This window comes from Pseudoduganella sp. HUAS MS19, from assembly GCF_053615455.1.
Window position 1 is genome coordinate 4490572 of record NZ_CM132133.1, and the last position, 55405, is coordinate 4545976.

General features: G+C 63.3%; 60 protein-coding genes (2 of these 60 running past the window's edge). 33 read left to right on the top strand and 27 right to left on the bottom strand.

Annotation, left to right across the window (positions count from 1 at the left end; all coding sequences use genetic code 11):
- Positions 1–1912, top strand: partial view of a methionine--tRNA ligase gene (gene metG / locus ACWBU6_RS20360; RefSeq protein WP_452645198.1) — the 3' portion only. The gene continues 251 nt to the left of window position 1, outside the view; 1912 of the gene's 2163 nt are visible here — the last part of the coding sequence; its start codon lies off the left edge, out of view; its stop codon occupies positions 1910–1912.
- A gap of 2 nt (positions 1913–1914) precedes the next feature.
- The gene (locus tag ACWBU6_RS20365) at positions 1915–2394 is read left to right on the top strand and encodes a GNAT family N-acetyltransferase (RefSeq protein WP_452645199.1); all 480 of its coding nucleotides are present in this window, start codon (positions 1915–1917) and stop codon (positions 2392–2394) included.
- Positions 2395–2407: 13 nt separating this feature from the next.
- Here ACWBU6_RS20365 and ACWBU6_RS20370 read toward each other — a convergent pair whose 3' ends face one another.
- Both ACWBU6_RS20370 and ACWBU6_RS20375 read right to left on the bottom strand, forming a co-directional pair.
- On the bottom strand, positions 2408–2569 hold the full coding sequence (locus ACWBU6_RS20370) for a hypothetical protein (protein WP_452645200.1): 162 nt from the start codon (positions 2567–2569) through the stop codon (positions 2408–2410).
- Positions 2566–3714 (bottom strand): PepSY-associated TM helix domain-containing protein, encoded by a 1149-nt coding sequence (locus tag ACWBU6_RS20375; protein ID WP_452645201.1) that lies wholly within the window; start codon positions 3712–3714, stop codon positions 2566–2568. The genes ACWBU6_RS20370 and ACWBU6_RS20375 overlap by 4 nt, the downstream gene beginning before the upstream one ends.
- Before the next feature lie 253 nt (positions 3715–3967).
- Between ACWBU6_RS20375 and ACWBU6_RS20380 the strand changes: the two genes are divergently transcribed.
- Positions 3968–4318, top strand: a complete 351-nt coding sequence (locus tag ACWBU6_RS20380; protein WP_452645202.1) for a TonB-dependent receptor domain-containing protein — start codon at positions 3968–3970, stop codon at positions 4316–4318.
- A gap of 391 nt (positions 4319–4709) precedes the next feature.
- Here ACWBU6_RS20380 and ACWBU6_RS20385 read toward each other — a convergent pair whose 3' ends face one another.
- Together ACWBU6_RS20385 and ACWBU6_RS20390 are read right to left on the bottom strand one after the other, a co-directional pair.
- Positions 4710–5612, bottom strand: coding sequence for a DMT family transporter (locus ACWBU6_RS20385; RefSeq protein WP_452645203.1), 903 nt, complete (start codon positions 5610–5612; stop codon positions 4710–4712).
- Between the two features lie 29 nt (positions 5613–5641).
- Positions 5642–5821 carry a hypothetical protein gene (locus ACWBU6_RS20390; protein ID WP_452645204.1) on the bottom strand — a complete coding sequence of 60 codons (180 nt, stop codon included), beginning with the start codon at positions 5819–5821 and terminating at the stop codon, positions 5642–5644.
- A gap of 188 nt (positions 5822–6009) precedes the next feature.
- Here ACWBU6_RS20390 and ACWBU6_RS20395 point away from each other — a divergent pair, with 188 nt between their 5' ends.
- From ACWBU6_RS20395 to panC, 4 genes are read left to right on the top strand one after another with little or no spacing between them, the layout of a single operon-like run.
- A complete protein-coding gene (locus ACWBU6_RS20395) occupies positions 6010–7017 on the top strand; it encodes a porin (RefSeq protein ID WP_452645205.1) in 1008 nt (335 codons plus the stop codon).
- A 17-nt stretch (positions 7018–7034) separates the two neighbouring features.
- On the top strand, positions 7035–7277 hold the full coding sequence (locus ACWBU6_RS20400; RefSeq protein ID WP_452645206.1) for a DUF3460 family protein: 243 nt from the start codon (positions 7035–7037) through the stop codon (positions 7275–7277).
- 20 nt (positions 7278–7297) lie between these two features.
- Complete coding sequence (locus ACWBU6_RS20405; RefSeq protein ID WP_452645207.1) at positions 7298–8218, top strand: segregation and condensation protein A; 921 nt, start codon at positions 7298–7300, stop codon at positions 8216–8218.
- Between the two features lie 9 nt (positions 8219–8227).
- The gene (panC, locus tag ACWBU6_RS20410) at positions 8228–9067 is read left to right on the top strand and encodes a pantoate--beta-alanine ligase (RefSeq protein WP_452645208.1); all 840 of its coding nucleotides are present in this window, start codon (positions 8228–8230) and stop codon (positions 9065–9067) included.
- Here panC and ACWBU6_RS20415 read toward each other — a convergent pair whose 3' ends face one another.
- Positions 9068–9322: a hypothetical protein gene (locus ACWBU6_RS20415; protein ID WP_452645209.1), complete on the bottom strand. Its 255-nt coding sequence runs from the start codon at positions 9320–9322 to the stop codon at positions 9068–9070.
- Positions 9323–9535: 213 nt separating this feature from the next.
- Here ACWBU6_RS20415 and ACWBU6_RS20420 point away from each other — a divergent pair, with 213 nt between their 5' ends.
- From ACWBU6_RS20420 to ACWBU6_RS20435, 4 genes are read left to right on the top strand one after another with little or no spacing between them, the layout of a single operon-like run.
- Positions 9536–10735 carry a sialidase family protein gene (locus ACWBU6_RS20420; protein WP_452645210.1) on the top strand — a complete coding sequence of 400 codons (1200 nt, stop codon included), beginning with the start codon at positions 9536–9538 and terminating at the stop codon, positions 10733–10735.
- Entirely contained in the window at positions 10732–11385 is a 654-nt protein-coding gene (locus ACWBU6_RS20425; protein WP_452645211.1) for a hypothetical protein, read from the top strand. Before ACWBU6_RS20420 ends, ACWBU6_RS20425 begins: the two co-directional genes overlap by 4 nt.
- Positions 11379–12182: a hypothetical protein gene (locus ACWBU6_RS20430; RefSeq protein ID WP_452645212.1), complete on the top strand. Its 804-nt coding sequence runs from the start codon at positions 11379–11381 to the stop codon at positions 12180–12182. Before ACWBU6_RS20425 ends, ACWBU6_RS20430 begins: the two co-directional genes overlap by 7 nt.
- Before the next feature lie 3 nt (positions 12183–12185).
- Positions 12186–14150 (top strand): LTA synthase family protein, encoded by a 1965-nt coding sequence (locus ACWBU6_RS20435; protein ID WP_452645213.1) that lies wholly within the window; start codon positions 12186–12188, stop codon positions 14148–14150.
- Between the two features lie 27 nt (positions 14151–14177).
- On the opposite strand, the gene ACWBU6_RS20440 is transcribed toward ACWBU6_RS20435, so the two are convergent.
- From ACWBU6_RS20440 to flhD, 15 genes are all read right to left on the bottom strand, one after another.
- Positions 14178–15389, bottom strand: coding sequence for an EAL and HDOD domain-containing protein (locus tag ACWBU6_RS20440; RefSeq protein ID WP_452645214.1), 1212 nt, complete (start codon positions 15387–15389; stop codon positions 14178–14180).
- Between the two features lie 76 nt (positions 15390–15465).
- The gene (gene cheY, locus ACWBU6_RS20445) at positions 15466–15855 is read right to left on the bottom strand and encodes a chemotaxis response regulator CheY (protein WP_028104141.1); all 390 of its coding nucleotides are present in this window, start codon (positions 15853–15855) and stop codon (positions 15466–15468) included.
- Positions 15856–15966: 111 nt separating this feature from the next.
- Complete coding sequence (locus ACWBU6_RS20450) at positions 15967–17046, bottom strand: protein-glutamate methylesterase/protein-glutamine glutaminase (RefSeq protein ID WP_452645215.1); 1080 nt, start codon at positions 17044–17046, stop codon at positions 15967–15969.
- A gap of 27 nt (positions 17047–17073) precedes the next feature.
- On the bottom strand, positions 17074–17694 hold the full coding sequence (cheD, locus tag ACWBU6_RS20455) for a chemoreceptor glutamine deamidase CheD (RefSeq protein ID WP_452645216.1): 621 nt from the start codon (positions 17692–17694) through the stop codon (positions 17074–17076).
- Positions 17675–18523 (bottom strand): CheR family methyltransferase, encoded by an 849-nt coding sequence (locus tag ACWBU6_RS20460; protein ID WP_452645217.1) that lies wholly within the window; start codon positions 18521–18523, stop codon positions 17675–17677. Before ACWBU6_RS20460 ends, cheD begins: the two co-directional genes overlap by 20 nt.
- 29 nt (positions 18524–18552) lie before the next feature.
- On the bottom strand, positions 18553–20256 hold the full coding sequence (locus ACWBU6_RS20465) for a methyl-accepting chemotaxis protein (RefSeq protein ID WP_452645218.1): 1704 nt from the start codon (positions 20254–20256) through the stop codon (positions 18553–18555).
- Positions 20257–20301: 45 nt separating this feature from the next.
- Positions 20302–20781 carry a chemotaxis protein CheW gene (locus ACWBU6_RS20470; RefSeq protein ID WP_452645219.1) on the bottom strand — a complete coding sequence of 160 codons (480 nt, stop codon included), beginning with the start codon at positions 20779–20781 and terminating at the stop codon, positions 20302–20304.
- Positions 20778–23003 carry a chemotaxis protein CheA gene (cheA, locus tag ACWBU6_RS20475; protein ID WP_452645220.1) on the bottom strand — a complete coding sequence of 742 codons (2226 nt, stop codon included), beginning with the start codon at positions 23001–23003 and terminating at the stop codon, positions 20778–20780. The genes ACWBU6_RS20470 and cheA overlap by 4 nt, the downstream gene beginning before the upstream one ends.
- Before the next feature lie 14 nt (positions 23004–23017).
- On the bottom strand, positions 23018–23383 hold the full coding sequence (locus ACWBU6_RS20480) for a response regulator (RefSeq protein ID WP_055936079.1): 366 nt from the start codon (positions 23381–23383) through the stop codon (positions 23018–23020).
- 43 nt (positions 23384–23426) lie between these two features.
- Positions 23427–23975 (bottom strand): chemotaxis protein, encoded by a 549-nt coding sequence (locus ACWBU6_RS20485; RefSeq protein ID WP_130311381.1) that lies wholly within the window; start codon positions 23973–23975, stop codon positions 23427–23429.
- Positions 23976–23982: 7 nt separating this feature from the next.
- Positions 23983–24927 carry a flagellar motor protein MotB gene (gene motB / locus ACWBU6_RS20490; RefSeq protein WP_452645221.1) on the bottom strand — a complete coding sequence of 315 codons (945 nt, stop codon included), beginning with the start codon at positions 24925–24927 and terminating at the stop codon, positions 23983–23985.
- A gap of 18 nt (positions 24928–24945) precedes the next feature.
- On the bottom strand, positions 24946–25806 hold the full coding sequence (gene motA / locus ACWBU6_RS20495) for a flagellar motor stator protein MotA (protein ID WP_452645222.1): 861 nt from the start codon (positions 25804–25806) through the stop codon (positions 24946–24948).
- 95 nt (positions 25807–25901) lie between these two features.
- Entirely contained in the window at positions 25902–26654 is a 753-nt protein-coding gene (locus tag ACWBU6_RS20500; RefSeq protein WP_452645223.1) for a class I SAM-dependent methyltransferase, read from the bottom strand.
- Between the two features lie 122 nt (positions 26655–26776).
- Positions 26777–27325, bottom strand: a complete 549-nt coding sequence (gene flhC / locus ACWBU6_RS20505) for a flagellar transcriptional regulator FlhC (protein WP_452645224.1) — start codon at positions 27323–27325, stop codon at positions 26777–26779.
- Between the two features lie 10 nt (positions 27326–27335).
- Positions 27336–27653 carry a flagellar transcriptional regulator FlhD gene (flhD, locus tag ACWBU6_RS20510; protein WP_028104154.1) on the bottom strand — a complete coding sequence of 106 codons (318 nt, stop codon included), beginning with the start codon at positions 27651–27653 and terminating at the stop codon, positions 27336–27338.
- Positions 27654–28240: 587 nt separating this feature from the next.
- Between flhD and kynU the strand changes: the two genes are divergently transcribed.
- The 5 genes from kynU to ACWBU6_RS20535 all read left to right on the top strand — a co-directional run bounded on the left by kynU (position 28241) and on the right by ACWBU6_RS20535 (position 32221).
- Entirely contained in the window at positions 28241–29479 is a 1239-nt protein-coding gene (gene kynU, locus ACWBU6_RS20515; protein WP_452645225.1) for a kynureninase, read from the top strand.
- Positions 29480–29487: 8 nt separating this feature from the next.
- Positions 29488–30327, top strand: a complete 840-nt coding sequence (gene kynA, locus ACWBU6_RS20520; protein WP_452645226.1) for a tryptophan 2,3-dioxygenase — start codon at positions 29488–29490, stop codon at positions 30325–30327.
- Positions 30324–30971, top strand: coding sequence for a ribonuclease T2 family protein (locus ACWBU6_RS20525; RefSeq protein WP_452645227.1), 648 nt, complete (start codon positions 30324–30326; stop codon positions 30969–30971). Before kynA ends, ACWBU6_RS20525 begins: the two co-directional genes overlap by 4 nt.
- Positions 30968–31513, top strand: a complete 546-nt coding sequence (locus ACWBU6_RS20530; protein WP_452645228.1) for an RBBP9/YdeN family alpha/beta hydrolase — start codon at positions 30968–30970, stop codon at positions 31511–31513. The genes ACWBU6_RS20525 and ACWBU6_RS20530 overlap by 4 nt, the downstream gene beginning before the upstream one ends.
- A gap of 117 nt (positions 31514–31630) precedes the next feature.
- Entirely contained in the window at positions 31631–32221 is a 591-nt protein-coding gene (locus ACWBU6_RS20535) for a CHRD domain-containing protein (protein ID WP_452645229.1), read from the top strand.
- Here ACWBU6_RS20535 and ACWBU6_RS20540 read toward each other — a convergent pair.
- The 7 genes from ACWBU6_RS20540 to htpG all read right to left on the bottom strand — a co-directional run bounded on the left by ACWBU6_RS20540 (position 32218) and on the right by htpG (position 41489).
- Entirely contained in the window at positions 32218–32661 is a 444-nt protein-coding gene (locus ACWBU6_RS20540; RefSeq protein ID WP_452645230.1) for a carboxymuconolactone decarboxylase family protein, read from the bottom strand. The genes ACWBU6_RS20535 and ACWBU6_RS20540 overlap by 4 nt on opposite strands.
- Before the next feature lie 91 nt (positions 32662–32752).
- Positions 32753–33793: a diguanylate cyclase domain-containing protein gene (locus ACWBU6_RS20545; protein ID WP_452645231.1), complete on the bottom strand. Its 1041-nt coding sequence runs from the start codon at positions 33791–33793 to the stop codon at positions 32753–32755.
- A gap of 35 nt (positions 33794–33828) precedes the next feature.
- A complete protein-coding gene (locus tag ACWBU6_RS20550) occupies positions 33829–34686 on the bottom strand; it encodes an RNA polymerase sigma-70 factor (protein WP_452645232.1) in 858 nt (285 codons plus the stop codon).
- Complete coding sequence (locus ACWBU6_RS20555) at positions 34683–37208, bottom strand: ATP-binding protein (protein ID WP_452645233.1); 2526 nt, start codon at positions 37206–37208, stop codon at positions 34683–34685. The genes ACWBU6_RS20550 and ACWBU6_RS20555 overlap by 4 nt, the downstream gene beginning before the upstream one ends.
- Positions 37209–37214: 6 nt before the next feature.
- The gene (locus ACWBU6_RS20560; RefSeq protein ID WP_452645234.1) at positions 37215–38222 is read right to left on the bottom strand and encodes an ABC transporter substrate-binding protein; all 1008 of its coding nucleotides are present in this window, start codon (positions 38220–38222) and stop codon (positions 37215–37217) included.
- Positions 38215–39411 carry an ATP-binding protein gene (locus ACWBU6_RS20565; RefSeq protein ID WP_452645235.1) on the bottom strand — a complete coding sequence of 399 codons (1197 nt, stop codon included), beginning with the start codon at positions 39409–39411 and terminating at the stop codon, positions 38215–38217. The genes ACWBU6_RS20560 and ACWBU6_RS20565 overlap by 8 nt, the downstream gene beginning before the upstream one ends.
- A gap of 167 nt (positions 39412–39578) precedes the next feature.
- Complete coding sequence (gene htpG / locus ACWBU6_RS20570) at positions 39579–41489, bottom strand: molecular chaperone HtpG (RefSeq protein WP_452645236.1); 1911 nt, start codon at positions 41487–41489, stop codon at positions 39579–39581.
- Between the two features lie 156 nt (positions 41490–41645).
- On the opposite strand from htpG, the gene ACWBU6_RS20575 reads away from it, so the two are divergent.
- The 17 genes from ACWBU6_RS20575 to ACWBU6_RS20655 form a co-directional block, all read left to right on the top strand.
- The gene (locus ACWBU6_RS20575; RefSeq protein WP_452645237.1) at positions 41646–43307 is read left to right on the top strand and encodes a sensor histidine kinase; all 1662 of its coding nucleotides are present in this window, start codon (positions 41646–41648) and stop codon (positions 43305–43307) included.
- A gap of 7 nt (positions 43308–43314) precedes the next feature.
- Positions 43315–44004, top strand: coding sequence for a response regulator (locus tag ACWBU6_RS20580; protein WP_452645238.1), 690 nt, complete (start codon positions 43315–43317; stop codon positions 44002–44004).
- 248 nt (positions 44005–44252) lie between these two features.
- Positions 44253–44396 carry a hypothetical protein gene (locus tag ACWBU6_RS20585; protein ID WP_452645239.1) on the top strand — a complete coding sequence of 48 codons (144 nt, stop codon included), beginning with the start codon at positions 44253–44255 and terminating at the stop codon, positions 44394–44396.
- Positions 44397–44463: 67 nt separating this feature from the next.
- Positions 44464–44637: a Flp family type IVb pilin gene (locus ACWBU6_RS20590; RefSeq protein ID WP_090437064.1), complete on the top strand. Its 174-nt coding sequence runs from the start codon at positions 44464–44466 to the stop codon at positions 44635–44637.
- A 67-nt stretch (positions 44638–44704) separates the two neighbouring features.
- A complete protein-coding gene (locus ACWBU6_RS20595; protein ID WP_452645240.1) occupies positions 44705–44881 on the top strand; it encodes a Flp family type IVb pilin in 177 nt (58 codons plus the stop codon).
- Positions 44878–45930 carry a phosphatase PAP2 family protein gene (locus tag ACWBU6_RS20600; protein WP_452645241.1) on the top strand — a complete coding sequence of 351 codons (1053 nt, stop codon included), beginning with the start codon at positions 44878–44880 and terminating at the stop codon, positions 45928–45930. The genes ACWBU6_RS20595 and ACWBU6_RS20600 overlap by 4 nt, the downstream gene beginning before the upstream one ends.
- On the top strand, positions 45927–46514 hold the full coding sequence (locus tag ACWBU6_RS20605) for an A24 family peptidase (protein ID WP_452645242.1): 588 nt from the start codon (positions 45927–45929) through the stop codon (positions 46512–46514). Before ACWBU6_RS20600 ends, ACWBU6_RS20605 begins: the two co-directional genes overlap by 4 nt.
- The gene (locus tag ACWBU6_RS20610) at positions 46511–47128 is read left to right on the top strand and encodes a methyltransferase family protein (protein ID WP_452645243.1); all 618 of its coding nucleotides are present in this window, start codon (positions 46511–46513) and stop codon (positions 47126–47128) included. Before ACWBU6_RS20605 ends, ACWBU6_RS20610 begins: the two co-directional genes overlap by 4 nt.
- A 12-nt stretch (positions 47129–47140) precedes the next feature.
- Positions 47141–48457, top strand: a complete 1317-nt coding sequence (locus ACWBU6_RS20615) for an ATP-binding protein (protein WP_452645244.1) — start codon at positions 47141–47143, stop codon at positions 48455–48457.
- A gap of 24 nt (positions 48458–48481) precedes the next feature.
- Positions 48482–49330: a Flp pilus assembly protein CpaB gene (gene cpaB, locus ACWBU6_RS20620; protein WP_452645245.1), complete on the top strand. Its 849-nt coding sequence runs from the start codon at positions 48482–48484 to the stop codon at positions 49328–49330.
- Positions 49331–49343: 13 nt separating this feature from the next.
- Positions 49344–50918, top strand: a complete 1575-nt coding sequence (locus tag ACWBU6_RS20625; protein ID WP_452645246.1) for a type II and III secretion system protein family protein — start codon at positions 49344–49346, stop codon at positions 50916–50918.
- Between the two features lie 9 nt (positions 50919–50927).
- Positions 50928–51194 (top strand): hypothetical protein, encoded by a 267-nt coding sequence (locus ACWBU6_RS20630; protein ID WP_452645247.1) that lies wholly within the window; start codon positions 50928–50930, stop codon positions 51192–51194.
- Positions 51195–51203: 9 nt separating this feature from the next.
- On the top strand, positions 51204–52805 hold the full coding sequence (locus ACWBU6_RS20635) for a pilus assembly protein TadG-related protein (RefSeq protein WP_452645248.1): 1602 nt from the start codon (positions 51204–51206) through the stop codon (positions 52803–52805).
- Between the two features lie 5 nt (positions 52806–52810).
- A complete protein-coding gene (locus ACWBU6_RS20640; protein WP_452645249.1) occupies positions 52811–53269 on the top strand; it encodes a TadE/TadG family type IV pilus assembly protein in 459 nt (152 codons plus the stop codon).
- Between the two features lie 7 nt (positions 53270–53276).
- Positions 53277–53807: a TadE/TadG family type IV pilus assembly protein gene (locus ACWBU6_RS20645; RefSeq protein ID WP_452645250.1), complete on the top strand. Its 531-nt coding sequence runs from the start codon at positions 53277–53279 to the stop codon at positions 53805–53807.
- A gap of 8 nt (positions 53808–53815) precedes the next feature.
- A complete protein-coding gene (locus tag ACWBU6_RS20650) occupies positions 53816–54976 on the top strand; it encodes an AAA family ATPase (RefSeq protein ID WP_452645251.1) in 1161 nt (386 codons plus the stop codon).
- Between the two features lie 34 nt (positions 54977–55010).
- A protein-coding gene (locus tag ACWBU6_RS20655) for a CpaF family protein (protein ID WP_452645252.1) crosses the window boundary here: on the top strand, positions 55011–55405 show its beginning. Its footprint extends 979 nt past the window's final position; only the first 395 of its 1374 coding nucleotides appear in the window; the start codon lies at positions 55011–55013; its stop codon lies beyond the right edge, outside the window.

The following is a 55405-nucleotide window of genomic DNA, read 5'->3' on the forward strand; positions in this document are numbered from 1 at the left end:
GCAGTACCTGGATGGTTTCCATATCGCCTTCGATAACTGGTACTCCACCGATTCGCCGGAAAACGTGGAACTGTCCCAGGGCATCTACCGCAAGCTGCGCGATGCTGGCCTGATCCAGACCAAGACCGTTGACCGCTTCTTCGACCCGGTCAAGGGTATGTTCCTGGCCGACCGCAACATCAAGGGCGAGTGCCCGAAGTGCCACGCCAAGGACCAATACGGCGACAACTGCGAAGTGTGCGGCGCCGCTTACCAGCCGACCGACCTGGTGAACCCGTATTCGGTATTCACCAACGCCACCCCGATCCTGAAGCCTTCGGAGCAGTATTTCTTCAAGCTGTCCGACCCGCGCTGCTTCGAATTCCTGCGCGACTGGCTGAACACCCCGGGCCGTTTGCAGCCTGAGATGGTGAACAAGGTTTCCGAGTGGCTGGGCGAAGCCGGCGAAAAGCTGGCCGACTGGGATATCTCGCGTGACGCGCCCTACTTCGGCATCCCGATCCCGGATGCGCCGAACAAGTACTTCTACGTCTGGCTGGACGCGCCGGTCGGCTACCTCGCTTCGCTGAAGAATTACTGCGGCAAGAAGGGCATCGACTACGACGCGCTGCTGGCCGATCCGGGCACCGAACAGATCCACTTCATCGGCAAGGACATCGTGTCCTTCCACCTGCTGTTCTGGCCAGCGATGCTGCAATTTGCCAAGCATCCGACCATCGACCGTATGAAGGTTGCCGTGCACGGCCACCTGACCGTGAACAACGAGAAGATGTCCAAATCGCGCGGCACCGGCATTTCGCCGCTGCGCTACCTGAACCTGGGCATGAATCCGGAGTGGCTGCGCTACTACCTGGCCTACAAACTGAACTCCCGCGTCGAAGACCTGGACTTCACCGGTGAGGACTTCGTGGCGCGCGTCAATTCGGACCTGATCGGCAAGTTCGTCAACATCGCGTCCCGTTGCGCAGGCTTCATCGCCAAGAAGTTCGACGGCAAGCTGGCTTCGTCCCTGTCCGCCTCCTCGCAGGAATGGATCAAGAAGGCGCTGGTGAACGAAGACGGCTCCGAGCGCCAGGCTGCCATCGCCGCCAACTTCGAATCGCGCGAGTTCGGCAAGGCCTTGCGTGAAATCATGGAAATCGCCGACGTGGCCAACCGCTTCGTCGACGAGAACAAGCCATGGATCCTGGCCAAGGACGACTCCAAAGTGGCCGAACTGCACGACGTCTGCAGCGCCGCCCTGATCCTGTTCCGCCAGTTGACCATCCTGCTATCGCCGGTGCTGCCGGGCGTTGCCGCCAACGTGCGCACCTTCCTGAACGATGCCGCCTACACCTGGGCCGATACTTCGGTTGCAAGCGGCGCCGCATGGCAGCCAATGCTGGGCCGCACCATCGGCGCCTACAGCCACCTGATGACCCGCGTTGACGCCAAGATGGTCGAAGACCTGTTCGATGCGCCGGCACAGGTCGCCGCAGCTCCCGCAGCGGCCGCCAAGCCCGAGAAAGCGGCAAAATCCAAGGCGGCTGCTGCCCCTGCCGTCACTGAGACCGGCATCGAAGTCATCGCCCCCGAAATCTCGGTCGATGATTTCTTCAAAGTCGACCTGCGTATTGCCAAGATCGTTAACTGCGAACACGTGGAAGGCTCCGACAAGCTGCTGCGCCTGACGCTGGACGCGGGCGAAGGCCGCCACCGCAACGTTTTCTCCGGCATCAAGTCGATGTACCAGCCGGAAGACCTGGTCGGCAAGCTCACCGTCCTGGTTGCCAACTTGGCGCCACGCAAGATGAAGTTCGGCGTCTCGGAAGGCATGGTAATGGCCGCGTCAGCGGTAGATGAGAAGGCCAATCCCGGCATCTACATCCTGAATCCATGGCCTGGCGCCACACCAGGCATGCGCATCAGCTAAGCATGGACATAATAGTTCGCGAAGCGACCGCTGAAGATGCGCCCCTGATCGCCGAGCTCACGCGCAAAGCGTGGGCCGGCAAGGTCAGCGTCACCTCCAGTGGACACCGTGAAACCGCCGTCTACGTCGCCGAACACCTGCGCGACGGCGGCGGTTTTATTTTGCTCGACGGCGAAACGCCGATCGGCTCCGTACGCTGGCTGCCGCTCGACGCCGAGCCCGATGTATGGGAAATCCTGCGCATGGGCGTGGTGGCCGGCTACCGCGGCACCAATCTCTCGCAACACCTGCTGGAAGCCGTCATCCACCACGCACTCGCGGCCGGCATCGAGGAACTGCGCCTGGCCGTGCGCAGCGACCAGCCCAAGCTGATCGACTTCTACACCGCTTACGAATTCACGCTGGCCGAAGAACTCGAATACTCCCACGCCAACCCGCTGGAGCCGGCACCGCTGGTCATGCGGCGCCTGCTCAAGCACTGATGCCCTCACTAATTCAACTACGGCGCCAGCCAAAGTAAATACCCACCGCGACCGGCGCGCCAAGGGCGGCAGCAGATACCGCATCCCACCAGCCATCGCCCACCAGCGCGGAGCCAAGGCCGATAGCCGTCGAGATACCGAGCAAGATGGGTGCGCCCCAGAGTTTCCAGTTCATTTGGACAGTCCTTCCATTACGGCGGGCGGCAGCGCCGCATCGGCTGCCGCGGCGGGCGAAACTGCCCCGCGCTTTAGCCACAGGTAAAGGCCGCTACCCAGCACAATGATGGTCGCAATATCCAGCAAGGCCCACAACAGCTTCATCGCCTGGCCGCCGTAGTCGCCGAAGTGCAGCGGCTGTGAAATCAGCAGCGCGGTCAGGTACCACGGCAGCTCGCGGTTATCGGTGACCTGGGCGGTCTGCGCATCGACCAGCACTGGCTTGTACAGGCGCGAGGTCAGTGCCTGGTCGCCGCGCATGAAGATGCCGTAATGGTGGGCACTGGTGAATGGCGTGCCCGGGAAAGCGACAAAGCCGATATTCATGCCCGGCTCCGCCGCCAGGGCGCGCTGCATCGAATCTTCCATCGAGGCCAGCGAGGTCGGCGGCGGCAGGTCCTTGTACGGCGCCACCATCTCCGCCATCTCCGTGACCTGCCAGTATTTGAGCAGCAGGTCGGCCCAAGTATTGATCATGCCCGTCGCACCGACCACCAGAGCCCACACCAGGGTCACGATACCCAGCAGGTTGTGCAGGTCCAGCCACTTCAGGCGCGGCGCGCGGTCACGGCGCACGGTGCCGAAGTCCAGCTTGCGCATGAACGGCGCGTACAGCACCACGCCCGAGACGATCGCCACCACCAGCAGCAAGCCCATGAAACCCAGGAACAGCTTGCCCCACAGGCCGGCATACAAGTCCACGTGCAGGTGGAACATCACGCCGAGGAAGGTGTCTTCGAAATTGTGCTGGGCCAGCACCTTGGCGGTGCGCGCGTCGATCGCCACCGGCTTGAAATTGGTGTCGGCCGGATGGTCGCCCAGCGTCAGGTTCCAGATATTCGGCTCGTCGGCCTCCTGCGACATGTACATCATGATCTTGCCGGGATACAGGGCCTTGGCCACGGCGATCACTTCGTCGATATTTGCTTTCGGGGTATCGGCCGCCATTTCCGGCGCTTCCGTCTCATAGCCCATCGCATGGCTGATTTCGTGATGGTAGATCAGCGGCAGGCCGGTCAGGCAAAGCAGCAGCATGAAGATAGTGCAGACCAGGCTGCTCCACTTGTGTATCCATGCCCAGCGGCGGGTGGTTTGAGGACTCATGAAGGTTTGAAATGTAAAGATATGTTAATGCGAATAATTCGCATTTAGATTAACATACTACATTCCGCAACTAATTTTGGCTAGTCACTCATGTACGAACGCACTCCCCTCGCCTTCGCCGCCGCTCTCATGGCCAGTGGTTTTGCAACCGCGCAGGAAATGCAGACGGTGGTGGTCAGCGCCTCCGCCGATGCCTCGGCCGAAGGTTGGCGCCGTCTTCTCTCCTTATGTGTCGCGCCAGAAAGAAGTGGGCGTGAAAGTCGATACCGGTTCCCTCGGTTTCAGTGCGGCGGTATTTTCTACCGGTATGCCATCGGCGTATGTCCAGAACCGTCATTTTGGGGTATATGGCGAACAGCGCAATCGCGGCCTTGAATTGTCGGTATTTGGCAATCCAATGCGTGGTATGCGCCTGCTGGGTGGATTAACCCTGCTCGACGCCGAACAGCGCCGCACCGCCGATCCCGCTACCCAGGGCAAGGAAGTGATTGGCGTTCCAAAAACCCAGCTTAATTTGGGTTCTGAATGGGATATTCAAGCCATTCGGCCTGACACTGAATGCGCGCGCCATTTATACATCCAGGCAATTTGCAGACGGTGCTAATACCCAGCAGCTCCCATCGTGGTCGCGAATTGATTTGGGCCTGGCGTATGCAACGCGCATTGCGGACCGCGCCGTTACTTTCCGGGCGCGTGCCAATAACGCATTCGCCAGGAATTACTGGGCATCGGCCGGCGGGTATCCGGGAGCCGGTTACCTGGTAGCAGGTGCGCCGCGCACTATCACCGCTTCGGCGACCGTCGACTTCTGATGCGCAGCCGGCGGTCGCGCCAGACTTTGGCACGCTCAGGCCAAAAACTGGCTCACGGCCGCAATAGGCTGGGGAGGCTTGGGCGGCGGCTTCTGGCAGGCTGTCAGGGAAATGGCGGCCGCAAGCGCGGCAAGGATGAGGATACGCATGGCAACCTCCGGGGAAAACTTGAAATTATCAGATTCAGCGCCGGGCCGTCGCACGGCCGGAGGAGATAATAATCCCGCCGACGATCAGTATAAATGCGGCCGCGTGATAGATTTTCGGCGCTTCGCCGAGAATGAAGGAGGAAAGCAGCGCGGTAAATAAAGGCGTCAGATTCACAAAGAATGCAGCCACCGCCGGCCCGGCCTGCTGCACTCCAGCGCCCCAGCAGCGAAATGCAATAATCGCCGGTCCAATGGCAACATATGCCAATGCCGCAAGCAGCGGCCAGCTCCAATGAATGGAAGCGGAGGAGAATGTCGCCTCGCCTGCCGCAAATAAACCGGACCAGGCCGCGCCAAAAGCCACTTGCGCCAGCAGGAAACTGGCCCAATGACCACGAATATCGGCCGGGCCGGTAGTCCGCGTTAATAGCCAGCTATATAAGGACCAGGCAATCGTGGCCAGGATCATGAATATATCGCCGGCCACCAGGTGTAATTCCAACAGGTGCGACCATTCGCCACGCGCCAATACCAGCAAAACGCCGGCAATCGACAAGACCGCGCCGGCAACCTGGCGCCGCGAGACGCCGGCGCCAAAGAACAGCCAGCCGGTCAGCATCATCCAGACCGGCATGCCGGACGCCACCAGCGTCACATTGATCGGGGTGGAGCTTTGCAGGGCGAGGTATTGCAGGGCGTTATACAGCCCGATGCCAAGCAGGCCCAGCACGGCAAGGCGCCGCCAGTGCAGCCACAGCCCGCTGCCGGGGCGGAAAACCGGCCCGGCAAGCGGCAGCAGCAGGACAAATGCGATTGCCCAGCGCAAGAAGTTGAGCATGATCGGCGGCACATCGTGCACCACCATGCGTCCAACGATCGCGTTTCCTGCCCAAAGCAATGGCGGTATGGTCAGGAGAGTTGCTGTGCGGGCTTTCATGGTGCCCGCAAGGATACGCTATTTCTGAACTAACCGCGTTTGGCCTTCTGTTTTGCCCCGCCGCCCGCGCCTTCGCTGCTGCCCGCCTTGGTGCGCGAGGCTTCGTTCTTGGTATTGCGCTTGGCAGTGTCCTTATTGCCGGTCTGGTCGGACTCGACGGTCTGCACCGACTGGCGGTTCTGTTTGCTGAGTTGTTTGCTCTGAGCCATGACGGCCTCCTTCCATGGGATTGAGCCGTCACTGTGGCTGGCGCACTGTTGCCGGTCTGTGCGCTGGCAAACCGGCGTGGCTGGCGGCCCACGGCGGGGGAAGTTTTCCTTGTCGGCGAACTGGGCAGCAGTGACAATGGGGGCGCAGCACGAGGCCTGAACAACAATATTAAGAAGCTATTCATTCCATGAAAAGACTGCTCCCTGCGCTCGCCCTCACCCTCCCGTGCGCCGCTTCGGCGCAAACCCAGGTCTCCATTTACGGCGTTGTCGACGCTTTTGCCGGCCGCACGGCCACCGCCAGCGCGCCGCAGGCGGTGACCGCGGTCAACAGCGGCGGCATGATCACCTCCTACTATGGCTTTTCCGGCACGGAAGCGCTGGGCGGCGGCCTGAAGGCCCAGTTCCAGATCGAAGGCTTTTTCCGCGGCGATACCGGCGAGGCTGGGCGCTTCCCCGGCGAGGCAATGTTCGCCCGCAATGCCAATGTCGGCCTGGCCGGCGGATTCGGCACGGTGCGCATGGGACGCATCGCCAACCCCTTGTTTGTGGCGGCCGGCCAGATCAACCCTTTCGGCCCCTCGACCCGCTTCTCGCCGCTCATCAACCAGATTTACACTGCTGCCGGCGGCAACGCGACGCTGGGCGATACCGGCTGGAGCAACTCGATCCAATACGCTTCCAACCCGGTGTACGACACCACCTTCGTCGCCCAGTATTCGCTGGGCGAACAGCCGGGTGCGCACAATAACAACTGGGCCGCTGTCGCCAAGTATGCCGGCAAGGAGCTGGCCGTCACGGTGGGCGGCGTCAACGTCCGCTTTGGTCCCGGCTTAAGCGCGGCCGTGCCGGAGCAGCGCAGCTACCTCGCCGCGGCCTCTTATGACTTCAAGGTCGTCAAACTGTTCGCCTCCTACTCCGACCACCAGGCCAAGCTCAGCGGCCGCGATGCGCATTCGGTTCATGCCGGCCTCACCGTGCCGACCCATGGCGGCGCCGGGCGCTGGATGGTGGCCTGGTCACGCCTGACCGAAAAGGCGGCCGTGGTGCCGGAATTCCATCGCGACACCGCGGCCGCTGGCTATGATTACAACCTTTCGCCCCGCACCGACCTGTACGCGGTGCTGATGTACGACAAGATTAGCAACGCTGGCAAGGGAAATACCTATGTCGCTGGCATCCGGCATCGTTTCTGAAGAGAAAAGACGGTAAAATGTCCGTTGCTGAACCCAGTTATTTTCACAATATGAAATTCCTCAAGCAGAATCACAAATACGAGTCCGACCACACCTTGTTCATCAAAGACCTGAAGGCCAAGAACCCGCAAATGGAAGCAGGCCAGCAAGCCGGCCGCGCCATCCTGTGGGACAAGCCGGTGACTTCGCTGGACGAGCAGGCCCGTAGCAAGGCTTCGACCGTCAAGCAACAGGCTTACGTGTACCAGAACAAGGTATAAGAGCCGGGACGGCACACAGCATGTCGCCAAAAGACGCGGTGGACGAACAGGCCGAACAGGCTGAACTGGCCGTCGCCGCGGATTTGCCGCCTGATGCAGGCGGACCAGGCAGCGGCGCGGAAGACGCGCCACCCGATGCGAGCGCCCCGGCGGAAGCCGAAGGCGCCGCTTTTGCACGCCTGTACGGCGAGCCGGTGCTCAAGCTGCCAAACGACCTCTATATCCCGCCCGACGCGCTGGAAGTCATCCTCGAAGCGTTCGAAGGCCCGCTTGACTTGCTGCTGTACCTGATCCGCAAGCAGAACTTCAACATCCTCGACATCCCGATGGCCCAGGTCACGCTGCAATACCTGAGCTATGTGGAGGAAATCCGCAAGTCCAACCTGGAGCTGGCGGCCGAATACCTGCTGATGGCGGCCATGCTGATCGAAATCAAGTCGCGCATGCTGCTGCCGCAGCGCCAGCACGACCTCGACGTGGAAGCGGAAGACCCGCGTGCGGAACTGGTGCGCCGCCTGCTCGAATACGAGCAGATCAAGCTGGCCGCCTATGACCTGAACACCCTGCCCCAGGTCGGCCGCGACTTCGTGCGCACCCAGATCTTCATTGAACAAAGCCTGGTGCCGACCTGGCCGGAAGTCGCCGTGGTCGACCTGCAGGACGCCTGGCGCACGCTGATGAAGCGCGCCACGCTGAAGCAGCACCACAAGATCACCCGCGAGGAGCTGTCGGTGCGCGAGCACATGACCTCCATCCTGCGCAAGCTGCAGTCGAGCCGCTTCATCGAATTCACCGAGCTGTTCAACCCGGAATCGCCGCCGCCGGTGGTGGTGGTGAACTTCGTGGCGATGCTGGAGCTGGCCAAGGAAACCCTGATTGAAATTACCCAGGCGGAACCGTTCGCACCGATTTACGTGCGTCTTGCGTATTCGCCTGCCTGACTAAAAACCATGAAAATCATCTCCAATATCGAAGAACTGCGCGACCAGCTCAGTGGCCAGTTACGTACCGCGTTCGTCCCCACCATGGGCAACCTGCATGAGGGCCACCTGTCGCTGATGCGCCTGGCCCGCAAGCATGGCGACCCGGTGGTGGCATCCATTTTCGTGAACCGCCTGCAGTTCGGCCCCAACGAGGACTTCGACAAATACCCGCGCACCTTCCAGGCCGACGTGGAAAAGCTGGAAAAGGAAGGCGTGTACGTGCTGTTCGCGCCGACCGAAAAGGATATGTATCCGGAGCCGCAGGAATACCGCGTGCAGCCGCCCGATGGCCTGGGCAATACGCTGGAAGGCGAGTTCCGTCCTGGCTTCTTCGGTGGCGTCTGCACCGTGGTGACCAAGCTGTTCTCCTGCGTGCAGCCAAAAGTGGCGGTGTTCGGCAAGAAGGACTACCAGCAGCTCATGATCGTACGCAATATGGCGCGCCAGCTTGGCATGCCAACCGAGATCGTTGCCGCCGAAACCTACCGTGCCGATGACGGCCTGGCCCTGTCCTCGCGCAATATGTACCTGTCGGCCGAAGAGCGCGCCGAAGCGCCTGCCCTGTACCGCGCGCTGAACCAGGTAGCCGATGAGGTGCGCGGGGGCCACCTCGACGTGTTCCAGCTGGAGCACAAGGCGATGGACGAACTGGCAGCCCGCGGCTGGAAGCCGGACTACATCTCGATCCGCAAGCGCAACGACCTGCAGCCGCCCAATGCCGGCGACCTGGCCCAAGGCGAAAAACTGGTGGTGCTGGCGGCCGCCAAGCTCGGCACTACCCGCCTGATCGACAACCTCGAAATCTGATCAGCGCAGCGCCTCGGCGACCTGGTCGCCAAACTCCATGCCATGCAACTGTGAAGCCAGCTGGATGGTTCGCATTGCGCACACTTCGACAGCCGGCGAGCCCGGCTGTCTCATGCAGCGTTCCTGGTGCGATGCGGCAAACTCTTCCGCCTCGACACTGCTGCCATGCGCCGACGCCAGCGCCGTCAGCAGCCCAATGCCAATTGCCAATTGCGCCTTGAGCGACAAGGTCCAGCAATAACGGATAAAGAACATGGCGCCTCCTGAAAGCTAGCCTGTTTCCGATGCTACGCAGACAATATTTCCGCTTAATGACTCCAACCGTTGATTTGGCGCAACTAGCCATGACCAACTTCAACTGACCTCATCAGAAAATTCCCACAATGCCTATCTTTATTGTAGGATGCTCCACTTGTGAATTTTCATTTGAAGACTGAGTCTCGGTGTTCAATATAGAGGAATAACAGGATGGAATTCCGGCTGGGCGCTAGCGCCATTACCTCGGCTGACAGCGCCCCCGACCAAAGCAGCAACGCATCCCTTTATGCAAAGCTGTTGTGCGTAGCGCTCCTGGTCATTGCCGCCGGCGTCGAATCCAAGCGCTGGTTCAACGCGCGGCTGGTCGACTCGCCCTTGCTGGTGACCCCGGCCCAACCCGGCGAGATCAGCTTTACTCCCCGCAGCGCCACGCTGCTGCCCAAACCGCCCAACGCCCCTTCGGCCCACGCCAGCGCCATCACGCCCTTGCCTGGCGGCCGCATGGCTGCATTCTGGTGGGCCGGCAGCCGGGAAAGCGGACCGGATGTCAAAGTTTATGCCTCGCACTGGAAAGACGGCAAATGGGCCCAGCCATGGGAAGTGGCCAGCCGCGACTCGCTGGCCGCGGCCCTGGGCTATGGCGTGCGGCGCATCGGCAACCCGGTTGCCTGGGCGTCGACGGATGGACGCATCAACCTGTTTGTGGTGGCGACCGGCCTCGGCGGATGGGCTGCATCGCGTGTCGTCCAGCTGGAGTCGGATGACCTGGGCAAGAACTTCGCGGTCAAGCGCGTGTTGCCGATGTCGCCGCTGTTCAATACCAGCACGCTGGTGCGCACCACCCCGGTTGGCCTTGCCGATGGCGGCTGGCTGTTGCCCGCCTATTTCGAAATGGGCATCAAGTATCCGCTGATGCTGGCCTTCGACCAGGGCGGCGATCCACGCTGGATCTCGCGTATCGGCAGCCGCATTTCGACGCTGCAGCCGACCATCGTCCCGTTCTCCTCCTCCGAAGTGCATGCCTGGATGCGCGACTCCAGCGACGAGCAGCGGGTGCAGCATGCGCGCAGCAGCGACGGCGGCGTCAGCTGGGACGACCTGCCTGCGCTTTCCCTGCCGAACCAGAGTACCTCCGTGAGCGCCCTGCGCCTCAGCAATGGCAGCATCGCCATGCTGCATAACCATGTGCTGCCCGGCGGCTCCGACCGCAATGTGCTGCGCCTGTCGACTACCATCGATGGCCGCAACTGGACACGCGTCACCGACATCGCCCACGGTATCGCCGGCGAAGAATTCTCCTATCCCGACCTGCACCAGGTTGGCGATGAATTGCACATTACCTACACCTCGCGCCGCGAAGCAATCGCCCACCATGTGATCGAACTGGATTTCACCGGGGGCGCGCAATGACCCTGCCAGAGCTGCTGTTGCAAAGCACGTACGGCAAAGTGGCTTGGGGGATTGTGCTCGCCACCCTGGTGGCCGGCCTGCTGCCGGCTTCGCGCCAGCTTTCGCGGCGCGCCACCGCCTTGCTGCTGGGTGGAATGATCGTACTGACACTATTGCCCGGGCAGTTTTCGCCGGCCTACTGGCTTGCCCTGGCATTCCAATGGCCGAGCGGATTGCTGCTTGGCCTTTGCCTGCTGCGCCTGGCCCGGCCCTGGTGGCCGAGCGCCGCCAATGGCGGCATGCCGCTTGCGCTGGCTGGCGCGATCGCCGTATTCGGCACGGTGCTCTATCTTGACGCGCTGGGCCTGCTCTCGCTCGGACTGTATTTCTGGGGCTTCGGCCCGCGCGGGGCGCCGCTGTTGGCGCTGGCTGCCATGGCGCTGAGCGCAGCCTGCATCTTCCAGGGCCGTTCGCGCCCACAGGCCTACGCCGCATTGGGCGCCCTGACCCTTTTCACCCTGTTGCGCCTGCCCACCGGCAACCTGTGGGACGCACTGCTTGACCCGATGCTGTGGGCCTGGGCCGTGCTGTCGCTCGCGAAGCGCGCTTGGCGCAATCGGGGACGCAATTCTGCAACAAACAAAAATAGCCAAGGAGTAGGTCAGTGTTAAATCGTAAATGGTATTCGCATCCGGTGTTGTTGACCGGCATCGCCATCAATGTGTTCGTGCTGTTGCTGGCAGTGTCGGTCAAGGGTTCGGGCGAGCAGTTGGCACGTTTGCTAACCGAAGACGGTATCGTCGAATGGATGCAGTTCCTGACCTTTGCCATCACTGCCGGCCTGCTGGTGTTTGCCGGCGCCGAACGCTGGAAGCGCAGCGGCATCGACCTGGCCACCCTCGGCATGCTTGGCCTGGGCTTTGTCGTCGCCGCAGCGGCAATGGAAGAAATCAGCTGGTTCCAGCGCATCCTGAACGTGCAGTCCTCGGAATTCTTCATGCAGAACAACCGCCAGGGCGAAACCAACTTGCATAACCTGGCGATCGGCAGCAGCGGCAGCATCCACAAAACCATCATGCTGAAGATGATCCTGCTGGTCGGCCTGACCCACAACGTCGTCCTGCCGCTGCTGGCACGTTCCCGTCCCGCCATTCGCAGTTTCGTCGAGAAATTCGGCGTCTACCTGCCGCCGCTGCCGGTCTCCCTGGTCTATCTGGTGCTGGTGGCCTTGTCGCACGTGCTGATCGAGCACCCGCGCAAAGGCGAACTGGGCGAAATGTTCGGCGCGGTGCACTACATGTCGACCGTCTTTGCCGCCTATTTCCTCGGCTTTGGCTACGGCCAGCCGGCAGTGTTCCAGCAGCCGGTGGAAACCCGGCTGGTCGATAAGCTGTTCAGCTGCCTGATGGCATTCCTGCTGCTGACCGCCTGGCTGCTCAGCGCCGGCGCCGGCGCCATGATGGGCTAAACAGTGAACCGCGTCGCAGCCCGCCTTGCTCACCTGACCCGCTGGGCCGGCCCTTACGCCACCCTGGTGCAGATGCTGATAGCGGGACTGGCGATCCTGTCGCTGGCCCGCCTCGGGCTGGTGGCCTGGCAATGGGAGCGCGTCAGCGCAACCGGCATCCTGGGCGAGATGCTGCTGCAGGGTGTACGCGCCGACCTGATCCTGCTTGGCTACCTGCTGGCGCTGCCGCTGCTGCTGGCGCCCCTGCTCGCGCACCGCTATTCGGCGCGCGCCTGGGAGCTGTTCAGCGTCACCTGGGCCAGCCTGGCGCTGCTGTTCATCATCTTCATGGAACTGTCGACGCCGCAGTTCATCATGCAATACGATTTCAGGCCGAACCGCCTGTTCATCGAATACCTGTCCTATCCGAAGGAAGTCGCCGCCACGCTGTGGAACGGCTTCCGGCTGGCCGTCATCCTTGGCGTGGGCGGCACTGTCTTGCTGAGCGTGCTGCTGTTCCGCCTGCTGAAGTCCGCCTCCGCCGGCACCGGCATGTGGTCGCCCACGCTGGTGCTGCTGACCTGGCCGCTGCTGGCGCTGCTGGTTGGCTTCCAGATCCGCTCCACCACAGAGCACCGCCCTGCCAATCCGGCCACTTTCGCGCTGACTGGCGATGCCATGGTGAACTCGCTGATCATCAATTCGCCGTGGTCGCTGATCGACGCCATCATGTCGATGCGCAAGGAAGCCAACTCCTCTGAAATCTATGGCAAATTCCCGCGCGAGAAAGTATTCCCGGCAGTGACTTCCGCACCCTGGCTGCGCGAATACCAGTTCACCCAGCCGGAAATGCCTACCCTGCACCTGCAGCAAGCCGCCATCCAGCGCGACAAGCCGCTCAACCTGGTAATCGTGCTGGAAGAGAGCCTGGGCGCCACCTTCGTGCAATCGCTGGGCGGCCTGCCTGTCACGCCGGAACTGGAAAAACTGAAAAACGAAGGCTGGTGGTTCGAGCAGCTGTATGCCACCGGCACGCGTTCGGTGCGCGGCATCGAGGCTGTCGTGGCGGGCTATGCGCCGACGCCGGCGCGCAGCGTGGTCAAGCTCTCGCTGGCGCAGCAGAACTTCTACACCCTGGCGCTGGGCCTGGGCAAGCAGGGCTACCATACCGAATTCGTGTATGGCGGCGAGGCGCATTTCGACAATATGCGCGGCTTTTTCACCGGCAACGGCTTCCAGAATGTGGTGGACCGCGGCGATATGCAGCCGAAGTTCGTTGGCAGCTGGGGCGCCTCCGATGAAGACCTGTTCGACAAATCGCTGGAGCGGCTCAGGCACCTGCATGCGCAGCAGAAGCCTTTCTTCAGCCTGATTTTCAGCTCCTCCAACCATGAACCGTTCGAGTTCCCCGACGGGAAGATCGAACTGTACGATCCGGCCAAGCAGACCGTCAACAATGCGGTCAAGTACGCCGATTACGCACTGGGCAAATTCATCGCCGCGGCGAAGCAGCAGGACTACTGGAAGGATACCGTGTTCCTGATCGTGGCCGACCACGACAACCGCGTCTACGGCAACAGCTTGATGCCGATCAAAAAGTTCCACATCCCCGGCCTGATCCTGGGCGCCGACGTGGCGCCGAAACGGATCACGGCCCTGGCCAGCCAGATCGACCTGGGGCCGACCCTGCTGTCGCTGATCGGCGTGTCCAGCACCCACCCGATGATCGGGCGCGACTTCGTCAAGGACAGCACGTCCCCGGGCCGCGCGATCATGCAGTTCGACAACTACTTCACCTGGCTCGAAGGGAATACCGCGACCATCCTGCGTCCGAGCCAAGCGCCGCTGACCGGCCGTTACGATTTCGCCAAAGGCGAATTGCAGCTATGCGATACCAAGCCGACGGCAGCCCAGGTCGACCAGGCCATGGCGCATGTGATCGCGCCTTCGCTGCTGTACCGTGAACAGCGCTACCGCCTGAGCAGATAGCGCCCGCCAGCAGGCGCTTCAGGATTTTCAGGTCGTGACGTTCTGGGTCCAGGCCAGCGCCGACAGGTGGGCCTTGTTGACGTCTTCGGGCGACAGGGAGAGCGAATCGGCCAACGAGCTGACCAGGTTCGAATTCAGTTCGCAGGCCTCGGCCAGCGCCAGGAACGGACCATATTTGCCGCCGCGCGTCAGCAGCGCCTTCACCACTTCGTCGTTCAACTGGATCTCTTGCAGCACATCCTTCATCGGGATGCCCAGCAGGCGGTCCAGCAGCGAGAACATGCCGGCCACGAAGATATTCTCCGCATCGGCCTTGCCCAGCGCCTTCTGGCCCAGCAATTCAGCGAGGCGGCCGCGCACCACCGCCGTTTCCAGCAGCACTGGCGAGAAGCCGGAAGTGGAAGCGGTGGCCAGCAGCAGCGTCAACCAGCGGTACATCGGCTGGTAGCCCAGCAGCTGGATCGCCTGCTTCAGCGACTGCACTTCGCGCCCGGCGCCGAAACCGGCCGAGTTGATGTATTTCAACAGCTTGTACGACAGGGCGGCATCGCGCTTCAGCACGCTTTCCAGCTGGGCCACGTCGGCATTGGCGTTCACCATCTGCATCAGTTGCAGGATGATGGTTTGCGATGGATTCAGGCCCTGCCCTTCGCTGCCGGGGCGCGGCGTCAGGTGCAGCTTGCCGACAAAGGCATCCAGCCCCAGGGCGGCGCAGGCATCGAAATCGGACCAGGTGGTGACCGGACGGCCCACCATGCGGATATTGGAAGTCTTCAGCAGCGAATAGGCGCGCGCCTGCGCGGCCACATCGGCGCCGGTAAAGCGTACTTCGACATACGAACAAATGGTGCCCAGGCGGCTGCCCACGCGCGCCAGGTCGGCTTCGCGCAGCAGGATGCCCACGCCGCCGGCACGCAAGCCCTGCACCGCTGCCAGCGTGGCCGGATTGGCCAACTCGGAGGTTTTCAGCGACAGCACGGTGTGCTCGGGCGGCAGGTCGAACATGGAATCGGTCGACAGCATGCCGGGCACGGCTTGCAGGAACAGGGTCTTCTGCTTGAGCAGCCAGCCGTGTTCAGGGTGGTTCACCTGCCCGGCGACAAAGCCGACCAGGTCTTCCAGTTCGGCCAGCGTGGGCACATGGGAGGCAGCGTCCTGCTGCCAGGTAAGTTCGTAGCCGACCACGCGCTGCTCGGGATCGAGCAGGGGTTCACGAACCAGGAAATGTGTCTGATGCATACGTGGTCTTATGCTTGACTCAGGAGGGAACGGCGGCGGCCAGGGCCGCCGCCGCCAATGACGTGTAAAGCCGGGATCAAGCGCCGAGCTTTTCGAAAATCTTGTTCAGCTTTTCATCCAGGGTGGCGGCAGTGAATGGCTTCACCACATAGCCGTTGGCGCCTGCTTGCGCAGCCGCGATGATGTTTTCCTTTTTGGCTTCGGCGGTCACCATCAGCACCGGCAGCTTGGCCAGCGCAGGGTCGGCACGGATGTTCTGTAGCATGGTCAGGCCATCCATATTCGGCATATTCCAGTCGGACACCACGAAGTCGAATTGCTCCGCGCGCAGCTTGGCCAGCGCCATCACGCCGTCCTCTGCCTCGTCCACGTTGGCGTAACCCAGTTCCTTCAAGAGATTTCGCACGATGCGGCGCATCGTGGAGAAATCGTCAACAACCAAAAATTTCATCTTTGGATCAGCCATGAATTGCTCCGTTGTTTCTACTTACGCGGTTATTAATTAAAGTGGTGTTCCCAGCAAGTTGTAGGATAGCATTTTCGTTGCTCCAAGGCGAACTTCTCACGAGCCCTCGTGTCAAACGCGCAAAGCACGCGAGCCATGCTGTGCAAGATAACCCAATACCATGCCGGGCAGCGCCTGCAACGCGCCAACTTCATGCGTTGCACCAACGGCAATCGCTTCGCGCGGCATGCCGAACACCACGCAGCTAGCTTCGTCCTGCGCGAAATTATACGCCCCGGCGCTCTTCATCTCCAGCATCCCTGCAGCGCCGTCCTTGCCCATGCCGGTCAGGATCACGCCCACCGCATTTTTGCCCGCGTGCTGAGCCGCCGAACGGAACAGCACATCGACCGAGGGCCGGTGGCGATTGACCGGCTCTCCCTGGTCCAGTTTGGTCATGTAGTTGGCACCTGAGCGGGTCAGCAGCAGGTGCGAATGGCCGGGGGCGATATAGGCGTGGCCCGGCAGCACGCGCTCATTGCCCTGGGCTTCCATCACCGAGATCTTGCACAGCGAATCGAGGCGCTTGGCAAACGATTTGGTGAAGCCTTCCGGCATATGCTGAGTGATCAGGATGCCCGGGCAGTCCGACGGCATCTGCACCAGGAATTCGCGGATGGCTTCCGTGCCGCCGGTCGAGGCGCCGACAATGATCAGTTTTTCCGAAGACATCAGTGGGTTCCGTAGTTGCGGCAGCGGCGCGCCGCCCTCCCCGGCCGCGCCGGCGGCAGGCAGGGTGCGGGCGCGCACCTTGGCCTTGGCGGCGGCGCGGATCTTGTCGGAGATCAGGTCGGCGTATTCGCGCATGCCGGACTGGATCGAGATCTTGGGCTTGGTGACGAAGTCCACCGCACCCAGCTCCAGCGCGCGCAAGGTGATTTCGGAACCGCGCTCGGTCAGCGAAGACACCATCACCACCGGCATCGGGCGCAGGCGCATCAGGCGCTCGAGGAAGTCGAGGCCATCCATTTTCGGCATTTCGACGTCCAGCGTCAGCACGTCCGGGTTGGTCTGCTTGATCAGCTCGCGCGCCACCAGCGGATCGGGCGCCACGCCCACCACTTCCATGTCCGGCTGGCCCTTGATGATCTCGCTCATCACGCTGCGGATCAGCGCGGAGTCGTCGCAAATCAGGACTTTGATCTTGTTCATCTTGTACACCTGCTCATTTAGCTTCTTTTAAAACAGCTCGACCTCGCCCGCCACCGGCTTGGCCTTGAGGCGGTTGGCGTAGTCGTTTTCACGCTGCGCCAGGGTGTCGTTATGGGTTTGCATCAGCTTCTTGACCAGCACCTTGCCAGTCTTGGGGAAGAAATACACCTTGCGCGGATAGATGTCCAACAAGTCCTCGGCCACGATGCGGATCTTTTCGTTCTTCAGGAAGCTCTGCACGAAGGCGGCATTGCGTTCGCCCACATTGATCGCCGTGAAGCCCTTCAGCACCGCGCCGCCGCCAAACACCTTCGCTTCCAGGTTGTCGCGCCGGGCGCCGGACTTCAGCAGGTCGTTGATCAGCACTTCCATCGCATACGTGCCGTAGCGCGCCGAGGCCGAGACCGGACTTCCGGCATCGGCGCCGCCGTCGGGCAGCATGAAGTGGTTCATGCCGCCCAGGCCCGTCAGCCGGTCGCGGATGCAGGCCGATACGCAGGAGCCGAGCACGGTCACGATCAGCATGTCCTTGTGGGTGTAGTAGTACTCGCCCGGCAGGATCTTGGCTGCGTCGCAGTCGAAGGTCCGGTCGTAATAGACATTGGTCGCGAATTGTTCTTTATCCATGTCATGCCCTCTTGCGCTCATCGAGCTCGTAGACAGTCTTGCCGCGCAGCTTCAAAGCGTCCGACACGTAAAGGAAGTTCTCGGAATGGCCGGCAAAGAGCAGGGCATCCGGCTTCATCAAGGGGACGAAGCGCGACAGGATCTTGCGCTGGGTCGCCTTGTCGAAGTAGATCATCACATTGCGGCAGAAAATCACGTCGAAACCGGGGCGGATGTCCCACTTCTCGTCCAGCAGGTTGACCTGCCGGTAGGTGATCAGCGAGCGCAACTCCTGCCGCACGCGCGCCATGCCTGCGTTGGCGCCTTTCCCTTTCAGGAAAAAGCGACGCTGCTGCTCGGGCGACAGCTTGTCGATCCGCTCCATCGGGTAGACGCCGTTGGCGGCCGTGGCCAGCACATTGGTGTCGATATCGGTGGCAAGGATGTGCACCGGCGGCGTCAGCGTGTTGAACGCTTCGCAGCAGGTGATGGCAATCGAATACGGTTCTTCGCCGGTGGAGCTGGCGGAGCACCAGATATTGATCGTCTCTCCGCGCTTGGCCTTGACATGCTCGGCCAGCAGCGGGAAGTGGTGCGACTCGCGGAAGAAGGAAGTCAGGTTGGTGGTCAGCGCATTGGTGAACGCTTCCCACTCGCCGTTGCCCAGGCGCCCCGCTTCGAGCTCGTCCAGGTAGCGCACGAAACTGTTGATGCCGGTGGCACGCAAGCGACGCGCCAGGCGGCTGTACACCATCTCCTGCTTGGAGTCGGCCAGCGCAATGCCGGCCCGCTTGTAGATCATTGCGCGGACCCGTTCAAAATCCTTGCCGTTGAAGTCAAACTCTTTCACGGTCTCTTTGGTCAGCGCCATTTTTGCTGTTCTCCGCGGTTACATGGACATCAAAACTCTTCCCAGTCGTCGCCGGACGGGGCGGCAGCCGCAAGCTTTTTCTTCGGCTGCTGTGCGGCCGGGGCGGCCGGCACCACTGCCGTACTGCGCGCCGGCACGGCCGGCTGCGTCCGGCGCGGCGGAGCCGCCGCACGCTTGGCAAATTCGTCGCCGGCCAGCTTGAAGATCGAAACGGCCTGGGCCAGGTTGTTGGCCTGTTCCTGCATCGATTCGGCGGCGGCGGCGGCTTCTTCCACCAGCGCGGCGTTCTGCTGCGTCATTTCGTCCATCTGGCCGATGGCGGCGTTGACTTCCTCGATGCCGTGACTCTGTTCCAGGGTGGCGGCGGTGATCTCGCCCATGATGTCGGCCACCTGCTTGATCGATGTCACGATCAGGCCCATGGTCTGGCCGGCTTCATCGACCAGGCGGCCGCCCGCATCGACCTTGTCGACCGAGTCGTCGATCAGGGCCTTGATCTCCTTGGCTGCCGCAGCCGAACGCTGTGCCAGGTTGCGCACCTCCGATGCCACCACGGCGAAGCCGCGGCCCTGTTCGCCGGCGCGCGCCGCTTCCACGGCCGCGTTCAGCGCCAGGATATTGGTCTGGAAGGCGATACCGTCGATCACCCCGATGATGTCCACGATCTTGGTCGACGATTGCTTGATCGAGCCCATGGTATCGACCACCTGCGACACCACCTGGCCGCCCTTCTCCGCCACCGAAGACGCCGATACGGCCAGCTGGTTGGCCTGGCGGGCGTTGTCGGCGTTCTGCTTCACGGTGGAAGTCAGGTTTTCCATCGAAGCGGCGGTTTCCTCCAGCGAGGAAGCCTGCGACTCGGTGCGGGCCGACAGGTCGGCATTGCCGGTCGCGATTTCCTGCGAGGCGGTGGTGATGGTCTCGGTCGATGCCCGCACCTGGCCGACGGTCCGGGCCAGGCTTTCGTTCATGTCCTTCAGCGCCTGCAGCAGTTCCGAGGTTTCATCCTTGCCTTCCACCGTCACTTGCGAAGTCAGTTCGCCGGCTGCCACTTTCTGGGCTACCTCCACCGCGCCCGACAGCGGACGGGTAATCGACTTGGTGATCACCAGCGCGCACAGGATGCCGACGCCGACCGCCACCGCCGCCAGCACCACCATCCACAGAGTCAGGTTGCGGTCGGCCTGGTTGGAGCTTTCCTTGAAGTCGGCGACAGCGGCCTGCTGCAGATCGACCAGCTTGTTCAGCGCAGCGAGGGTCTGCTGCTGCAGCGGGTCGATGCGGCCGGCGATCACCTTGGCCGCGCCTTCGGCGTTGAAGGCCATGATCTGGCCCATGGCTTCCTTGAAGGCCGCGTCGACGTCGGTCTGCAAGGCGGAGATGTCGTTCACCACCTTCTTTTCGGCGTCGTTCAGGCCCAGCCCTTGCAGCTTGGTGCGCGCCGCATCGTAGCGGGCGCGGTTGGCCTTGACCTTCTCTTCTTCCTTCTGCATCAGGCTGACGTCCGACTGCAGGCCGATATTGCGCATGGCGATGCCGGTTTCCAGCATGGCGCTCTTCATCGACTGCGCCTGCAATTCCTTGGCGCTGGACAGGTCCAGGCCAGTCATCAGGGCCGATTTGTTACGGTAGTTCAGCACATTGGTCAGCAGCACGGTGCCGACCAGGATCAGCAGGATGATCCCGAAACCGAAACCAAGCCTTGTGCCTATCTTGTATTCGCGCACATTCATTTTTTCTCTCCCCCTCGAATCCTGACGGATCCGTATTGTTATGTCTTACGCCGCGAGCTTTTCGCTCAAGCCCATTTCCGGGCTGGACATCAGGCGGCCGATGTCCACCAGGATCAGCATGCGCTCATCGATGGTGCCTAGGCCGATCATGTATTCCGAGCTGAAGGCCGTGCCCATGTCCGGCGCCGGCTTGATCTGTTCCGGCGTCAGCGACGTCACGTCCGATACCGAATCGACCACCATGCCCACCACGCGGCCGTTGATATTGAGGATGATGACCACGGTGAACTGGTCGTACACCGGCTCGCCCAGTTTGAATTTGATGCGCATGTCCACCACCGGGATGATGATGCCGCGCAGGTTGATCACGCCCTTGATGAATTCCGGCGCGTTGGCGATGCGGGTCACCGCTTCGTAGCCGCGGATTTCCTGCACTTTCAGGATATCGATGCCGTATTCTTCGGAGCCCAGCTTGAAAGCCAGGAACTCCTGGACGGCTGTGCCGGCGCTTGCTGCGTCGCTCATGGTTCTTCCTTCACAAAGTTTGATTCGTCAACCAGCTGGCGCGACGAGCGCACCAGCGCCGTCACGTCCAGGATCAGCGACACGCCTCCGTCGCCGAGGATGGTGGCACCGGAAATGCCGGTCACCTTGCGGTAATTCGATTCCAGGTTCTTGACCACGACCTGCTGCTGGCCCACCAGTTCATCCACGAACAGGCAGGCTTTCTTGCCTTCGGTTTCCACGATCACCAGGATGCCCTGGGTCGGGTCGGTGAAACGCGGGGCGATATCGAAAATCTGGTACAGCGGGATCAGCGGCAGGTACTCGCCGCGCACCTTGATGACGCGGCCCTTGCCGGTGATTTCCTTGACGTCTTCCGGCGCCGGCTGCAGCGATTCGAGCACGAAGCCCAGCGGCAGGATGTAAACCTCGTCGCCGGTCTGGATCAGCATGCCGTCCAGGATGGCCAGCGTCAGCGGCAGGGAAATCGAGATGGTGGTGCCGAAGCCCTTGGCCGAGCGGATGTCGACGGTGCCGCCCATGGCGCTGATGTTGCGCTTGACCACGTCCATGCCGACGCCACGGCCGGAGACATCGGTCACCTGCTCGGCAGTCGAGAAGCCGGGCGCGAAGATCAGTTGCCAGACGTCGGCATCGCTCATGTTATCGGACAGGGGCAAGCCGTTCTGGCGGGCTTTGGCCAGGATCTTTTCGCGGTTCAAGCCGCCGCCGTCGTCCGACACTTCAATGATGATGCTGCCGCCCTGGTGCGAGGCGGACAGGAACAGGCGTCCCGTCTCGGACTTGCCGGCCGCCTTGCGCACGTCCGGCATTTCGATGCCATGGTCGATCGAGTTGCGCACCAGGTGGGTCAGCGGGTCGACGATGCGTTCGATCAGGCCCTTGTCGAGCTCGGTGGCCGCGCCGCTGGTGACGAATTCCACCTTCTTGCCCAGCTTGGTGGCCAGGTCGCGCACCATGCGCGGGAAACGCGAGAATACGAAGTCCATCGGCATCATGCGGATCGACATCACCGATTCCTGCAGGTCGCGCGTGTTGCGGGTGAGCTGGGAGATGCCGCTCATGAGCTTTTCGTGCAGCACCGGGTCGAGGGTGCCGGCGCGCTGCTCGATCATCGCCTGCGTGATCACCAGCTCGCCCACCAGGTTGATCAGCTGGTCGACCTTTTCCACCGAGACGCGGATCGAGGACGATTCGCCACCGGCTGGCGTGTGGGCCTGCTTTTCCGCTTCCTTGCGGGCGGCTTTCTTTTCCTGCTCTTCGTTCGGCTTCTGCACCTCCGCCGGCGCATCCTTGATGCCGGCCTGGGCGCGGATCACTTCCAGCGGCTGGAAGAAGCCGTAGCCGCGCGCGTCTTCAGCTGCGGCGCCGGCGTTGTTGCGGATCTCATCGAGCGGCTGGAAAAAGCCGTAGCCCTCGCCCTCCGCAGCGGCAGCAGCAGGCGCGGCGCCGCCGACGGGCACGGGGTCGAAGAAGCCGTAGCCCTGCTCCGCCTCCTTGCGCTGGCGTTCGGCATGCTCACGCGCGGCCTGGGTCGGGCTCAATGCAGGCAGCTCGCTGACCTTCATCTGGTCGGCGTCGATGACGAAGGAGCAGATCGCCACCAGGTCGTCCAGCGATTCATGGGTGGTGACAATCATGGCGTGGCGCTCGGCGTCGAGTGGCATCAGTTCCACATGGCCCATCAGGCCCAGTTCGGCTGCCAGCGCTTCCACTTCGCGGTGCAGCATGGGCGGCAGCTCCAGGCGGAAGCGCTTGCCGCCGCTGTGGTCCACCGCCTGCGCTTCCTGCGCATTGAAGGCCGGCGCCACCGGCGCCATCGCCTCGATATGCACGTCCTGCGCCAGTTCCTGCAGCATCATGCGCACGTCGCCCACCGCTTCCTGGTCGACGGCGCTGCCCAGGCGGTGGCCGTCCAGCTGCATCTTCAGGATGTCCTTGGCCGCCAGGAAGGCATCGACGTGGGTCGAGGTCAGGGCCATCTCGCCCTTGCGGATGCGGTCCAGCAGCGTCTCCAGCACGTGCGTGACTTCGGTCATGTCGGTCACGCCGAACGTCGACGCGCCGCCCTTCACCGAGTGCGCGGTGCGGAAAATCGCGTTCAAGTCCTCTTCGCTGGGCGACTCGACGTCCACCCCCAGCAGCAGACGCTCCATTTCAGCCAGCAGTTCTTCCGCTTCGTCGAAGAAGACCTGGTAGAACTGGCTAATGTCGATGGTCATGCGACACCCCTTAATTAGCCAATGACCTTCTTCACTACCTCAATCAAGCGTTGCGGGTCGAAAGGCTTGACCAGCCAGCCATTCGCGCCGGCGGCGCGGCCCTTGGCCTTCATTTCGTCGGACGATTCGGTGGTCAGCATCAGGATGGGTACCTTGGCGTAGGACGGCTGCTCGCGCAGCAGCTTGATCAGTTGCAGGCCATCCATGCGCGGCATGTTCTGGTCGGTCAGCACCAGGTCCACGGTTTGCAGCTTGGCCTTTTCCAGGCCATCCTGTCCGTCGACTGCTTCCACCACCTGGTAGCCGGCTGCCTTCAGGCTGAAAGCCACCATCTGGCGCAGCGAGGAGGAGTCGTCGACTGCAAGAATTGTTTTAGCCATCTTTTTTTCTCACTTGGTTAAATTTTTGTATGCGTTTCTATATTCAGAACAGTTCAATGTCGCCGCTTTCCAGATGCTTCTGGCTGACCGCCTTGCGCAGCACGCTGCGCAGTTCCAGGCTCTGGATCGCCAGCGCCATGCTGACCTTGCTAAGCAGGTCCACGATCTCGTCGCTGCCCGATTCCGGCACCACCTCGGCGCCGTGCGCGCCCAGCGTGCCCAGGAATTCGCGCAAGCCTGTGACGCGCTTCAGGGTGCGGTCGATCAGCTGGCTGGTCATATCCTGGAACTGCATGCTGGTAATGGCGGCATTGACGTAGCCGCTGACCTGTTCGTTCATTTCCTTCAGGCGCGCCTTGTCTTCCGCCGACGGATCGCCGCCTTGCAGCAGCAGCTCGATGGTGGCCTGCTGCGCGCTGACCGCTTCATGGATCGCCATGAAGTTGCGGGTCAGCTTGTCGATCGCTTCCTCCAGCAGCAGGTTGGTCTGCAGCAGGTCGGTCTCGACTTCGGTCAGGTGGCGCCGGCCATGGTCCGACACGCCGGACAGCAGCCGTTTCACATGCGAGCCGAGGATTTTCTTTCTTGTCATAAAGCCCCTATTTCTTCCCTGCCGGCGCAGCCGGTGCCGCTTCCGCCGCGGCTTGCGTAGCTTCCGTATCGAGGCCGACTTGCAATTTGCCGCCGTCACGCAGCACATTCTCCTCGGTCCTCTTGTTCATCACAATGATGCTGATGCGGCGATTGATCGGGTTGAAAGGATCCGCGCGGTCGAGGTGGGCGGCGCTGGCCAGGCCCACCACGCGCAGGATTTTGTTGTCGGCCAGTCCGCCCTGCAGCAGCGCGCGGCGCGATGCATTGGCACGGTCGGCCGACAGTTCCCAGTTACTGTACCCCGTTTCGGTGAAATACGGCGTGGAGTCGGTGTGGCCGGACAGGCCGATCTTGTTCGGCACGTCGTTCAGGGCCGGCGCGATGGCTTCCAGGATTTCGCGCGCATACGGTTGCAAGTCAGCCTTGCCGGCATTGAACATGGGGCGGTTTTGCAAGTCGACGATCTGGATGCGCAAGCCTTCGCTGGTAAAGTCCAGCAATAATTGCTCCTTGAACTTTTTGAGTTCGGCGCTGGTGTCGATGGTCATTTCGATACGGGCGCGCAGCGCCTGCAGGCGCGAGCGCTCCTCCGCCTCCAGCGCCTTCTTGGCGGCATCGAGGTTGTAGGTTTTCGACTGCGACGGATCGTCCGCCATCTTGACCTGGCCGGTGCGGCGCGACAAGTCGGAGCCGCCGCCCTGGATCACCGAGGAACTGTCGCCGCTGCCCGAGCCGCCTTGCATGGCGACCTTCAGCGGCGTCTTGAAGTACTCGGAAATGCCGTTCAGGTCGCCCTTGGTCGTCGAGCCGAGCAGCCACATCAGCAGGAAGAACGCCATCATCGCCGTCACGAAGTCGGCGTAAGCGATCTTCCAGGCGCCGCCGTGATGGCCGCCTCCGCCCTTCTTGATCTTCTTGACGACAATCGGCCGCAGGCCTTCTTCAGCCATGGCAGGTCCTCGCTTCCATTACTTCGACTTCGATTTCTTGATATGTTCTTCCAGCTCGGAGAAGCTTGGGCGCTCGGTAGAGTACAGTACCTTGCGGCCAAATTCCACAGCCAGTGCCGGGGCATAACCATTCAGGCTGGCCAGCAGCGTGACTTTCACGCACTGGAACATCTTGGTCGACTCTTCCAGCTTCTGCTCCAGCAGGCTGGCCAGCGGGCCGACGAAACCGTAAGCGAGCAAGATGCCCAGGAAGGTGCCGACCAGCGCCTTGGCGATCAGGATGCCCAGCTCGGAGGGCGGGATACCTACCGATTCCATGGTGTGCACCACGCCCATCACCGCCGCCACGATACCGAAGGCCGGCAGGCCGTCGCCCAGCTTGGCGATGCAATGGGCCGGCACATGGCCTTCCTGGTGGTGGGTCTCGATCTCGTTGTCCATCAGGTTCTCGATCTGGAAGGCATCCATATTCCCCGACACCATCAGGCGCAGGTAATCGGTCATGAACTCGATGATATGGTGATCCTCCAACACTGAGGGATATTTGCTGAACAGCGGACTGTCCTCCGGCTTGTCGATATCGCCTTCGATCGACATCAGGCCTTCCTTGCGCACCTTGGACAGCACGTCGAACAGGAGCGACATCAGCTCCATGTACAGGTCCTTGGTATAACGCGAACCCTTGAACAGGCCGGGAATCGCGGCCAGCGTCGCCTTGATCGCCTTGCCGTTATTGCCGACAAAGAAAGCGCCCGCCGCCGCACCGCCGATCATCAGCAGTTCCAGGGGCTGGAACAGCGACGCCAGGTGGCCGCCACTGAGTGCGAAGCCGCCAAACACGGACGCGACGACGATGATGTATCCGACAATGACTAACAAGCGCGCAGACTCCCCGAAAGCTAGTTAAAAGCAATAATATTCCACAGTGGAACTACAATAACGTGAAGACGCCTCTGCGGCAAGGAAAACTGGCTCTAAAATGCTCTTATATAAAGGAGTGGACCGCCCTCTGTGGTGCGGATGGTCTTGATGCCGTTTGCAGCAGGAATTTCAAATTCATAACTGGCAAGCAAACTGCCGGCGCGCATCTCGCGCTGGGCCTTGTTCCATAAGGCCGGCATGGCGGCCGGCGACAGGTAAGCGAACACCAGGTCGTATTCTGCAAAATTTAACTGCTCATAGTCGCCACGCATGAAACGCGCGCGGCTGCCGGACAACAGGGCACGCATGCGCGACAGCAGCCACGGCACGGGCGCCAGTTCAATTCCAGCAACGTCCGATTCGGGCCGCGCCGCGGCCAGGTGCAAGGTGAAGCCACCGAGGCCGCTGCCGATATCGATCATGTGCAGCGCCCTGCCCTGCGGCAACTCGGCCAGGACGGCGCGCCACACGGCAGGGTTGGATGGATAGTAGGGAACCTGGGTGCGGTAGGTCGACCAGTACCAGCCCAGCAAGAGCAGGAAGGCCGCCGCAGCCAGCCACGGCGGCAGGTGCAGCGCCAGCCCGGCCAGTAAGGCAATGGGGAACAGCAGCAGGATTGGCAGCCACCAGCGCGCCAGGCCGACTTTCCAGCCAAGGCCGGCAGCCAGTACGCCTTGCAGCAGCGCGGCCTGCAGCAAGGTCAGCCCGAGACCGAACGATTCAAGCGCAACGGCCAGCGCGGCGCATGGCAGCAGCGCGCCGGCCTGGACCAACAGCGCCTGGAGGGCGGGAGTTTTTAAAATCATGGCCGGAGTATACCGATGCCAGCGCCCTTGGCATACCGGTGCCTGGTTGATGACAACTGCTTGGCGCGGCATGCAGAAACCGGTAAACCGGTGTCAGACCCGCAGGGTCCGACACCTCACATTCACGCAGCGACCGCTTCGGCGGCATCCTTGGCCTTGCGGGTCTTGCCGGCACGCGAAGGCATATGGCACAGGCCGCACTTGTAGTCGCGGTTCAGATCCATGGCATCGACGACGAACTTGCCTTTGCAGCAAGTGCAAGGCTTAAGCTGCAGCATATTGCTGCCTGCGAACTTGACCAGGGTCCAGGCGCGGGTCAGCGAGAGCAGCGGCTCTTCGCCGGCGGCGGGCGGCATTTGCTCCAGGTAAAGCTGGTAAGCCTTCATCACGGCTTGGATGCCGCTGGCGCCCGCATGCTCGACCAGGAAGTTATGAATGTTCATGAACAGCGAAGAGTGGATGTTCGGCTGCCAGGTCAGGAACCAGTCGGTCGAGAAGGGCAGCATGCCTTTGGGCGGCGACACGCCCTTCAGCTCCTTGTACAGCTTGAGCAAGCGCTCGCGCGACAGGGACACTTCGGTTTCCAGCAATTGCAGGCGCGCGCCCAGGTTGATCAGCTCGATGGCCAGCTGGATTTCCTGCGCCTCGGTCACCACACTCTTCTTGCTCATGGCGCGCTCCTTAAGCGATCTCTTCGACTGGCTGGCCGGCCATCAGGATGGCTGCGTGGGACTGGGCCAGGGAACGGTCCTTATTGTAGTTGGTCAGCATGCCAAGGATGGCGCTGTCATCGAAGCGGAAGCGGGCCAGCATCATATTGCCGCCGGCCAGTTTCAGGATCTGGGCGTTGCTCATGCCTTCGATCAGGTCGGCGATGTCGGCCGAAATGCCCAGGCGGAAGATCGCGGTGACTTTGTCGGCGCGAATCATCTGCTGCGCCAGCATCAGGTAGCTCAGGTTCGCATCGCGGATTTCAGCCATCATGTCGTTTGCGGTCATGTCCATCTCCAGTCAGTTTCAGCATGCAACGCAATTTTCGTTGCTGTTGAGATACATTCTGCTGGAGTCGGGACAAAGCGCAAAGAGGTGGCACGCTGTATTTTGGGTCGGGAATAGACGAAGGGACCCCGTAGGATTTTGTCCTACAGAGGGCTGCCCATAGAGGGGCAACGCCAGTATTGGCGCGGGTTTGCGGGGCGTTCGGTCTCGCTAAAAACACAGGAGCCGCGGGTAAAAATGCGATATCGCTGAGATGCTTTTTTGCGACATCTGAACTGGTAACGGCAGGCTTGGGGAGAACTTTAGGGTTCCGAGCAAAAAATTTTAAGATTTTTTCACTGATTCCAAAATGCCGAACAGCAAGCCTTTTACCGGGCTTCTAAAAACGGTAACGGCAGCGCCGCGGGGAACTTTAGGGTTTTTTGAAAAACTTTTGAAATTTTTTTGGTGCTTTTGAAATCAATGACTTAGCTGGCAAAACCGGCACTGCGGTGTCTGACCCGCAGGGTCAGACACCGGGATGCCGGTTTGGGGCCAGAAAGGTTGCTACAATCTCACTTTGTTTAAGTCTCAAGGAAAGCGCCCGCATGATTTCCCGTTCCGACTGCCTGGCCCGCGATGCCGCGGACACCCTGGCGCCGCTGCGCGAGCAGTTCGACCTGCCCGCAGGCGTGATTTATCTCGATGGCAACTCCCTGGGCGCCCGTCCCAAGGCTGCCCTGACCCGCGCCACCGAAGTGATCGCCAAAGAATGGGGTAAGGACTTGATCACCAGCTGGAACAGCGCCGGCTGGTTCGAGATGCCCAAGCGCCTGGGCGACAAGCTGGCCCCGCTCATCGGCGCCAAGGCCGGTGAAGTGGTGGTCACCGACACCACCTCGATCAACCTGTTCAAGGCCCTGGCCGCCGCCCTGCACGCACAGGCCCACAGCGGACGCAAGGTGATCATCAGCGAGCGCTCCAACTTCCCGACCGACATCTATATGGCGCAGGGACTGACCAGCTGGCTCGATCGCGGCTATGAAGTTCGCCTGGTCGACAGCCCGGAGCAGTTGCCGGCTGCCATCGGCGCCGAAACGGCCGTGGTCATGCTGACCCACGTGAACTACCGCACCGGCTACCAGCACGATATGGCGGCCACCAGCGCCCTCGCCCACCAGCACGGTGCGCTGATCGTATGGGACTTGTGCCATTCGGTCGGTGCCGTGCCGCTCGACCTGCACGCGGACGGCGCCGACTTTGCCGTCGGCTGCACCTATAAATACCTGAACGGCGGCCCCGGCTCGCCGGCCTTTATCTGGGTCCCGCAGCGCAACCAGGACAAGTTCAGCCACCCGCTGTCCGGCTGGTGGGGGCATGCCAACCCGTTCGCCATGGCGCCCGACTTCGCGCCAACCCAGGGCATCGGCCGCGCCCTGTGCGGCACCCAGCCGGTCACCTCGCTGGCGATGGTGGAATGCGGCCTGGACGTCTTCGCGCAAACGACCATGGACGCCGTACGCGCCAAGTCGCTGGCCCTGACCGACCTGTTCATCGCCCTGGTGCAGCAGCGCTGCCCCAGCCACCCGCTCGGGCTGGTCACGCCGCGCGAACACCTGCGCCGCGGTTCGCAAGTGAGCTTCACCCATCCGCACGGCTACGCGGTGATGCAAGCCCTGATCGCGCGCGGCGTGATCGGCGACTACCGCGAGCCTGAGATCATGCGCTTCGGCTTCACGCCGCTGTACACCAGCTTTGCCGATGTGTGGGATGCGGTGGAAATCCTGAAGCAGATCCTGGACGACCAAGCCTACGACATCACTGCCGCCCGCGGCGCTGTAACTTGAGATACAAAATGACTGAAGAAAAGAATGACGCCGCCTGGCACGGGGCGCAGATGGACTTCTCCAAGTCCATGAGCTATGGCGACTACCTGGGCCTGGACAAGATCCTGAGCGCCCAGCACCCGCTGTCGCCCAACCACAATGAAATGCTGTTCATCGTGCAGCACCAGACCAGCGAGCTGTGGATGAAGCTGATGCTGCACGAGCTGCACGCCGTGGTCGACCATATCCGGCGCAACGACCTGCCGCCGGCCTTCAAGATGCTGGCCCGCGTGGCGCGCATCATGGACCAGCTGGTCCATGCCTGGGACGTGCTGGCCACCATGACGCCGCCCGAATACACGGCGATCCGCCCTTACCTGGCATCGTCGTCCGGCTTCCAGTCGCACCAGTACCGCGAGATCGAATTCATCCTCGGCAACAAGAACGCCAATATGCTGGCCGTGCACCAGCAGGCGCCGCAGGCGCATGCCCTGCTTGACGCGGCACTGCACGCGCCGTCGCTGTACGACGAGGCGATCCGCCTGCTGGCACGCCATGGCTTGCACATCGATCCGGAGCGCCTGGACGGCGACTGGACCCAGCCGACCATGGCCAACGAGTCGGTCAAGGATGCCTGGCTCGAGGTCTACCGCGATACTTCGCGCTACTGGGCGCTGTACGAGCTGGCGGAAAAGCTGGTGGACCTGGAAACAGCCTTCCGCTTCTGGCGCTTCCGCCACGTCACCACGGTGGAGCGCGTAATCGGCTTCAAGACCGGCACCGGCGGCACGGCCGGGGTCTCCTATCTCCGGAAAATGCTGGATGTGGTACTGTTCCCGGAATTGTTTGCTTTAAGGACTGCTTTGTGAAACGCTTGCTCGCTGCCGTGCTGGCCGCGGCCTGTGCGCTGCCGGCAATGGCACGCGACGACCGCCCCGGTGTATTCGATTATTACGTCCTGTCGCTGTCCTGGTCGCCCGAGTACTGCGCCGGCCGCGGCGGCGGCGACCCGGCGCAATGCGCCACCGGCCGCCAGCTCGGCTTCGTGCTGCACGGCCTGTGGCCGCAGTTCGAGCGCGGCTATCCCTCAAGCTGCGGCCGCGCCAGGATTTCCAACAGTCTGCGCGACCAGTACGAGTCGCTCTATCCTTCGCCGAAACTGCTGTTCCATGAATGGAACAAGCACGGCACCTGCTCCGGCCTGCAGCCGCAGGATTACCTGGCCCTGAGCGCCAAGCTGCGCGACAGCCTGAAGATCCCGGCCGAGTTCGCGCGCCCGCAGCAGCCGGTGCGCGTCACGCCCGGCCAGTTCGAGACCAAGTTCCACCAGGCCAACCCATGGCTGGCCAAGGACTCCGTGCTGCCCGTGTGCGGTTCCGGCGGCCGTTTCCTGCGTGAAGCACGGGTGTGCTTCAGCAAGGATGGCAAGTCCCGCAGCTGTTCGCAGGAAGCCATCGCCTATTCGCAGAAGAGCTGCGGCCAATCGACCTTCCTCATGAAGAACGTCAAATGAGCGTGCTGACCCTGGCCGGCTTGTGGAATTCCGGCCCGCAACATTGGCAGACCCATTGGGAAAAGAAGCACGGCTGGACGCGCGCCCCGCACCGCGACTGGGAAACCCCGGACCGTGAAGAATGGGTGCGCGAGCTGGACGCCGCCATCGCCGCCTGCCCGCAACCACCGGTGCTGGCGGCGCACAGCCTGTCCTGCACCCTGGTCACCTGGTGGGCCGCGGCCCACCGCCGCGATGCGGCCCGGCGCGTGGCAGGCGCCTTCCTGGTGGCGCCCAGCGACGTCGATGCGCCGAGCTATCCGGACTGCACCACCGGCTTCCAGCCGATGCAATTGGCGGCCCTGCCCTTCCCCTCCCTCGTGGTGGCCAGCGAAGACGATCGCTATGTCAGCAGCGCACGGGCGCGCCAGTTCGCGCAAGCCTGGGGCAGCCAGTTGCACCTGATCGGCAATGCCGGCCATATCAACGGCGACACCGGCTATGGCCCATGGCCGGAGGGGGAAGCGCTGCTGCTCGCATTCTGCCGCAGAGTCCAGCGTTAAGCGTGCGCCGCGCCAGGCGCGCTTGCAGCGACAATAAGCGCGCTGTACTGCGCGCCTGCCTGTCATAACACGGGGGGAACCGTAATCGCGGGCTCGCGAACACTGAGGAGCCAATGCATGGGAACTCATCTGAAAAAAGGGCTGGCGACGCTGGCCTTGCTCGCCGCTTGCGGCGCCGCGCAAGCGGATCCACTTGTCTTCAACGCCGCACTCAGCGGCGCGGCGGAATCGCCGCCCAATGCGTCGGCAGCCACGGGCGATGTGACCGTGCTGTTCGATATCGACAACCACTACATGACCATCGCAGCCAGCTTTACCGACCTGGAAGGCTTGAGCGGGGCTGCCCACATCCATTGCTGCACCGCCGTGCCGGGCGACGGCAATGCCGGTGTCGCCACCATGGTGCCAACGTTTACCGGCTTCCCGGCCAATGAAACGAGCGGCAGCTATGCTGCATTCTTCAGCACGTCGCAGGAATCGTTCTGGAACCCGACTTTCCTGGCCAATAACGGCGGTACCACGGCCGGCGCCGAGGCCGCGCTCCTGGCCGGGCTCAATGCCGGGTCGGCGTATTTCAACCTGCACTCGAGCGTTTACCCGGGCGGTGAAATCCGCGGCTTCCTGGCGGCGCCGATTCCCGAGCCGGCACAGTTCCTGATGCTGCTGGCCGGCCTACCCTTGCTGTTGCTGCGCAGGCGGGAACACTAGCGAGGAATCGGGTTGCGCGATGCCACGTTCAGCATGTTCCAGGAACGGATGACCGCAACCACGAAACCCAGTTCCGCGATCTCTTCGTCGGAGAAATGCTCCCTGACCCGGGCGAAAGCTGCGTCGTCGGGATCGCGGACTGGGATCGCATTGATCAACTCGGCCCATTCCAGCGCAGCGCGTTCGCGCTCGCTGAAGAATGGCGCCTCGCGCCAGCCGGCCACCGCGTTCACGTGACGCGGATCGACGTCCAGCTTCAGCAAATCCTGGTAATGCATGTCGATGCAGAAGCCGCAGCCATTGATCTGCGACACCCGCAGCAGGACCAGGTCGACCAGCTTCCTGCCCAGCAGTTCACGATTCAGGCCATTCGACAGCGCCAGCAGGTTCTGGAACGATTTCTGGGACAGTTGGAAGTAGTTGTAACGCAGGGTGCTCATGGAAAAATCCTTTCGGTCTGATGGTCAAGGCTGCACTGTGCGGCCTTCTTATCCATTAGACGGAGCTGCCCATCGGTTTGTGACAGCCGGGCTAAAGATTTTTTTCCAGCCGGGCGGGAAAGGAGCAAACCCGGTCGCGCCCGGCGCGTTTGGCGGCGTACAGGGCGGCATCGGCGCGTTGCAGCAGTTCGCCCAGCGCCTCGCCCGGCTGGTGCTCGGCCACGCCGGCGCTGATCGACAGTTCGATGGCCGACAGGGTGCCATCGAAGCGCAGGGCACGCACTTCGCTGCGCACCCGCTCGGCAAACTGAAGGCTGAGCTGGAGGTCGAGCTTGGGCAGGAACACGGCAAATTCGTCGCCGCCATTGCGCACGGCAATGTCGATGCGGCGCGTATGGCTGTTCAATAGCCCGCCGATGCGCTGCAACACCAGGTCGCCGGCCAGGTGGCCATGGCTGTCGTTGATCAGTTTGAAACGGTCGACATCGAACACCAGCAAGCCCACCCTTTCGGACGGGTCGCGCTCGTGCTGCTGCAGCAGGCGGACCGCCGCGTCTTCCATATAGTGGCGCGTGTACAGGCCGGTGACGGCGTCGCGCACCGCCAACTGGTAATATTTGGAGCGGTCTTTTTCCAGCGCGCTATTGTCAAGCTGGGCGCGCCGCAGGTCTTCATAGGCCGACAGCAGTTTCTGGTGCGCCTGCTCCAGTTCCTGCTGCTGGCGCGCCTCGGTGGTGACGTCTTCGTAGATGGTGACAAAGCCCATGACCCGGCCCCGTTCGTCGCTCATGGGGCGGCCGGTCACCTGCAATACCGTGCCGTTTGCGCGCGTGCGCCGGAAGCGGTGCGGCACGAACTGGCGCGCCAGGTTGATGCGTTCGCGCACCTGGCTTTCCGGATCGCCCGGTCCGAATTCGCCGCGCAGCGCGTTGAAACGGAACAGGTCCTCAAGCAGCACGCCGGGCTGCATCAGGCTGTCCGGAAAGTCCAGGCATTGGCAAAAGCTGTCGTTCCAGAACCTGAACTGCAGGTCGCGGTCGATGATGGACAGGCCGACCGGCAGGAATTCGATGGCGCGCAGCAGGTCCGCCAGTCCCACCTGCATGCCGCGCTCGCGGGTTTCGCTCAACATATTCAGCTCCTCCGCAGCGCAGCTGCCTGCCCCAGTCAGTTGAGAATGTGCGCCAGTTTATCCGGGTTGCGCACCACATAGATGCCGGTGATGCGCTGGCCATCGGTGGCAAAGCCTTGCGCCGATTCCAGCTGGCCATCCACGAAGCGCAGCAGGCCAGGTTCGCCATTGACCAGGGCGGCACGGTATTCGATGACGCCCAGTTTGTGCATGCCCGCGTACAGCGCCGCAATCTTGTCCGGATCGGTGATGACGATGCCGAAGGATTTGACCTTGCCGCCGCCGTCGCCCACCAGCTCCAGGTCTTGCGCCAGCAAGGCGCGCACTGCCGCCTTGTCGCCGCTGGCCGAGGCTTGCACGAAGCGCTGCAAGAGCTGGCGGTGGGTATCGGCCGGGATGTCGAAGCGCGACTGGCCGCGCTGCACGCGCTCGCCGGCCCGGCTCACCATCTGGCGGCAGCTGGCTTCCGACTTGCCCAGCTGTTCGGCCACCTCGTTGTAGTCGTAGTCGAATACCTGGCGCAGCAGGAAGGCGGCGCGTTCCTCGGGACCTAGGCGCTGCAGCAGCCACATATAGGCCAGCGACAGGTCGCTGGCCCGTTCGGCCTGGGCTTCCGGCGTTTCCTGGTCGATGGCGACCAGCGGTTCGGGCAGCCACAGGCCCTCATAGGCCTCGCGCTCGGCGATGGCAGCGCGCAGGCGGTCGATCGAGAGCCGCGTGACCACCGTCACCAGCCAGGCTTCGGCCGACTGCACGCCATTGGTATCGGCGCCCTGCCAGCGTATCCAGGCATCCTGCACCACGTCTTCGGCATCGGCACGCACGCCCAGCATGCGATAGGCGATGGCAAACAACCGCGCCCGGTGCGCGGCAAATACGGTTGGATCGTTCATGAAGCAGGACTATACCCGACCTTGTGCACTTTCAGCAGCACCTCGCGCAACTCACGCACGCGCGGCGGCTTGCTCAGCACTTCATCCACGCTGGCCGGCTTGGCATCGACGTCGCCTTCCGGGATCAGGCGCTGGCCCCAGCCGGTGACCAGGATCACCGGCGTAGTGGGCGAGAGTTCCTTGATGCAGCCGGCCACCTTGCGGCCATCGACGTGCGGCATGCCCAGGTCGCTGAATACTGCGTCGAATGGCTGGCTCGATTCCATCGAGGCACGGAACTCTTCGATGCCGGCGGCGCCGCCGTTGGCCGCCACCACCGTATGCCCGTCGCGCTGCAGGATGGTGGTCATGGAGGCCAGCACGGCCGGGTCGTCGTCGATCACCAGCAGGCGCATGGGTTCGGCCACCGCCACCGCCGTGGCCGGGGCTTCCAGCGGCGGCATGGCGGGATGCGCCTGCGGCAGCGGGAAGGCCAGCGATACCGTGGTACCCTGCCCGATCATCGATTCCACCTGCACCACGGCGCTGTGGCGCTCGGCCATCGAGTTGACGGTGGCCAGCCCCAGGCCGCTGCCGCGCTCGCCCTTGGTGGTGAAGAAGGGGTCCAGGCAATGGCGGCGCGTCGATTCGTCCATGCCGACGCCACTGTCCACCACGTCGACAATGGCATGCTCGCCGGTACTGCGGGTACGCAGCGTCAGCGAGCCGCCTTCGGGCATGGCATCGACCGCGTTGAACACCAGGTTGGTCAGCGCTTCGCGGATTTCCGGCTCGGAGCCCATAACCGACGGCAGGCCCGGCGCCAGTTCCAGCTTCATCGCGATCACCACCCCGCGCTGCTGCGGCATATCGCTCCAGCGCGCCCGCGTCAGGTCGGCCACCTGCTGCGCCAGCACGTTCAGGCTGACGCTGGTCAGCTCCATCTGCGGTTCGCGGCGGCGGTACAGTTCGCGCATGCGCGCCACCGTGGCAGCCACGTCGTCGATGGCGCGCGCAATCACCTGCAGGTTGCCGCGGCCGCTGGCGCTCAGTCCTTCCTCGGTTTCCAGCAGGGTCTCGGTGTACAGCGCCACCGGCGAAATGGCATTATTGATGTCGTGCGCGATGCCGCTGGCCATCTGGCCCAGGGCGCGCAGGCGCTCTTCGCGCGTGACCGACTGCTGCGTTGCATGCAGGGTGTGGTAGGCCTGCTGCAGCGCCCCGTACAATTGCGCCTGGCGCGCCGCCAGGGCCGCATGTTCGCTCAGCTGGCGCAGGAACTCGCATTCGCCGCTGGAGAAGGCATTCGGGATGGTGCGCGCCACCGCCAGCACCCCGAACACCACGCTTTCGGCCTGCAGCGGCGCCAGCACCAGCGAGTGCAGGCCGCCGCGCGCCAGCCGGTGCGGGAAGGGATACTCGCTGCCGCTGATATCGGGCTCGTACACCAGCTGGCCCTTGACGCAGCGCGACAGGCCATTGGTGTCGATCGTAACCTGGGCGCCTTCCTTCAGCGCCGCATCGCCCGGCAGCATGGCGTTGCCCAGGCCGACACAGCTCGCTTCCAGCACGCCCTCCTGCAGCAGGAAGACGCAGGCAAAATCCACCGGCAACTGGTCTTCCAGGCTGCGCACCAACACCTGCAGGATGCTGCGCAAATCCTGCCGCTCGCCGATCGAGCGCGTCATCTGGTGCAGCAGGCTGAGGCGCCCGAGCTGGGCCTGCACTTTCAGTTCGGCGCCATGGCGCACCGCCATCTCGTCGTGCAGCGCCGCATTGGCGTTGACCAGCTCATCGCGCGAGACCGTAGTCGAGCGCAGCCGTTCGGTCATGGCATCGAAGGCGCGCGCCAGGTCGCCCACTTCATCGACCGTCTTCATATTCATGCGAAAGTCCAGCTTGCCCGAGCCCACCAGTTCGGCGCCGCGCCGCAAACGCTCCAGCGGGTGCGCCACGCTGCGGATGGTCAGGGCCAGCGCGCCCAGCACGGTCAGCGCCAGCAGCAGGCCCAGGCCGGCCGCCACCGCCGAAGCATTCTGCTGCGCCTGCAGCACGCCCTGGCGGCTGCGGCGCGCCAGCTCTTCGGCATCGCGGATCATGTCCTGGGTGCGCGACATCAGTTGGCCGAACAGGCGCGCTTCCAGCAGGTGCAGCACCTCGGCCCGTTCCGGCGTGGCGCGCAATTCCTGCCGCACCAGCAACAGTTCTGAGAAATGGCGCGCCAGCAGGGGCAGGCTTTCCTGCAGGTCGTGCAGCAGTTTCGCTTCCGGCGCTTCCCGGAACAAGTCATCGCGCAGCAGCAAGCCTTGCAGCGAATCCTTGCGCAACTGCCACTGCACGTGGGAGCGCCGTTCCTGGGTCTGCGCATACTCGAGTGACAGGTAGCGCAGCGCCACCACGCCGCTGACGATTTCGCCGGCGCGCTCGTTGCGCTGCAACTCTTGCCGCACCTGGCGCGTGGCGCCGATCATCAGCAGCACGGCCAGCGCCACCCCGGCCACGCACAGCCACTGGGCCCACTTGAGGCGAGTGATAATTTTCATGGTGGCTTAATGGATCACGGTGACGGCAGTCGGCCGCACCTCGCCCAATCCTTCCAGGTACACATTGTCGAGGAAATTCGGCACTTCGCGCGAATTGGCCAGGCGGTTGCGGATGGCCCAGCGGGCCCGGTCTTCAAAGGCCAGCAACAGCGACTGGTCCAGTTCCAGGCCGAAGTGGTAGGTCGGCCAAGCCGCCAGCACTTCGTCGCGGTTCAGCTTGGCCGTGGCCGGCAGCAGGGGCTGCGCCTCCCCCGGCGAATGCTCGCACCAGGCCGAGCCCTGCTCGATGGCATGCAGCAGGCGCGGGATGACGGCCGCCCTTTCGCCAGTAAAGCGTTGCAGCGAAACCAGGTTGTAAATGCTCTCGTAGGCCTGTTCGCCGGAGAAGCTCACTGCCGTATCGCCCAGTTGCTTGCGCATCGCGCCGAGGAAGGGCTCCCAGCCGGCCACCGCATCCACGTCGCCGCGCTGCAGCGCCTGGCCCAGTTCCTCCGGCTTGTAATTGACCATGGTGACTTCGCTGCCGTCCATGCGTTGCCAGTTCAGGAACACGTCCAGCGTGAACTGGCCCGAAGTGCCCTGCGTGACGCCGATGCGCTTGCCCTTCAGGCTGGCCGGGGTCAGCACACCATGGTCGCGCCGGCCGATGATGCCGTGGTCCTTGCCGGTACGGAAAAAGGTGGCCAGCACTTTGACCGGCACGCCTTCCATGGCGGCAAACACGATCGGGATATCGGCCACGGTACCGACATCGGCCTTGCCGTCGACCACCGCCTGCATCGAAGCTTTGCCGCTTGAGAACGGCAATACCTTGACCTGCAAGCCCTGCTCGGCGAAGAAGCCGCGCTGCTGCGCCGCCACCACCGCGCAGGTGCCCACATATTCGGTATTGGCGGCAATCACCAGCGCCTGCGCCGGCCGCGCCGGCTGCCTTTGCTGCTGCCACAGCCAGGCGACGCCCAGCGCCAACACGATGAACAGCACGGCAAGTACCTGCATGGTTCGGCTACGCATGTTGCACCTGTTGGGAAGTTTCCGGCGCCAGCGGCAGCTCCACCCAGAAGGTGCTGCCCTGGCCCGGCTGGCTCTCGACGCCGATGGCGCCTTGCATGGCCTCGACCACGCGCCGGGTGAGGGCAAGGCCCAGGCCGCTGCCCTCCTCTTCTTCGTCGCGGCCGAGGCGGTGGAAAGGCTGGAAGATGTGCTGCACCTGGTCCGGTTCCAGCCCCGGCCCGGTGTCGCTGACGGAAATGCGCAGGCGGCTGCCTTCGGCTGCCTCGCAGGCCACGGCAACGCGGCCCTGGTCGTGGTTGTACTTGATGGCGTTGGACAGCAGGTTGATCAGCACCTGCACCAGGCGCGTGCGGTCGGCCCGCAGGCGCCGCTCCGGCACCTCGCCGAAGCCGAGGCTGATATCGCGTTTGGCGGCCAGCGGCGTAACCATCATGCGGCATTCTTGCAACACGGTCGGCAAGTCCACTGCCTCCATCGCCAGCGGCACCTTGCCCGCTTCGATGCGCGCCAGGTCGAGGATTTCGTTGACCAGCTTGAGCAGGTGCTGGCCGGATTGCACGATATTGCGCGCAAAGCGCTGCTTTTCCAGCTGCGTGGCCGGCAGCTTGTCGGCCGCCAGGATTTGCGCGAAGCCGAGGATGCCGTTCAGCGGAGTACGCAGCTCATGGCTCATATTCGACAGGAAGCGCGACTTTTCGGCATTGGCATGCTCCGCCGCCGTGCGAGCCTGCTCCAGCCGGTGGTTGGCTTCCGCCAGCTCCATCACATTCTGGCGCACCTGGCGTTCCAGCTCGGCGTTAGCCAGGCGCAGCGCGCGCGTGGCCTGCGCCCGCGCCAGTACCGGCAGCAGGGAGGAAGCCTTGAACGGCTTGACAATGTAATCGAGGGCGCCGCCCTGCATGGCGCGCACGGCGGTGGCGATGCTGCCCTCGCCGGTCATGATGATGCAGGCCAGGTCCGGGTCGAGCTGCAGGGCTTCCTTGACCAGGCCGATGCCATCCATGCCCGGCATGTTCAGGTCGGACAGCATCAGGTCGAACGACTGGCTGCGCAACAGCTCCAGCGCGGCCTCGGCACTGGAACAGCCCTCGGCATCAAACTGATACTGGCGCAGCACGTCGCATAGCGCCACGGTGTGGACGCTCTGGTCGTCAACGATGAGAATGCGCTGCTTGCGAACTTCCGTCATGCAATCCTCGCGGAGGCGGGCTTGCTTTGATTATGCCGCTTGACAAGTAGCTAAAGTCTCACCAAATCTAACCAAGCTTAAGCGCGGCGTAGGTGACAGCCCGGCTTCGCCTGATGAGGGAACTTTCCGCCCGCCCAAAAAAAGGGGCCTAGGCCCCTTTTCTTTGCTTACTTCGACAGCAGCATCTCGTTCATGCGCTTGACGAAGGAGGCCGGGTCGGCCAGGGTGCCGCCTTCGGCCAGCAGGGCCTGGTCGAACAGGATGTGGGCCCAGTCCCTGAACTTCTCGCCGGCGGCGTCTTCGTACTTCAGGCGCGTGACCAGCGGGTGCTGCGGGTTGATTTCCAGGATAGGCTTGGATTCCGGCGCGGCCTGGCCAGCAGCCTTCAGCATGCGCAGCAGGTTGCCCGACAGTTCGTGCTCGTCAGCCACCAGGCAGGCCGGCGAATCGGTCAGGCGGAAGGTGACGCGCACTTCCTTGGCCTTGTCGGCCAGCGCTTCCTTCATCTTGCCTACCAGTTCCTGGTACTGGGTTTCGGTCTCGGCGTGTTCCTTCTTCTCCGCCTCGTCCTCCAGCTTGCCCAGGTCCAGGCCGCCCTTGGCCACCGAATGCAGCTCCTTGCCTTCGAAGTCGTTCAGGAAGGACAGCATCCATTCGTCGACGCGGTCGGTCAGCAGCAGCACTTCGACGCCCTTCTTGCGGAAGATCTCCAGGTGCGGCGAGTTCTTGGCGGCGGCGTAGCTGTCGGCGGTGACGTAATAGATCCTGTCCTGGCCTTCTTTCATGCGGCCCACATAGGCTTGCAGCGACACATCCTGCACATCGCTCTCGTTGTGGGTCGAGGCAAAGCGCAGCAGCTTGGCCAGGCGCTCCTTGTTGGCGAAGTCTTCGCCGATGCCTTCTTTCAGCACCTGGCCGAATTCGGTCCAGAAGGTCGCGTACTTATCCTTCTTTTCCTGCTCGTCGGCGTTGGCCAGTTCTTCCAGCATGCCCAACACGCGCTTGGTCGAGCCTTCGCGGATCGCCTTGACGTCGCGCGACTCCTGCAGGATTTCGCGCGACACGTTAAGCGGCAGGTCGGCCGAATCGATCACGCCTTTGACGAAGCGCAGGTAGGTCGGCATCAGCTGTTCGGCATCGTCCATGATGAACACGCGCTTGACGTACAGCTTGATGCCGCCGCGCTTGTTGCGGTCCCACAGGTCGAACGGCGCCTTGGCCGGGATGTACAGCAGCTGAGTGTATTCGCTACGGCCTTCGACCCGGTTGTGGGTGTAGGCCAGCGGTGCGCCGAAATCGTGCGACACGTGCTTGTAGAATTCTTCGTACTGTTCCGCGGTGATCTCGCTCTTGGAGCGGGCCCACAGGGCGCTGGCCTGGTTGATGGTTTCCAGCTCGTCCTTGAGCACGGTTTCCTTCTTCTCTTCGTCCCACTCTTCCTTCTGCATCTGGATCGGCAGCGAGATGTGGTCGGAGTACTTGCGGATGATGGACTTCAGTTTCCAACTCGACAACAGTTCATCCTCGCCTTCGCGCAGGTGCAGGATGATGTCGGTGCCGCGGCCGGCCTTTTCGATCTGCTCGATCGAGTAGTCGCCCTCGCCCGCCGACTCCCAGCGCACGCCTTCGGCGGCTGCCAGGCCGGCGCGGCGCGATTCGACCGTGATCTTGTCGGCCACGATGAAGCCGGAGTAGAAGCCGACGCCGAACTGGCCGATCAGGGCCGCGTCCTTCTGCTGGTCGCCGGAGAGCTTGCCGAAGAATTCCTTGGTGCCCGACTTGGCAATGGTGCCGAGGTGGGAAATCGCCTCGTCGCGGCTCATGCCGATGCCGTTGTCGGAAATGGTGATGGTGCGCGCGTCCTTGTCGAAGCTGACGCGGATTTTCAGCTCGTGGTCGTTGCCATACAGGGCGTCGTTATTGATCGCTTCAAAGCGCAGCTTGTCGGCCGCATCGGAAGCGTTGGACACCAGCTCGCGCAGGAAAATTTCCTTGTTCGAGTACAGCGAATGGATCATCAGTTGCAGAAGCTGCTTGACTTCTGCCTGGAACCCCATGGTTTGCTTGTTTTCTGCCATTTTTACCTCAATAGTCTTATACGGAACTTCGGAATCGCCCACATGGGGTCGCCTCAGCCGATTTCAAGCCCCGGCAACGTTTCAAAAATACAACCTTGTTGTGGACAAGGACTAGTGGTTCTCTTAGCATGGTAACAACGACGCGCCGGAGAGAACGTGATCAACGAAGGCCTGCTGCACGCGACCCTGCCGAAAGACACCTCGGACGCTTCCATGGTGCGCTGGATGCGCCTGGTACTGGCGGTCGCCTGCCTGTTTACGCTGGTGGTGGAACCGGCCGGCCGCGCCGACCTGCTGTCGCTGGGCGTGTTCCTGGCCTACCTGCTGCAAAGCGTCACCCTGCTCTTGCTGGCCAACCGCGCGATCCTGGTGCGCAGCAAGCTGGTGTACTGGCTCGACGTGGGCTGGTTCGCGCTGATGGTCTATGTCAGCGGCGGCGATGCCAGCTTCTACTTCCTGCTGTTCTTTTTCGCCATCCTCACCTCCGCTTTCAGCCACGGCTTCGAGGAAGGCGCCCGCATCACCATCGCGGCGTCGCTGGCGTTTGCCCTCACCTCCCTGTCCACCCAAAGCCAGGCGGAGATGGCGCTGGTGATGCTGCGCGCCACCTTCCTGCTGGCCCTTGGCTATATGATCGCGCACTGGGGCGGCATGGCCATGATCCAGCGCCAGCGCATGGCTTTGCTGCATGCGGTGAGCCAGATGTCCAATCCGCGTTTCGGGGTCGACCGCACCATCAGTTCCGTGCTCGAACAGACGCGCCAGTTTTATCACGCCCATAGCTGCATCCTGCTGATGCACGACAACAATGCCGCCAGCTGGACCCTGCGCGCGGCCAGCGCGGCCAATGCCGGGCGCCCGATCCACGCCAGCAACCTGGCGCCCGATGCCGCCGCCCCGCTGCTGGTGTGCGGCGAAGATTCCATCCTGCTGCTGCGCCAGCCGCGCGGCGCCTGGCTGCGGCGCGAGCTGCAGATCAAGCGCTACGACAGTGAACACCAGCGCTGGGTGGCCGAGGACGCCGAGGCCGGCGAGACCCTGGCCGAACTGCTCGATGCCCTGTCGCTGATCGCGGTGCCGCTGCCGCTGCGGCGCGGCTCGGGACGCCTGATCGTGGTGTCGCAGCGCCACCACTTCCACAAATCCGACGCCCTGTTCCTGCTGCAGATCGCGGCCCAAGCCTTTCCCGTGATCGAGAACATCGAACTGCTGGACCGCATGGCATCGGAAGCGGTGCTGCGCGAGCGCGAGCGTATCGCCCGCGACTTGCATGACACCACGATCCAGCCGTATATCGGCCTGCGCCATGGCGTCTCCGGCATCCGCCTGAAAGCCGATCCCGGCAACCCGCTGGTGCCGGACCTGGACAACCTGCTCGATGTCACCTCGCAGGTGGTGCGTGACTTGCGCAATTATGCCAAGAGCCTGCGCGGCGGGCTGGAAATGAAGGAACCGGAACTGCTGATCGCGCTGCGCCGGCAAGCGGCGCAGGTGCGCCAGTTCTACGACGTGCACATCAATGTGGAAACCAAGGGCGAACTGCATATGAGCGACCGCCTGGCGGCCGAGGTGTTCCAGATCGTCAACGAAGGCATGAGCAATATCTGCAAACATACCACCGCGCGCAACGGCTATATCGAACTGGCCTGCACCGCCGGCCAGCTCACCGTGCGGATTGAGAATGAATGTTCGGGCCAGCCGGTGCTAGACTTTACACCGAGCTCAATCGCTGAACGCGCCGCCGCGCTGGGCGGCGAGGCGCGCGTGCAGCGCGGCCGCCAGAACAACACGGCAGTACACATTATGATCCCGGTGTGAGGTGAGTATGGGGCAAGCCGACAAACGTATCCGCATCATGCTGGTCGATGACCACAAGACCCTGCTATGGGGCCTTGGCAAGCTGATTGAAAGTGAAGCGTTGAATATGCTGGTGGTCGGCACCGCGCGCGACTGCGACAGCGCGCTGGCCATGGCGCCGGAAGTGCTGCCCGACGTGATCCTGCTGGACATCGACCTGGGCGGCACCTGTTCGCTCGACATCATGCCGCGCCTGCTGGCCGGCTGCAATGGCGCGCGGGTGCTGGTGCTGTCTGGCACGCGCGACCGCGAACTGCTGGACCGCGCCGTGATGCTGGGCGCACGCGGGGTGGTCAGCAAGGATGAACCGGCGGAAACCGTCCTGAAAGCCATCGAGAAAGTCTACGGCGGCGAGCTGTGGCTCGATGGCGTCATGCTGAGCCGCGTGTTCGATGCGATGCGCAACCCGCAGGCCGCGCGCCGGCAAGATCCCGACATGGAAAAGATCGCCCAGCTGACGGCCAAGGAGCGCCGCATCTGCAGCCTGATTGCCACCGGCGGCGGTGCGGTGAACAAGGCGCTGGCGCAACAGCTGTTCATTTCCGAGCACACCTTGCGCAACCACCTGACCACCATCTACCACAAGCTGGGCGTGTCCAACCGCCTCGACCTCTACGTATTTGCCACCAAGCACAGGCTCGACCAGGCCGACCTGTAGCCCCTCCCGCACTCCTGCCTACTAGCGGCAGGGGTGCCGAAAACATTTCCCTCCATACATTCTCATTGAGCCGTGACAAATGTCACGCTTTGTCACGCAAAAAAAGGACTTCTGTCCCAGCCATAACAGGACAGATGTTTGATGGAAATCAAGACGCCAAGGCATAAAGTGGACTCATCAGCACGGCACACAATGTCGGCTGAGACTAGAACCAGGCAAGGCCAACACAACCATGTCCGGAGTACAGAATGCGTAACAGTTTCATGCCGCCCCACATCGCAAGCTTCATCGCCGACGAAGACGGCCGGGCCTTTTACGAATATGTGCTTGTAGCCTCACTGACAGTTGTCGTCGCCATCATTGTGCTTCTAGCGCTTGGAAAAGGCAGGTGAAACGGGCTTGTTCCGTGAAGCTGCAAACACTTTGGTGCAGTTATTAAACGTCCTGAAAGGAATCATCATGAAAGCCATCCAAAAATTCATCCGTGACGAACAAGGCGTGACCGCTATCGAATACGGCCTGATCGCTGCCTTGATCGCTGTCGTGATCATTGCTGCCGTCAAACTGATCGGTACCGAGCTCGACAAGACCTTCGACAAGATCGGTACCGCACTGACCACCGCCAACGGCTAATCCCCGTGCCTGCGTCCGGGGAGGTCCCCCCCCCGCCTCCCCGGACGGCTTTTTTCTGGAGGTGATCGTGAAAGTCCAGTTCTTACGCTTCCTCCGCAACGAATCCGGCGTCTCGGCAATCGAATACGCATTGCTGGCCGGACTGATCGCCGCGGTTATCGTGGTCGGCGTCGGTAAAACCGGCAGCCAGGTCCTCGCCCTGTTCAATTTTGTCAAATCCCAAGTCGTCCAGGCCACATCATGAGCGCTGTTCTTACCCAACGCATTGCGACCCGCCCCAGCCTGCTGCGCGCCCAGCTGCGCGAACACCGCCTGCTGCTGGCCATCGTCGGCGTGGAACTGGCCGCAGCCCTGGCGCTGTGCGCGGCCTACCCGCACAAGTTCCGCCACAACCTGCAGCTGGAAGGCTATCTGGCCACCCTGGCCATGGGCCTGGTGTTTGCGCTGTGCGGCTACACCATCTATGTCATGCTTTTCAAGCGCCCGGAACGCCTGGTGCGCTACCTGAAGCAACACCTGGGTGCTTACCTGACGCGCGAACGCCTGCTGTTTGCGGCGCCGGTACTGGCCATGCTGCCGCTGTTTGCCGCCAGCTTCACCGTGCTGAAAGCCGCCGTGCCCCTGGTCCAGCCATTTGCCTGGGACGCCCGCATTGCTGCCGCCGACGCCTGGCTGCATGGCGGCGTGCAGCCATGGCAGTTGCTGCAGCCCGTGTTCGGCAGCCCCGCCATGACCGCCTTCCTCAACTTCAACTACCACCTGTGGTTCTTCTTCATGCTGGCCACGGTGTACTGGCTGGCCTTCAACCTGGAGCGCCGCCAGCTGCGCATGCAGTTCATGCTGAGCTTCGTGCTGAGCTGGAGCTTGCTGGGCAATGTGATGGCGATGCTGTTCTCTTCCGTCGGACCCTGCTATTACGGCTTTGTGGTGCCGGGCGCCGATCCGTTTTCCGGCCTGATGCAACAGCTGCGCGAAGCCAATGAAGTGATCCCGGTGATGGCGCTGCAAGTGCAGGATACGCTGTGGCAAGACTATGCGACCAGCCGCGGCACCAATGCCCTCAGCATTTCGGCCATGCCCAGCATGCACGTGGCCAGCTCGGTGCTGCTGGCCCTGCTCGGCTGGCGCCTGCACCGCTGCGCCGGCATCGCGCTCACCGTTTTTGCCGTGCTGATCCAGCTCGGTTCGGTGCACCTGGGCTGGCACTACGCGCTCGACGGCTACCTCGGTGCACTGGGCGCCTGGCTGATCTGGACCTGCTGCGGCAAGCTACTGCAAGGGAGCGCGGCATGAATTTCGATAGCCGCCTGTTGCTGCCGGCCGTGCTGCTGGCCGGTCTGCTGGCCTGGGCCGTGGCCAGCGATGTACGCAGCCGCCGCATCCCCAACCAGCTGGTGCTGCTGGGCATCTTGGCCGGCCTGGCGCTGCAAGCGACGGTGACCCCGGGCGCCGGGCTGTTCAGCGCGCCCTTCGGCGCGCTGGGCTTGCTGCAAGCCTGCGCCGGCATGGCGCTCGGCCTGCTGCTCCTGCTGCCAATGTATGCGCTGGGCGCGCTGGGCGCCGGCGATGTCAAGCTGATGGCCATGCTCGGAACCTTCCTCGGCCCGCTCGACGTCCTGGGCGCCGGTCTGTCCAGCGTGCTGGCCGGCGGCGTGCTGGCCCTGCTGGTGTCGCTGTGCCAGGGCAGCCTGCGCAAGGTCGGCGACAACGTCAAGGTGATGGTGCTGGGCAGTGTGCTGCGCGGCATGTCCGGCGGCAGCGCGCGCATCGATGCGCCCGTCACCGCCACCGGCCAGCTGCCTTACGCGGTGGCCATTGCCTGCGGCACCGTGTGCTACCTGTTGCTGACCCGTTACTTTGGCTGGAGCCTGCTATGAATACCCAACCTATCCTTGGCACCCGTGCCGTCAGCCTGCTGGCCACGATGGCACTGGCCAGCGTCTGGCTGCTGTTCTCGGTGGCCCATGCGCGCGCCTTCAATGCCACTGGCGACTGGACCTACCTCTTGTTCGTGGCCTCGGAAACCCTGGTGGCGGCGCTGTTCATGCTGCGCTCGGAGCCGGCTGCCGTCTCGCATTCGCCGCTGGACTGGGTGCTGGCCATCACTTCCACCGGCGCGCCCTTCCTGTTCGCCCCCAGCGGCGAAGGCCTGCTGCCGGCGGCGCGGGTGCTGATCGTGGCCGGCGTACTGCTGCAGATCGGCGGCCTGCTCTCGCTCAACCGCAGCTTCGGCCTGGTGGCGGCCCGGCGCCAGATCAAGACCTCCGGCCTGTACCGCTGGATGCGCCATCCCCTGTACGCCAGCTACCTGCTCAGCTATGTGGGCTATGTGCTGTCCAATTCCAGCATCGGCAATGCCGCCACCTGCCTGTTGGCCTCGCTGTTGCTGCTGGCCCGCCTGCTGCGCGAAGAACGCTTCCTGTCGCGCGACAGCGAGTATGTGCTGTACATGCGCCGCGTGAAATACCGCGTCCTGCCAATGGTGTTTTAAGAGAGGTCTGCCATGCCTGCCGATTTCGAAGAACCAAGCAAGCGCCCCTGGGCCGACGACCCGCTGCGCGTTCCCGCCCCGCGCACCGTGGAGGAAACCGGGCTGCCCTTCCTGCTGCTGGTGGAACTGGCCAGCAAGGTGCTGTACCAGCGCGGCCAGATCAAGCTCAATGAGCTGGCCGGCCACCTGAAGCTGCCGCCATCGGTGCTGGACCCGGTGCTCACTTTCATGCGCACCGAAAAGCTGATGGAGATGGTGCGCCGCGGAGTCAGCAATACCGATGCCGACATCGTCTACAACCTGACCGATACGGGCCGCGCCCGCGCCGCGGAGTTTGTGCGCCGCGATGCTTACGCCGGCGCCGCCCCGGTGACCTTCAGCGACTATGCCGAACGCGTGCGCACTCATAGTGTGGCGCAGATGCACGTCAGGCGCGAACATATCCGCAAGACGTTCGACGGCATCGTCGCCAGCCCAGCAGTGCTTGACCAGTTGGGCGCGGCCATGAACAGTGGCCGCGCCATCTTTATCCACGGTCCGGCCGGCAGCGGCAAAACCTACCTGGCAGAACGCCTGAACGGCCTGCTGCAAGGGCAGATCGCCGTGCCGCATGCGTTGCTGGTGGACGGCGACATCATCCCGCTCTACGACCCGGTGGTGCACACCGCCATCGAGGACACGCCGCCTCCGGGCATGCTGTTCGACCGCCGCACCCCGCGCGACCAGCGCTGGGTGCGCAGCCAGCGACCCGCCGTCATCACCGGCGGCGAACTGACCCTGGAAGCGCTGGACTTGCGCTTCGACCCGGCAACCCGCCTGTACCAGGCGCCGCCGCACCTGAAAGCCAATGGCGGCATCTTCATCATCGACGACCTGGGGCGCCAGCGCTGCTCGCCGGTCGAATTGATGAACCGCTGGATCGTGCCGATGGACCGCCAGGTCGACTACCTCTCGCTGCAGAACGGCTACAAGTTCCCGGTGCCGTTCGACGTGGTGGTGATCTTCTCCTCCAACCTGCCGCCCGAATCGCTGGCCGACGGCTCCTTCCTGCGCCGCCTGGGCTACAAGATCCACGTCGGCGCGCTCACCCCGGAACAGTACGAAACCGTGTTCCGCCAGGTGTGCCAGCGCTACAAGGTGCCGTTCGAAGCCGAATCGTTCGCCTGGCTGACGCGCCAGCACCATACACACCAGCGGCCGCTGATGGCCTGCTACCCACGCGACCTGGTATCGCAGCTGCGCGACCTGGCCGCTTATGAAGGACGCCTGCCCACGCTCGATATCGCCTCGCTCGAGTGGGCATGGAACAACTATTTTTCAGCGGCTTAAAACCAAGGACGCAAGGGGATTATCATGAGGAACACACGAGCAATGATCATGATGGTGGTAGCCATCGCCCTGGCCTTCGTGGCCGTTGTAGTGGCGGCGCGCTGGATCAACGCGCAAGCGAGCGGCAGCACCGCCAAGGTGGCGGTGGCCCAGGTCGACATCAGCCTGGGCGCGCGCATCACGCCGGACATGGTGCGCCTGGTGGACTGGCCCGCCTCGGTGCAGCCGCCTGGCGCCATCAAGGACGACAAGGCGCTGGAATCGCGCGTCACCCGCACCAGCATCACGCGCGGCGAACCGATCCTGGAAGCCAAGCTGGCGCCGCCGGGCACCCAGGGCGGCCTGTCGGCGGTGGTGGCCGAAGGCAAGCGCGCCATGACCGTGCGCGTCAACGACGTGGTGGGCGTGGCCGGTTTCGCCCTGCCGGGCAATTACGTCGACATCCTGGTCAACACCCAGGAAGAAGGCCAGCGCACCCAGACCAAGGACCCCACCATCTCCAAGATCGTGCTCGAACGCATCCTGGTGCTGGCCGTGGCGCAGGAATCCTCGCGCGACGAGACCAAGCCGAAAGTGGTCAACGCGGTGACGCTGGAACTGACCCCGGAACAGGTGGAAAAACTGGACCTGGCACGCAGCGTGGGCAGCCTGTCGCTGGTGCTGCGCAACCAGGTCGACCCGAACCCTGCGCTCACCAGCGGCGCCACCAAGACCACCCTGCTGGGCGCCGCACCGACTGCGCCGGCACCGAAGGCGGCAGCCCCTGCCCCGGCACCCCGCCCCGTGCCGGTGCGCAAGGTGGCCACCGTGCCGCCGCCGGGCATGAAAGTGGAAATGATCAAAGGCCTGGACCGCAGCAGCCAACAATTCTGATACGGAGCTACTCATGAAAAGGATAAGCACCGCAGTACCGAGCATCCTGGGCGCCCTGCTGGTCTTGCCCGCCATGCTGACGCCGGCCGCCGCCCAGGTGGGCGCCGAGGCAGCCGTGGTCGCGCAGCAGCCCAAGGCCAAGGCCAGGGCCGGCGCGTCCGGCCGCAAGGCCGAAGCCGCGCTGCCGGCCGCCATGCCGGAGGGCCGCACCGAGCTGGCGCCGGCCATGCAGCTGGCCGAAGGCAAATCCAGCATCGTGCGCCTGCAGCACCCGGCGGCACGGGTGGCGGTGGGCGACGCCCGCATCGCCGACGTGATCCTGCTCAACCCGCGCGAAGTGTATATGCTGGGCCGCACCGTCGGCACCACCAACCTGATCGTGTGGCAGAAGACCGGCGACACCGTCATTGCCGACCTGACCGTCAGCGCCGACACGGTGACCCTGCAGGCGGGCATCGACAAGCTGACCGGCCAGGCCGGCATGGTGAAGGTGACCCCGGCCGCCGACTCGATCATGCTGAGCGGCACCGTGCCGGACGTGGTGATGGCCGAACATGTGCTGCAGATGGCCAATGCCTTCGTCACGCGCCAGCGCCCCACCAGCAGCGGCGGCCCCGGCAGCGGCGCTTCCGCCCCGGCCGGCGCCAGCATGCAGCCGGTTGCCATGGGCGAAGGCGGCATGTCGCTTAAGGTCATCAATATGCTGACCATCGCCGCGCCGCAGCAGGTGATGCTGGAAGTGAAGGTGGCCGAAGTCTCGAAGACCCTGGTCGACCAGCTCGGCGCCAGCTTCGGCATCAGCCACGCCAGCGGCAGCTGGACCTATACCCTGCTGTCGAATCTCCTGAGCGGCAATCCGTCGCTGTTCAACGGCACCAAGAGCAACGGCACCTTCTTCTCCATCGATGCGCAAAAACGCGACGGCCTGGTGAAGATGCTGGCCGAGCCTAACCTGATGGCCATCAGCGGCCAGGAAGCCAGCTTCCTGGCCGGCGGCAAGATCTTCATCCCGGTCGCCTCAACCCCGGACGGCGGCGGCTTCACCCGCATCACGCTGGAAGAAAAGGAATTCGGCGTGGCCGTGCGCTTCACCCCCACGGTGCTGGGCGATGGCCGCATCAACCTGAAAGTGGCGCCGGAAGTGTCGGAACTGAACAAGGAAGGCGTGGGCATCTCGGCCGCCGGCGTCAACGGCACTGCCATCCTGCCTTCGTTCACCACGCGCCGCGCCGCCACGACGGTGCAGCTGTTCGACGGCCAGAGCTTCGCCATCGGTGGCCTGATCAAGAACAACTCGACCAACAATATCAAGGCCGTGCCGGGCCTGGGTGAAATTCCCGTGCTGGGCGCCCTGTTCCGCTCCAACGACTTCCAGACCGACCGCACCGAACTGGTGTTCGTGATCACGCCGCGCCTGGTGAAACCGCTGCCGCCCGACCTTGCCAGCAACAACCTGCCGACCTCGAACGTGACCGACCCGAGCCGCGCGGCACGCCTCTTCATGGGCAAGATGGAAGGCGAACCGCCGCAACGCCAAGACAAATCCCCCAAGCCTGGCCAGCCGGCCGGCGGTTTTGACCTGAACTAGGAGGCCATCATGAACCGTAATTTCCTGCGCGCCGCCCTGTTGCCACTGACCCTGGCCGCCTGCATGGCGCCCACGCCCCACGTCGACCGCAACCTCGGGCATGCAGCCACCGATATGCGCAATGCGCAAATCATGAACCCCGCCGCCGATCGCAAGATGGCGGGACCGCTGGGCCTGGACGGCCCCGCCTCCAAGGCCGCCTACGACCAGTACGTGAAGTCCTTCAAGGCGCCTGAAAAGAACGCCAACACCTTCCTGATCGGCGTCGGCCGCTAGGAGACAGCCATGGTCCAGCACACACTCAAGCATCACCAGCAAAGCGGCGCAGTAGCCGTGATGTCTGGCCTGCTGCTCATGCTCGTCCTGATCCCGGTCAGCGGCCTGGTGCTGGACCTTGGCCACCTGTACATCGTCAAGACCGAGCTGCAGAACATGGCCGACGCCTCGGCCCTGGCCGCCGGCAAGGACCTGGACAACTCCGATGCTGGCCTGAACAAGGCCGTCGCCTCGGGCAAGGCGCTGGCGCAGAAAAACCGCTACGACTTCGGCAGCACGCTGACGCTGCAGGACGCCAATTTCCGCTTCGCCGCCGGCCCGGACGGCCCCTGGTACACGCTGGCGCAAAGCCTGGGCAATGCCACCGGCCGCACCTTTGTCGAAGTCGACACCCGCACCGGCGGCTCGGGCGGCACGGCGCAAACCATCAACACCTGGCTGATGCGCATTGCCGGTAACAACAGCACCTCCACCTATGGCCGGGCGGTGGCGGGCCGCTTCGTCACCACGGTGACGCCGATCGGCATCTGCGCCGTCGACCCGACCCGCCGTACCACCAGTTACAACTACGGTTCGTTCACGGAAATCGTCGAATATGGCTTTCGCCGCGGCATGTCGTACAACGTGTTCTCACTGGGCTCGCTGGGCGGCGCCAGCTCCGACCCGTACCAGATCAACCCAGTCAACGCTCCGCCCAATGCCTGCAATCCGGCCAACTCTTCGGCCAACGTCACGGCGCCCTTCATGTGCGTCGGCAACAGCGCCGTTCTGCCGTCCGGGATCGGCCAGGTCTACACCAATACCGGCGTGACCGCCTCGCTGGACAAGGCGCTCAACTCGCGCTTCAACGACTACTCCGGCGGCTCCAAATGCGATCCTGCCAGCGCGCCGCCCGATATCAATATCAAGGAATACGACTGCGTCGGCGCCAGCCCCTGCGCCGGACCGACCGCCGTCACCGCCCCAACCGGATGGCAGGATTCGAACGCCACCAACACCGCTCTGCCCAACCAGCAATCGGTGGACACATGGAGCAGCACCAGCGGTTTGTACACGCCAAAATATGCACTGCCGCACGAGGCCACGGGCAATACCTGGCCATCGTCGCCTTATACGCGCAACGGCGTTGCCGGACAGCTTGCCAGCTACCCGCAGCATGGAGTGATGTGGTCATACACCCCGGCCATCCAGGCCGATGGTGCCACGGCCGTGACGCCAGCCCAGGCCAATGCTACGTCCGGCACCAGCAAGATGTACGGTTCGCTGGGCAGCGCGACCGACTACATCGACGCCGCCAACTATCCCACCAGCGTGGGTGCCGGCTTCACGTCGCAGTATGCGGCGCCCTACAACCAGGCGAGCGGCCCCACCTTCCAGGCCCCGGCCGGGCGCAGCGGGGTGGAGAACCGCCGCATCCTGAACATCGTGCTGATCGACTGCCGCACTCCGCCTGTTGGCAGCGGCGCCTGCGGCGTGATGAACGTGGTCGGCATCGGCAAGTTCTTCATGCAGAAAAAAGCCGACTTCTCCGGCACCCCGATGCGGCTGAACGTCGAATTCACCGGCCTGCTGGAGCCGGTGCCCACCGCTGAAGTCAAACTGTACAAGTGATCGCCATGCGTACCCGCCCATTTACCAAGCAATCCGGAGCCGCCCTGGTCGAATTCGGACTGGTGGCATCGATCCTGTTCCTGCTGCTGGCAGGCACCTGGGAGCTCGGCCGCGCCTTCGCCTATTACGATGCCTTAAGCAAGGCCACCCGCGACGGCGCCCGCTACATGAGCGTGGCCAAGAGCGCCACCATCAATTCGAGCTCGGTCAGCACCGCCAAGGACATCGTCATGGCCGCCGCCAGCGCCGCCAAGGTGCCAGGCTTCGCCCGCAGCAATGTGGTGGTCACCTGCCTGGATGCCTCGTACAACGACAGCGCCTGCATCGACGGCACGGCACCGGGCGGCATACGGGTCGAGATCACCGGCTACGCCATCAACATCGGCCAGACCGTACCGCTGATCGGCAATTCGGTCCGCGTCATCAACCTGACCCCGCGCACCACCATGCGCTACATGCTGTGAGGATGCCATGCAAACCCTGGCCCGTCATTCCAGCCTGAAACGCCAGAGCGGCGCGGCGATCGTGGAATTCGCCATCATCGGCAGCCTGCTGCTGGCCTTCATCTACGGCATCTTCGAGTTCGGCCGCATGATGTACGTCTATAACACCATGCAGGAAATCAGCCGCCGCGGCGCGCGCGAGGCGACCGTGCGCTGGGTCTCGGACAGCGCCGCCATCAAGAGCTTCGCCCTGTTCGGCGCATCCACCCTGCCGGGCGGCCCGGAAATCACCAGTTCCAACATCTTCATCCGCTACCTGCGTGCCAACGGCGTCGATGAGGTCACCGCCGTTCCGCTCGACGCCGGCGACAACCTGTCGGCCTGCAACGACGCCACCCGCACCACGGAATGCATCATGTACGTCGAAGTCTCGGTCCGGAACGTCGAGTACAAACCCTTGATTTTCAAGGCCGGCGCCGTCACCGCCACGCGTCCGGCCAACGCCATGCCGCAAGCCACCACTGTCGTCTACGCCGAAAGCCTCGGCTTTACCAACTGAGCGATGCCATGAAGATCACCGCCATCTCCAGCAATGACAAGCAACTGTTCGAAATCGCCCGCATCCTGCGCGAGCGCAGCCCGGCCGACCAGGTCGACGTGCTGCCCGGCCTGCTCGACAAGCTGCCGCGCTTTGACGGCCTGGCGCCGGACCTGCTGCTGGTTGCCCAGCCGCTGCTCAATGGCGACGATTTCGAACGCCTGGAAACGCTCAGCGTGCAGCACCCGGACATGGCCATCATCGTCGCCTGCACCCAGCAGACTCCCGACTTCCTGATGCAGGCCATGCGCGCCGGCGTACGCGAAGTGCTGCCGGTGCCGATCGACGGCGCCGCGCTGCAGGCAGCGGTGCGCCGCCTCGACGAGAAGCGCAATTTCAGCGCCCGCTCGCTGGGCAAGGTGCTGGCCTTCATCTCCTGCAAAGGCGGCAGCGGCGCCACCTTCCTGGCCGCCAACCTGGGTTACGCGCTGGCTGCGGCCGAAGGCAAGAAAGTGGCGCTGTTCGACTTCAACCTGCAGTTTGGCGACGCCTCGCTGTTCGTTTCCGACCAGCGCCCCGCCGCCAGCGTGGCCAGCGTGGCGCAGCAGATGCACCGCCTGGACGCCTCGCTGCTGTTTTCCAGCATGGTGCAGGTGACCCCGAACTTCCACGTACTGGCCGCACCGGACGACCCAACCCAGGCCAACGACGTGCATCCCGAACACGTCGACGCCCTGCTGCGACTGGCGCGCCAGCACTACGACTTCGTGGTGCTCGATATCGGCCGCAGCCTGGACGCCGTTTCGGTGCGCGCCCTGGACCAGGCCGACATGATCTTCCCCATCCTGCAGGCCACGCTGCCGTATATCCGCGACGGCAAGCGGCTGCTGCAGGTTTTCCGTTCGCTTGACTATCGGAAGGACAAAATCCACCTGATCGTCAATCGCCATTCGAACACCGGCGACATCCGCCTGCGCGACTGCGAGCAAGCCTACGGTATGGAGATGTTCCGCACCATCCCGAACCACTACGAAGCTGCCGCCGCCTCGGTCAACCAGGGCGTGCCGATCCTGCAGCTCCAGCGCACCAGCCCGATTTCCCGGGCATTGCAGGACCTGGCGCGTACCCTGGCCGGCGACAGCAGCACCGAGTCGCGCGGCTGGTTGTCCCGAATCCTCCAGCGCGCATAGCGCCGCGTCCCCAGCCCAGCCCATGGAGCCGATCATGCAAGTACCAGCCCAGAACCTTCGCAACCGCCTCGGCGCCGCCGCGCCCATCAACGGCAATATCTCCGCCCTGCGCCAGTCCGAGGCGATCGACAACCGCGCCTACCAGCAGCTCAAGCACCGCATCCACCAGACGCTGCTCGACCGGGTCGACCTGGAAGGCATGCAGCGCCTGACCCAGGACCAGATCCGCGACGAGCTGAAGATCCTGGTCGAGCGCCTGCTGGAAGAGAACATGGTGGTCATTAACGACAGCGAACGGCGCAACCTGACGCGCGACATCCAGTACGAGGTGCTGGGTTTCGGGCCGCTGGAACCGCTGCTGGCCGATCCCAACGTGTCGGACATCCTGGTGAACGGGGCGCACCAGGTGTACGTGGAACGCAAGGGCTG

Excerpts from the sequence above, each read along its gene's own strand:
- ACWBU6_RS20365 (WP_452645199.1), top strand. The coding sequence starts at position 1,915 with ATGGACATAATAGTTCGCGAAGCGACCGCTGAAGATGCGCCCCTGATC.
- ACWBU6_RS20370 (WP_452645200.1), bottom strand. The coding sequence starts at position 2,569 with ATGAACTGGAAACTCTGGGGCGCACCCATCTTGCTCGGTATCTCGACG.
- ACWBU6_RS20375 (WP_452645201.1), bottom strand. The coding sequence starts at position 3,714 with ATGAGTCCTCAAACCACCCGCCGCTGGGCATGGATACACAAGTGGAGC.
- ACWBU6_RS20385 (WP_452645203.1), bottom strand. The coding sequence starts at position 5,612 with ATGAAAGCCCGCACAGCAACTCTCCTGACCATACCGCCATTGCTTTGG.
- ACWBU6_RS20390 (WP_452645204.1), bottom strand. The coding sequence starts at position 5,821 with ATGGCTCAGAGCAAACAACTCAGCAAACAGAACCGCCAGTCGGTGCAG.
- ACWBU6_RS20395 (WP_452645205.1), top strand. The coding sequence starts at position 6,010 with ATGAAAAGACTGCTCCCTGCGCTCGCCCTCACCCTCCCGTGCGCCGCT.
- ACWBU6_RS20400 (WP_452645206.1), top strand. The coding sequence starts at position 7,035 with ATGTCCGTTGCTGAACCCAGTTATTTTCACAATATGAAATTCCTCAAG.
- ACWBU6_RS20405 (WP_452645207.1), top strand. The coding sequence starts at position 7,298 with ATGTCGCCAAAAGACGCGGTGGACGAACAGGCCGAACAGGCTGAACTG.
- panC (WP_452645208.1), top strand. The coding sequence starts at position 8,228 with ATGAAAATCATCTCCAATATCGAAGAACTGCGCGACCAGCTCAGTGGC.
- ACWBU6_RS20415 (WP_452645209.1), bottom strand. The coding sequence starts at position 9,322 with ATGTTCTTTATCCGTTATTGCTGGACCTTGTCGCTCAAGGCGCAATTG.
- ACWBU6_RS20420 (WP_452645210.1), top strand. The coding sequence starts at position 9,536 with ATGGAATTCCGGCTGGGCGCTAGCGCCATTACCTCGGCTGACAGCGCC.
- ACWBU6_RS20425 (WP_452645211.1), top strand. The coding sequence starts at position 10,732 with ATGACCCTGCCAGAGCTGCTGTTGCAAAGCACGTACGGCAAAGTGGCT.
- ACWBU6_RS20440 (WP_452645214.1), bottom strand. The coding sequence starts at position 15,389 with ATGCATCAGACACATTTCCTGGTTCGTGAACCCCTGCTCGATCCCGAG.
- cheY (WP_028104141.1), bottom strand. The coding sequence starts at position 15,855 with ATGGCTGATCCAAAGATGAAATTTTTGGTTGTTGACGATTTCTCCACG.
- ACWBU6_RS20450 (WP_452645215.1), bottom strand. The coding sequence starts at position 17,046 with ATGAACAAGATCAAAGTCCTGATTTGCGACGACTCCGCGCTGATCCGC.
- cheD (WP_452645216.1), bottom strand. The coding sequence starts at position 17,694 with ATGAGCGCAAGAGGGCATGACATGGATAAAGAACAATTCGCGACCAAT.
- ACWBU6_RS20460 (WP_452645217.1), bottom strand. The coding sequence starts at position 18,523 with ATGGCGCTGACCAAAGAGACCGTGAAAGAGTTTGACTTCAACGGCAAG.
- ACWBU6_RS20465 (WP_452645218.1), bottom strand. The coding sequence starts at position 20,256 with ATGAATGTGCGCGAATACAAGATAGGCACAAGGCTTGGTTTCGGTTTC.
- ACWBU6_RS20470 (WP_452645219.1), bottom strand. The coding sequence starts at position 20,781 with ATGAGCGACGCAGCAAGCGCCGGCACAGCCGTCCAGGAGTTCCTGGCT.
- cheA (WP_452645220.1), bottom strand. The coding sequence starts at position 23,003 with ATGACCATCGACATTAGCCAGTTCTACCAGGTCTTCTTCGACGAAGCG.
- ACWBU6_RS20480 (WP_055936079.1), bottom strand. The coding sequence starts at position 23,383 with ATGGCTAAAACAATTCTTGCAGTCGACGACTCCTCCTCGCTGCGCCAG.
- ACWBU6_RS20485 (WP_130311381.1), bottom strand. The coding sequence starts at position 23,975 with ATGACAAGAAAGAAAATCCTCGGCTCGCATGTGAAACGGCTGCTGTCC.
- motB (WP_452645221.1), bottom strand. The coding sequence starts at position 24,927 with ATGGCTGAAGAAGGCCTGCGGCCGATTGTCGTCAAGAAGATCAAGAAG.
- ACWBU6_RS20500 (WP_452645223.1), bottom strand. The coding sequence starts at position 26,654 with ATGATTTTAAAAACTCCCGCCCTCCAGGCGCTGTTGGTCCAGGCCGGC.
- flhC (WP_452645224.1), bottom strand. The coding sequence starts at position 27,325 with ATGAGCAAGAAGAGTGTGGTGACCGAGGCGCAGGAAATCCAGCTGGCC.
- flhD (WP_028104154.1), bottom strand. The coding sequence starts at position 27,653 with ATGACCGCAAACGACATGATGGCTGAAATCCGCGATGCGAACCTGAGC.
- kynU (WP_452645225.1), top strand. The coding sequence starts at position 28,241 with ATGATTTCCCGTTCCGACTGCCTGGCCCGCGATGCCGCGGACACCCTG.
- kynA (WP_452645226.1), top strand. The coding sequence starts at position 29,488 with ATGACTGAAGAAAAGAATGACGCCGCCTGGCACGGGGCGCAGATGGAC.
- ACWBU6_RS20530 (WP_452645228.1), top strand. The coding sequence starts at position 30,968 with ATGAGCGTGCTGACCCTGGCCGGCTTGTGGAATTCCGGCCCGCAACAT.
- ACWBU6_RS20535 (WP_452645229.1), top strand. The coding sequence starts at position 31,631 with ATGGGAACTCATCTGAAAAAAGGGCTGGCGACGCTGGCCTTGCTCGCC.
- ACWBU6_RS20540 (WP_452645230.1), bottom strand. The coding sequence starts at position 32,661 with ATGAGCACCCTGCGTTACAACTACTTCCAACTGTCCCAGAAATCGTTC.
- ACWBU6_RS20545 (WP_452645231.1), bottom strand. The coding sequence starts at position 33,793 with ATGTTGAGCGAAACCCGCGAGCGCGGCATGCAGGTGGGACTGGCGGAC.
- ACWBU6_RS20550 (WP_452645232.1), bottom strand. The coding sequence starts at position 34,686 with ATGAACGATCCAACCGTATTTGCCGCGCACCGGGCGCGGTTGTTTGCC.
- ACWBU6_RS20555 (WP_452645233.1), bottom strand. The coding sequence starts at position 37,208 with ATGAAAATTATCACTCGCCTCAAGTGGGCCCAGTGGCTGTGCGTGGCC.
- ACWBU6_RS20560 (WP_452645234.1), bottom strand. The coding sequence starts at position 38,222 with ATGCGTAGCCGAACCATGCAGGTACTTGCCGTGCTGTTCATCGTGTTG.
- ACWBU6_RS20565 (WP_452645235.1), bottom strand. The coding sequence starts at position 39,411 with ATGACGGAAGTTCGCAAGCAGCGCATTCTCATCGTTGACGACCAGAGC.
- htpG (WP_452645236.1), bottom strand. The coding sequence starts at position 41,489 with ATGGCAGAAAACAAGCAAACCATGGGGTTCCAGGCAGAAGTCAAGCAG.
- ACWBU6_RS20580 (WP_452645238.1), top strand. The coding sequence starts at position 43,315 with ATGGGGCAAGCCGACAAACGTATCCGCATCATGCTGGTCGATGACCAC.
- ACWBU6_RS20585 (WP_452645239.1), top strand. The coding sequence starts at position 44,253 with ATGCGTAACAGTTTCATGCCGCCCCACATCGCAAGCTTCATCGCCGAC.
- ACWBU6_RS20590 (WP_090437064.1), top strand. The coding sequence starts at position 44,464 with ATGAAAGCCATCCAAAAATTCATCCGTGACGAACAAGGCGTGACCGCT.
- ACWBU6_RS20600 (WP_452645241.1), top strand. The coding sequence starts at position 44,878 with ATGAGCGCTGTTCTTACCCAACGCATTGCGACCCGCCCCAGCCTGCTG.
- ACWBU6_RS20605 (WP_452645242.1), top strand. The coding sequence starts at position 45,927 with ATGAATTTCGATAGCCGCCTGTTGCTGCCGGCCGTGCTGCTGGCCGGT.
- ACWBU6_RS20610 (WP_452645243.1), top strand. The coding sequence starts at position 46,511 with ATGAATACCCAACCTATCCTTGGCACCCGTGCCGTCAGCCTGCTGGCC.
- ACWBU6_RS20615 (WP_452645244.1), top strand. The coding sequence starts at position 47,141 with ATGCCTGCCGATTTCGAAGAACCAAGCAAGCGCCCCTGGGCCGACGAC.
- cpaB (WP_452645245.1), top strand. The coding sequence starts at position 48,482 with ATGAGGAACACACGAGCAATGATCATGATGGTGGTAGCCATCGCCCTG.
- ACWBU6_RS20625 (WP_452645246.1), top strand. The coding sequence starts at position 49,344 with ATGAAAAGGATAAGCACCGCAGTACCGAGCATCCTGGGCGCCCTGCTG.
- ACWBU6_RS20630 (WP_452645247.1), top strand. The coding sequence starts at position 50,928 with ATGAACCGTAATTTCCTGCGCGCCGCCCTGTTGCCACTGACCCTGGCC.
- ACWBU6_RS20635 (WP_452645248.1), top strand. The coding sequence starts at position 51,204 with ATGGTCCAGCACACACTCAAGCATCACCAGCAAAGCGGCGCAGTAGCC.
- ACWBU6_RS20640 (WP_452645249.1), top strand. The coding sequence starts at position 52,811 with ATGCGTACCCGCCCATTTACCAAGCAATCCGGAGCCGCCCTGGTCGAA.
- ACWBU6_RS20645 (WP_452645250.1), top strand. The coding sequence starts at position 53,277 with ATGCAAACCCTGGCCCGTCATTCCAGCCTGAAACGCCAGAGCGGCGCG.
- ACWBU6_RS20650 (WP_452645251.1), top strand. The coding sequence starts at position 53,816 with ATGAAGATCACCGCCATCTCCAGCAATGACAAGCAACTGTTCGAAATC.